The 57,671-nt window shown below is 67.8% G+C and carries 44 protein-coding genes and 1 pseudogene (1 of these 45 running past the window's edge); 11 read left to right on the top strand and 34 right to left on the bottom strand.

What is annotated here, in order from left to right; translation table 11 throughout:
• Both DAT35_RS39770 and DAT35_RS39765 read left to right on the top strand, forming a co-directional pair.
• Positions 1-552: the 3' end of a hypothetical protein gene (locus DAT35_RS39770; RefSeq protein WP_108074513.1), read on the top strand. 915 nt of this gene lie to the left of the window's left edge; the window shows 552 of its 1,467 coding nt (coding positions 916-1,467); the start codon falls outside the window, past its left edge; it ends in the stop codon at positions 550-552.
• Positions 553-666: 114 nt separating this feature from the next.
• Complete coding sequence (locus DAT35_RS39765; RefSeq protein ID WP_108074512.1) at positions 667-1,377, top strand: Bax inhibitor-1/YccA family protein; 711 nt, start codon at positions 667-669, stop codon at positions 1,375-1,377.
• A gap of 80 nt (positions 1,378-1,457) precedes the next feature.
• Here DAT35_RS39765 and DAT35_RS39760 read toward each other — a convergent pair whose 3' ends face one another.
• Positions 1,458-2,612, bottom strand: coding sequence for a hypothetical protein (locus DAT35_RS39760; RefSeq protein WP_108074511.1), 1,155 nt, complete (start codon positions 2,610-2,612; stop codon positions 1,458-1,460).
• A gap of 170 nt (positions 2,613-2,782) precedes the next feature.
• Between DAT35_RS39760 and DAT35_RS39755 the strand changes: the two genes are divergently transcribed.
• A complete protein-coding gene (locus DAT35_RS39755) occupies positions 2,783-3,598 on the top strand; it encodes a phospholipid scramblase-related protein (RefSeq protein ID WP_108074510.1) in 816 nt (271 codons plus the stop codon).
• Positions 3,599-3,608: 10 nt separating this feature from the next.
• On the opposite strand, the gene DAT35_RS39750 is transcribed toward DAT35_RS39755, so the two are convergent.
• Positions 3,609-3,944: a ferredoxin gene (locus DAT35_RS39750; protein WP_108074509.1), complete on the bottom strand. Its 336-nt coding sequence runs from the start codon at positions 3,942-3,944 to the stop codon at positions 3,609-3,611.
• A gap of 574 nt (positions 3,945-4,518) precedes the next feature.
• Between DAT35_RS39750 and DAT35_RS39745 the strand changes: the two genes are divergently transcribed.
• On the top strand, positions 4,519-7,305 hold the full coding sequence (locus tag DAT35_RS39745; RefSeq protein WP_108074508.1) for a vitamin B12-dependent ribonucleotide reductase: 2,787 nt from the start codon (positions 4,519-4,521) through the stop codon (positions 7,303-7,305).
• Between the two features lie 293 nt (positions 7,306-7,598).
• On the opposite strand, the gene DAT35_RS39740 is transcribed toward DAT35_RS39745, so the two are convergent.
• From DAT35_RS39740 to DAT35_RS61320, 10 genes are all read right to left on the bottom strand, one after another.
• Complete coding sequence (locus DAT35_RS39740) at positions 7,599-9,521, bottom strand: SAVED domain-containing protein (protein ID WP_108074507.1); 1,923 nt, start codon at positions 9,519-9,521, stop codon at positions 7,599-7,601.
• 59 nt (positions 9,522-9,580) lie between these two features.
• Entirely contained in the window at positions 9,581-9,997 is a 417-nt protein-coding gene (locus DAT35_RS62515; RefSeq protein ID WP_369946315.1) for a Mov34/MPN/PAD-1 family protein, read from the bottom strand.
• 74 nt (positions 9,998-10,071) lie between these two features.
• Positions 10,072-11,670, bottom strand: coding sequence for a ThiF family adenylyltransferase (locus DAT35_RS39730; protein ID WP_158502094.1), 1,599 nt, complete (start codon positions 11,668-11,670; stop codon positions 10,072-10,074).
• A 164-nt stretch (positions 11,671-11,834) separates the two neighbouring features.
• A complete protein-coding gene (locus tag DAT35_RS39725) occupies positions 11,835-12,905 on the bottom strand; it encodes a nucleotidyltransferase (protein ID WP_108074504.1) in 1,071 nt (356 codons plus the stop codon).
• Positions 12,906-12,908: 3 nt separating this feature from the next.
• Positions 12,909-14,309 carry a C25 family cysteine peptidase gene (locus tag DAT35_RS39720; protein WP_108074503.1) on the bottom strand — a complete coding sequence of 467 codons (1,401 nt, stop codon included), beginning with the start codon at positions 14,307-14,309 and terminating at the stop codon, positions 12,909-12,911.
• Between the two features lie 32 nt (positions 14,310-14,341).
• Positions 14,342-14,884 carry a hypothetical protein gene (locus DAT35_RS39715; protein ID WP_146210081.1) on the bottom strand — a complete coding sequence of 181 codons (543 nt, stop codon included), beginning with the start codon at positions 14,882-14,884 and terminating at the stop codon, positions 14,342-14,344.
• A 213-nt stretch (positions 14,885-15,097) separates the two neighbouring features.
• A complete protein-coding gene (locus tag DAT35_RS39710) occupies positions 15,098-18,025 on the bottom strand; it encodes a CHAT domain-containing protein (protein ID WP_108074678.1) in 2,928 nt (975 codons plus the stop codon).
• Entirely contained in the window at positions 18,025-18,564 is a 540-nt protein-coding gene (locus DAT35_RS39705) for an RNA polymerase sigma factor (protein ID WP_108074501.1), read from the bottom strand. Before DAT35_RS39705 ends, DAT35_RS39710 begins: the two co-directional genes overlap by 1 nt.
• A gap of 204 nt (positions 18,565-18,768) precedes the next feature.
• Positions 18,769-18,882 carry an ATP-binding protein gene (locus tag DAT35_RS39700; protein WP_369946314.1) on the bottom strand — a complete coding sequence of 38 codons (114 nt, stop codon included), beginning with the start codon at positions 18,880-18,882 and terminating at the stop codon, positions 18,769-18,771.
• 237 nt (positions 18,883-19,119) lie between these two features.
• Entirely contained in the window at positions 19,120-20,247 is a 1,128-nt protein-coding gene (locus tag DAT35_RS61320) for a GAF domain-containing protein (RefSeq protein ID WP_233261997.1), read from the bottom strand.
• 851 nt (positions 20,248-21,098) lie between these two features.
• Between DAT35_RS61320 and DAT35_RS61315 the strand changes: the two genes are divergently transcribed.
• Entirely contained in the window at positions 21,099-21,584 is a 486-nt protein-coding gene (locus DAT35_RS61315; protein ID WP_233261996.1) for a hypothetical protein, read from the top strand.
• Between the two features lie 412 nt (positions 21,585-21,996).
• Here the strand turns inward: DAT35_RS61315 and DAT35_RS62510 are convergent.
• The 3 genes and pseudogenes from DAT35_RS62510 to DAT35_RS39685 all read right to left on the bottom strand — a co-directional run.
• Positions 21,997-22,230: pseudogene (locus DAT35_RS62510) on the bottom strand (hypothetical protein); the annotation flags it as partial.
• Between the two features lie 233 nt (positions 22,231-22,463).
• Positions 22,464-23,858 carry an undecaprenyl-phosphate glucose phosphotransferase gene (locus DAT35_RS39690; RefSeq protein WP_108074499.1) on the bottom strand — a complete coding sequence of 465 codons (1,395 nt, stop codon included), beginning with the start codon at positions 23,856-23,858 and terminating at the stop codon, positions 22,464-22,466.
• 218 nt (positions 23,859-24,076) lie between these two features.
• The gene (locus tag DAT35_RS39685; RefSeq protein WP_108074498.1) at positions 24,077-25,216 is read right to left on the bottom strand and encodes a glycosyltransferase; all 1,140 of its coding nucleotides are present in this window, start codon (positions 25,214-25,216) and stop codon (positions 24,077-24,079) included.
• A 119-nt stretch (positions 25,217-25,335) separates the two neighbouring features.
• On the opposite strand from DAT35_RS39685, the gene DAT35_RS39680 reads away from it, so the two are divergent.
• The 3 genes from DAT35_RS39680 (at position 25,336) to DAT35_RS39670 (ending at position 27,971) form a co-directional block, all read left to right on the top strand.
• Complete coding sequence (locus DAT35_RS39680) at positions 25,336-26,388, top strand: glycosyltransferase family 1 protein (RefSeq protein ID WP_108074677.1); 1,053 nt, start codon at positions 25,336-25,338, stop codon at positions 26,386-26,388.
• A 190-nt stretch (positions 26,389-26,578) separates the two neighbouring features.
• Positions 26,579-27,148: a hypothetical protein gene (locus tag DAT35_RS39675; protein WP_108074497.1), complete on the top strand. Its 570-nt coding sequence runs from the start codon at positions 26,579-26,581 to the stop codon at positions 27,146-27,148.
• Complete coding sequence (locus tag DAT35_RS39670; RefSeq protein ID WP_108074496.1) at positions 27,135-27,971, top strand: hypothetical protein; 837 nt, start codon at positions 27,135-27,137, stop codon at positions 27,969-27,971. The genes DAT35_RS39675 and DAT35_RS39670 overlap by 14 nt, the downstream gene beginning before the upstream one ends.
• Before the next feature lie 14 nt (positions 27,972-27,985).
• On the opposite strand, the gene DAT35_RS39665 is transcribed toward DAT35_RS39670, so the two are convergent.
• The 16 genes from DAT35_RS39665 to DAT35_RS39585 form a co-directional block, all read right to left on the bottom strand.
• Positions 27,986-29,074 (bottom strand): UvrB/UvrC motif-containing protein, encoded by a 1,089-nt coding sequence (locus DAT35_RS39665; protein WP_108074495.1) that lies wholly within the window; start codon positions 29,072-29,074, stop codon positions 27,986-27,988.
• A gap of 180 nt (positions 29,075-29,254) precedes the next feature.
• The gene (locus DAT35_RS39660; protein ID WP_108074494.1) at positions 29,255-29,818 is read right to left on the bottom strand and encodes a hypothetical protein; all 564 of its coding nucleotides are present in this window, start codon (positions 29,816-29,818) and stop codon (positions 29,255-29,257) included.
• 155 nt (positions 29,819-29,973) lie between these two features.
• On the bottom strand, positions 29,974-31,530 hold the full coding sequence (locus tag DAT35_RS61305) for a hypothetical protein (protein WP_233261994.1): 1,557 nt from the start codon (positions 31,528-31,530) through the stop codon (positions 29,974-29,976).
• A gap of 53 nt (positions 31,531-31,583) precedes the next feature.
• Entirely contained in the window at positions 31,584-33,587 is a 2,004-nt protein-coding gene (locus DAT35_RS39645; protein ID WP_108074493.1) for a serine/threonine-protein kinase, read from the bottom strand.
• Between the two features lie 40 nt (positions 33,588-33,627).
• Positions 33,628-34,917 (bottom strand): O-antigen ligase, encoded by a 1,290-nt coding sequence (locus tag DAT35_RS39640; RefSeq protein ID WP_108074492.1) that lies wholly within the window; start codon positions 34,915-34,917, stop codon positions 33,628-33,630.
• Positions 34,914-36,014, bottom strand: coding sequence for an LptF/LptG family permease (locus tag DAT35_RS39635; protein WP_108074491.1), 1,101 nt, complete (start codon positions 36,012-36,014; stop codon positions 34,914-34,916). Before DAT35_RS39635 ends, DAT35_RS39640 begins: the two co-directional genes overlap by 4 nt.
• Positions 36,011-37,123, bottom strand: a complete 1,113-nt coding sequence (locus DAT35_RS39630; protein WP_108074490.1) for an LptF/LptG family permease — start codon at positions 37,121-37,123, stop codon at positions 36,011-36,013. The genes DAT35_RS39635 and DAT35_RS39630 overlap by 4 nt, the downstream gene beginning before the upstream one ends.
• Complete coding sequence (gene purD, locus DAT35_RS39625; RefSeq protein WP_108074489.1) at positions 37,120-38,394, bottom strand: phosphoribosylamine--glycine ligase; 1,275 nt, start codon at positions 38,392-38,394, stop codon at positions 37,120-37,122. Before purD ends, DAT35_RS39630 begins: the two co-directional genes overlap by 4 nt.
• Complete coding sequence (locus tag DAT35_RS62505) at positions 38,391-41,822, bottom strand: tetratricopeptide repeat protein (protein WP_108074488.1); 3,432 nt, start codon at positions 41,820-41,822, stop codon at positions 38,391-38,393. The genes purD and DAT35_RS62505 overlap by 4 nt, the downstream gene beginning before the upstream one ends.
• Before the next feature lie 3 nt (positions 41,823-41,825).
• A complete protein-coding gene (gene purH / locus DAT35_RS39615; protein WP_108074487.1) occupies positions 41,826-43,370 on the bottom strand; it encodes a bifunctional phosphoribosylaminoimidazolecarboxamide formyltransferase/IMP cyclohydrolase in 1,545 nt (514 codons plus the stop codon).
• 108 nt (positions 43,371-43,478) lie between these two features.
• Complete coding sequence (locus tag DAT35_RS39610) at positions 43,479-43,973, bottom strand: sigma factor-like helix-turn-helix DNA-binding protein (protein ID WP_108074486.1); 495 nt, start codon at positions 43,971-43,973, stop codon at positions 43,479-43,481.
• A gap of 56 nt (positions 43,974-44,029) precedes the next feature.
• Positions 44,030-44,554 (bottom strand): MerR family transcriptional regulator, encoded by a 525-nt coding sequence (locus DAT35_RS39605; protein ID WP_108074485.1) that lies wholly within the window; start codon positions 44,552-44,554, stop codon positions 44,030-44,032.
• A 223-nt stretch (positions 44,555-44,777) separates the two neighbouring features.
• Positions 44,778-46,865: a serine/threonine-protein kinase gene (locus DAT35_RS39600; RefSeq protein ID WP_108074484.1), complete on the bottom strand. Its 2,088-nt coding sequence runs from the start codon at positions 46,863-46,865 to the stop codon at positions 44,778-44,780.
• Positions 46,866-46,887: 22 nt separating this feature from the next.
• Entirely contained in the window at positions 46,888-49,065 is a 2,178-nt protein-coding gene (locus DAT35_RS39595) for a serine/threonine-protein kinase (protein WP_108074483.1), read from the bottom strand.
• 140 nt (positions 49,066-49,205) lie between these two features.
• A complete protein-coding gene (locus DAT35_RS39590) occupies positions 49,206-49,580 on the bottom strand; it encodes a hypothetical protein (protein WP_369946310.1) in 375 nt (124 codons plus the stop codon).
• Between the two features lie 133 nt (positions 49,581-49,713).
• Positions 49,714-52,665 carry a choice-of-anchor D domain-containing protein gene (locus tag DAT35_RS39585; protein WP_108074674.1) on the bottom strand — a complete coding sequence of 984 codons (2,952 nt, stop codon included), beginning with the start codon at positions 52,663-52,665 and terminating at the stop codon, positions 49,714-49,716.
• A 244-nt stretch (positions 52,666-52,909) separates the two neighbouring features.
• Between DAT35_RS39585 and DAT35_RS39580 the strand changes: the two genes are divergently transcribed.
• The 3 genes from DAT35_RS39580 (at position 52,910) to pssA (ending at position 55,489) form a co-directional block, all read left to right on the top strand.
• On the top strand, positions 52,910-53,767 hold the full coding sequence (locus DAT35_RS39580; RefSeq protein ID WP_158502093.1) for a lysophospholipid acyltransferase family protein: 858 nt from the start codon (positions 52,910-52,912) through the stop codon (positions 53,765-53,767).
• The gene (locus tag DAT35_RS39575) at positions 53,764-54,744 is read left to right on the top strand and encodes an NAD-dependent epimerase/dehydratase family protein (protein ID WP_108074481.1); all 981 of its coding nucleotides are present in this window, start codon (positions 53,764-53,766) and stop codon (positions 54,742-54,744) included. The genes DAT35_RS39580 and DAT35_RS39575 overlap by 4 nt, the downstream gene beginning before the upstream one ends.
• 103 nt (positions 54,745-54,847) lie before the next feature.
• On the top strand, positions 54,848-55,489 hold the full coding sequence (gene pssA, locus DAT35_RS39570) for a CDP-diacylglycerol--serine O-phosphatidyltransferase (RefSeq protein WP_108074480.1): 642 nt from the start codon (positions 54,848-54,850) through the stop codon (positions 55,487-55,489).
• Positions 55,490-55,529: 40 nt separating this feature from the next.
• Here the strand turns inward: pssA and DAT35_RS39565 are convergent, their stop codons facing one another.
• From DAT35_RS39565 to DAT35_RS59470, 3 genes are all read right to left on the bottom strand, one after another.
• Positions 55,530-56,186 (bottom strand): hypothetical protein, encoded by a 657-nt coding sequence (locus DAT35_RS39565; protein ID WP_108074479.1) that lies wholly within the window; start codon positions 56,184-56,186, stop codon positions 55,530-55,532.
• Between the two features lie 33 nt (positions 56,187-56,219).
• The gene (locus tag DAT35_RS39560; protein ID WP_108074478.1) at positions 56,220-56,876 is read right to left on the bottom strand and encodes a hypothetical protein; all 657 of its coding nucleotides are present in this window, start codon (positions 56,874-56,876) and stop codon (positions 56,220-56,222) included.
• A 13-nt stretch (positions 56,877-56,889) separates the two neighbouring features.
• The coding region (locus tag DAT35_RS59470; protein ID WP_158502092.1) for a hypothetical protein at positions 56,890-57,671 on the bottom strand (782 nt) is incomplete at its 5' end.

Here is a 57,671-nt window from a genome sequence, read left to right as displayed (position 1 = left end):
CTGACGCCCGAGGAACTGGAGGCGGTGCGCGTGTCGGTGCCCTGGACGAGGCCCTTCCGGCACGGCCCTGGCGTGGGCCCGGACGGCGAGCGGGTGGAGGACCTGGTGGCGCGCGTGGTGGCCGAGCCCAAGCGCTTCGTCCTCAAGCGGGCCTGGGACTATGGAGGCCGGGCCGTGTACCTCGGCCGCTCGGTGGGCACCCCGGCATTCGAGGAGCGGGCACGCGCCGCCTACGGCACGGTGCCCACGTGGGCGGAGCTGTGCGAGCGGGCGGCCACGGACCCGGTGGGCGGTGGCTTCGTGGTGCAGGAGGTGGTGGAGACCACGCCCGAGGAGCACCTGCTGTGCGAGGAGAGCGGCGTGACGTCCCTGCGGCTGCACGTGGACTACTCGGCCTATGCCTCGGTGGGGCTGGCGAAGCAGCCGGCCTGGGGAGGCGTGTGCCGGGGCTCCACCTCGGAGATCGTCAACATCGTGGGAGGGGGCGGGGTGCTGCCGCTCATCACCACCGAGGTGGCCCAGAAGCTGCTGACGGCCTGGAAGGCCCTCTAATCCCGGACAGCGAACACCCGGGAAGGGAAGCCCGGCACGCGGGTTGTAGGCGCGCTATAAAGCCCGCGCCGGGTGGGAAGGCTCCGCCCGATTCACGGAAAGGAAACGCAACTCATGGCTTGGGAAACTCCCGGTTGGCAGACGGCTCGCGCCGAGGTCAATGACGTCCTCGTGCAGGAGTCCCGGCGCGCCTTCATGTCGCGCGTGTACGGCTGGATGTTCGCCGGGCTCGGCATCTCCGGCCTGGTGGCGCTCTTCACCGTCTCCAGCGAGGCCGTCCTGATGCAGGTCATCCAGTGGCGGTGGGGGCTCGTCCTCGCGCAGTTCGGCCTGGTCTGGGCCCTGTCGGGGATGGCGCCCCGGCTCTCCGGCGCGGTGGCCTCGGTGCTCTTCCTCGTATACTCGGTGCTCACGGGGCTCACCCTGTCGGTGCTCTTCCTCATCTACACGTCGGCCTCCATCGGCAACGCCTTCCTGCTGGCCGCCGGCGCCTTCGGGGCAATGAGCATCTTCGGAACGGTCACCAGGAAGGACCTGAGCCCCTGGGCCACCTTCCTCTCCATGGGACTCATCGGCTGCGTCATCGCCAGCATCGTCCAGGCTATCTGGCCCAACCCGATGCTGAACTTCGTGCTGGGGTGCGCGGGCGTGCTTGTCTTCGCGGGCTATACCGCGTACGACACGCAGAAGCTGCGCGAGATGCATGCCGCGTCGGGCTACAGCTCGGCCGCCACGTTGAGCGTTGTCGGCGCGCTGGTGCTGTACCTGGACTTCATCAATCTCTTCATCTCGCTGCTGCGCCTGTTCGGCGATCGCCGCCGCTGAGCGCCGCGCTCGAATGGCTTCATGAATGAAGGCGGTGGGCTGGCTCGGGCCGGTCCACCGCCTTCGTGTTTCAGCGGGCCCTACTTCCGGTAGTGCAGCCCCTGGTAGCCCACGCCCATGCCGCCGCAGGTGCCCTCGCTGCCGACGTAGAGCGCGTTGTTGAGCAGACGCATCCGCACCACGCAGCCATCCTCCTTGTCCTCGTACACGAGGAGCGGGCCCGAGACGGTGAGCTTCGATTCGAACTCGCCCGTGTTGGCCCCATTGGTGGCATGGCCATTCACCTGGACCTCCTGGGGGCCCGCCGCGCGGAGGGTGACGGAGGAGCTCGAGGACTTGTTCTCCTGGTTCCAGGAGCCCAGCCACTCCTCCGGCGTCTTGCCGAGCGCCGTGCTCCCGACGGGGAGCTTGAGCGGCTCACTCTCCAGCGCGCTCTCGGGCAACCAACCCACGCTCTTCTTTCCCTTGGCGTTCCGGTACAGGGCACAGACGAAACCGTTCTTCTTGATCTCGCCCTCGGGCAGCTCCACGCCATCGTTCTCCACGAGGTAGGCCTTCTTGCGCGACTTGCACTCGCCGCTCGCGGGACAGGGCACCGGCTCGGAGAAGAAGTACACCCGGCCCTCCGGCGAGCCCCCCTTCACGGCCGCGGCCAGGAATGGGTGGAAACGGAGGCCCTCCTTGCACACGCTTCCGGACTCCATCTGGGCGAAGCGCTCCATCTCCGCCGCCAGCTTCTGCGCGCTACACCTCTGCGCGATCTCCTCCGGGCGCATCTTGCGTTTGGCCGACACCGCGGTGAGGGGCATGTCCTCGAAGCGCACCCGCCACGCCTCGATGGCGGCCGGCGGCTTCTGGAGCGAGCCGGGGTCATTCGTGAAGTACTCCGCCTCGTCACTCCCGATTGCAACCCAGACATGGCCTCCCGGCTCGAGCATCACGATGCCCCGATCGGCCAACCCGGTGACCTTCCCCTCGAAGGTGAAGACGCCCTTGGCATCGGGCCCTTCGCCGGACATCGAATCCATCGAGTGCAGCAGCACCTCATAGTCGTCCTTCGACAGGAGCTCGCGCAGGTAGCAGGAGATGCGCGGGTCATCGAAGATCTTCTCCGGATTGTCCTTGGCGTATTTCGCCAGCCGCTCCCGGTCGAAGACATCCGCTGGTGCCGCGAGCGCACTCCCCGCGGAGACCAGCAACCCGGCGCACACCACTCCCTGAGTCCAACGCTTCATGTGTGTTCCCCTCTCGGAGCTGGAGACATCCCAACTCTCCACGAGAGAGAATCCCCCTGAACGCGCCCGCTCCTCCAGCACGAACTCCCGAGCGGGATTTCCCTGGACCTGGCCCCATTCGTCAGGTGGGCCCTTCCGGCCAGGACCTCGCGCGAACTAGGGTTTCCGGCATGCGTGACGAGCATGGACGGCCGAAGCGCGACGACGAGCTGGAACTGGACTGGAAGGGGCGTACCGCACCGGAAGAGCGCGCCCAGGAGACAGCACTCGCCGAGACACGCGCCGGCCAGGGATCCCCGGGGGATCCGCGCTACATGAGCCTGGAGCTGCGCGACGCGCTCGGCCCGGTGATGGAAGGACCGGGTCTGCGCGTGCACCAGATGCGCGAGTGGGCGGAGATCCTCGTGGGCTGGGAGACGCGCAACCGCTACGAGGCCAGCGACCTGGAAGGGCGCTTCCTGCTGTACATCGGCGAGACGGGCGAGGGCTGGGGCCAGGCGCTGCTGCGCAACCTCTGGCCCTTCCGCCGGGTGGAGCTGGAGTTCATGACGAAGGGGGGCACGCGCGCCCTCAGCCTCGAGCAGCCCTGGACCTTCTTCTTCACGTACGTGGAGGTGAAGGCCTGGGACGGGCGCCTGATGGGCACCCTCCAGCAGCGCTTCGGGCTGCTGCGCCGCACCTTCGACATCTGCTCGCCGGGAGGCGCGGTGATGGCCACCCTGGAGGGACCGCTGTGGAAGCCATGGACCTTCCACGTCAAGCAGCGGGGCGAGGAGGTAGCCACCATCCGCAAGAAGTGGAGCGGGCTCGGCACGGAGATGTTCAGCGACTCCGACAACTTCGGGGTGGAGTTCCACCCGAGCCTCACCGATGCCCGCCTGCGGCAGCTGGTGCTCGCCGCCACGCTGATGGTGGACCTCTGCTACTTCGAGGAGCGCAGCGGCCACAGCGGCGCCGTGGGCGGCCTGCTCGACTTCTTCGACTGAGCCGGCGGCCCTACTCCTCGGCCTTCTTGCGCGAGAACGGCATCAGCAGCCGCTCCACCGGGCGGCCTCCCACGAGGTGCTCGTCGATGATGGCGGGCACATCCTCGGGCTTCACCGCGCCGTACCAAGTGCCCTCCGGGTAGACCACCACGGAGACCCCGAACGAGCAGGTATCTAGACACCCGGCCGCATTCGCCCTCATCTGGCCCTTCAGGCCCCGCTTGTCCAACTCCTCCTTGAAGCGGGCGCGGACTTCTTCACCCCCCTTGGTGGCGCAGCACCCCTTCGGGTGCCCATCGGGGCGACGGTTCGTACAGACGAATACGTGACGCTTGAATGGAGGCATGTCGGCCTCCTAACGCGCCTTCCGTCCGAAAGCGATTAACCCGCGCGTGACCTGCCTGCCCCTTTCTTGCCTCGGGCACTAGGCAGCCGGACGATCCGTGCACAGACTCTCAGCAAACATCCGCTAGTGATCATCGGCCTTTAACCGGAGAGTGACCCTACATGACTCGTCATCCCATGACGATCCACTGTTCAAGGGAGTTGATCGCCGGCCGGGCAGGCTTTAGATCGGCTCCCTCGCTGCGGTCCCAAGCCGCCGCGGTCGTTCCGGACGGAGACCGTCAGGTCGGTCACATTCCCCTATCGGTAGGTGGCGCAATGGTGGCGGGCACAAGATCTGGGGGTTGCAGAACCTTGACGAGCCCGGAACGAAGATCGTACCTTTACTTACCTGTCTGCCCCTCCAGCGAGCAGACAAACCCCCAACAAACCAGAGCCTGACCCGTCGGCACGCACCCTTCCTACCCAGGAGGGAGGCGTGACGAATCGAGTTCTCTCGATCCCGAGAGATCTCGCGGGCTTGGCATTTTGCAAATTTTGCAGTCATACGCTGAGTGAGAGCAGTGGGAGGGAGCATGGAGCACGACCTGGGCGCCACGGCAGCAGCACTGGACGGTAAGGAGACGGCGGCGGGGCTGAGGGCGAGAGCCCCCGCTGGCGGTGGCCTGACGGTGGAGCGTTTCTTCACGACGCCGGGAGTGGATCCCGCCGACGAGCTCGCGTGGGAGCTGCGCACGGCCTCCATCTCGGGCGAGGACGGCAAGTCCGTCTTCGAGCAGAGAAACGTAGAGGTGCCCAAGTCCTGGTCCATGCTGGCCACCAACGTGGTGGCGTCGAAGTACTTCCGGGGCACGCCGGGGACGCCGGAGCGCGAGACGAGCGTGCGCCGGCTGGTGGGCCGCGTGGTGGACACCCTCACCCGCTGGGGTGCCGAGGGCGGCTACTTCGCCACGGCCACGGACCGTGACACGTTCCACGCCGAGCTCACCCACCTGCTGCTGCGCCAGAAGGCGGCGTTCAACTCGCCCGTCTGGTTCAACGTGGGCGTGGAGGAGCATCCGCAGTGCTCGGCGTGCTTCATCAACTCGGTGGGGGACTCCATGGAGTCCATCCTCGGGCTGGCCAAGACAGAGGGCATGCTCTTCAAATACGGCTCGGGCACGGGCAGCAACCTGTCCACCATCCGCTCGAGCAAGGAGCTGCTGGCCGGCGGTGGCACCGCGTCCGGCCCGGTGTCCTTCATGAAGGGCTTCGACGCGTTCGCTGGCGTCATCAAGAGCGGCGGCAAGACGCGCCGCGCCGCGAAGATGGTCATCCTCAACGCGGACCACCCGGACGTGCTGGACTTCGTGCGCTGCAAGGCCAACGAGGAGAAGAAGGCCTGGGCGCTCATCGAGGCCGGGTATGACCCGAGCTTCAACGGCGAGGCGTACTCGTCCGTGTTCTTCCAGAACTCGAACAACTCGGTGCGCGTGACGGACGAGTTCATGCGCGCGGTGGTGAACGACGGCGCGTGGACGACGCACTCGGTGCGCGACAGGCGCCCCATGGACACCCACAAGGCGCGCGACATCTTCCGGGAGATCTCCGAGGCGGCGCACCTGTGTGGTGACCCGGGCCTCCAGTTCGACACCACCATCAACACCTGGCACACCTGCTCGAACACGGACCGCATCAACGCGTCCAACCCGTGCTCCGAGTACATGTTCCTCGACGACTCGGCCTGCAACCTGGCGTCGTTGAACCTGATGCACTTCCGCACCATCGACGGCGACTTCGACGTCACCGCCTTCAAGCACGCCGTGGACGTGGTGCTGCTGGCGATGGAGATCATCGTCGGCTTCTCCAAGTACCCCTCGGAGAAGATCGCGAAGAACAGCCACGACTTCCGGCCGCTGGGTCTGGGCTACGCCAACCTGGGCGCGCTGCTGATGGCCTCGGGACTGCCGTACGACTCGGAGGCGGGCCGCAACTACGCGGGGGCCATCACCTCGCTGATGTGCGGCGAGGCGTACGCGATGAGCGCGCGCATGGCCGGGAAGATGGGGCCCTTCTCCGGGTACGCGAAGAACGAGGAGCCCTTCCTCGGCGTCATCCGCAAGCACCGCAAGGCGTCCTACAACGTCCCGCAGGAGGGCGTGAGCGCCGAGCTGTTCGCCGCGCAGAAGAAGGCCTGGGACGACGCGCTCACGCTGGGCACCGAGTCCGGCTACCGCAACAGCCAGGTGACGGTGCTCGCCCCCACGGGGACCATCGGCTTCATGATGGACTGCGACACCACGGGGATTGAGCCGGACATCGCGCTCATCAAGTACAAGAAGCTGGTGGGCGGCGGCATGCTGAAGATCGTCAACCAGACGGTGCCGCTGGCGCTGGAGAAGCTGGGCTACCCGCAGACCCAGGCGCAGGACATCATCACCTACCTGGACAAGCACGAGACCATCGAGGGCGCCCCGCACCTCAAGCCCGATCACCTGCCGGTGTTCGACTGCGCGTTCAAGCCGGCCAAGGGCCAGCGCAGCATCCACTGGATGGGCCACCTGAAGATGATGGGCGCGACGCAGCCCTTTCTGTCGGGCGCCATCTCCAAGACGGTGAACATGCCGTCGGACGCGTCGGTGGAGGACATCGAGAAGGCGTACATCGAGGCGTGGAGGCTCGGGCTGAAGGCGGTAGCGGTGTACCGCGACGGCTGCAAGCGGACCCAGCCGCTGAACACCTCGAAGGAGAAGGTGAAGGACACGAAGGCGGCGGTGTCCGAGCCCGCGCTGGCGGCGATGCGGGATGCCAACGCGATGCGCCGGCGGCTGCCGGACGAGCGCCAGGCCATTACGCACAAGTTCTCCATCGGCGGCCACGAGGGCTACCTGACGGTGGGCATGTACGAGGACGGCACGCCGGGCGAGCTCTTCTGCGTGATGGCGAAGGAAGGCTCGGTGGTGAGCGGCCTGATGGACAGCTTCGCCACGGCGGTGTCGCTGGCGCTGCAGTACGGGGTGCCGCTGCAGGTGCTGGTGGACAAGTTCAGCCACTCGCGCTTCGAGCCGAGCGGCTTCACGGGCAACCCGGCGGTGCCGATCGCCAAATCGATCGTCGACTACATCTTCCGGTGGCTGGCGCTGAAGTTCCTGCCGAGCGAGCAGGCGGAGGGAATGGAGGAGGCGGTGGAGAAGCAGGTGGCGGTGGCCGAGCCGGTGAAGCAGGTGCAGGTGGCCTCGGTGGCGCTGCCGATGTCGACGCCGCGCAAGACGTACCTGAACCAGGCCGACGCGCCGCCGTGCCACACGTGCGGAGAGATCATGGTGCGCAACGGCGCCTGCTACAAGTGCAGCAACTGCGGCACCACGAGCGGCTGCAGCTGAGTCCCCCCTGCCCTCTCGTCACGGGTCGGCTCGCTCCGGCCCGTGACGCATCCAGGCTCCGGTACCTCGGTACCGGGGCCTTTTTCATTTCGTGGCCGGAGTCCTCAACCCTCGCTCTCGGGCAACGGGCGCAGCCACCGCGCGTCACTGAAGCGCGGCGAGAACAACAGGACGGGCCCGAGGGCCCTCCTGTCACATCAAGGACTCGGTCAACCGGCTGTAGGCCTCCGAGGCCGCCCCGACGAGCGACTCCAGGTCATCGAGCTCCTCGGCGCAGAGGACGGCAACCGCTGTCATAGAATTTCGACAGCAGGGAGGCCTTTCTTCGCAGCCTGAAGCCACAGTCTCCACTTGTACCGAGGGACGTCTTCGGCTCCATGGTTGTAAACACAGCAGCTCTTCAGCCAACTTGCGGTCAAGGCCTGTCCCAGGTGGAACGCGATGCTGACTGGAACAGCGGCGAAGACGTGAATCTGCTGAATAGAGCTGTTCTTGGCGATGTGTTGATCCAGCGCCAAGCAGAGCTGTCGTGCATATTCCTGCGCCTGATCCTCCCTACGCACAATTCCCCGCTGGGGCTCATCCAGCCGACAGTGGACATCAAGCCTCACCTCCTCCTCTGGAAGCACCGCTCTGCAATCGTCGAGGTCAACGGTGGCGGAGATGGAGAGTCGGAGCCGTGCAGCAGAGCCGCTGGAACCCTGCCGGGCCTCCACCCTGAGCGGCGGAAAGGGGCCTTCTGCCTCGCGCACCCAGGTGAAGCGCTTGAGCGTGCGGTCGTGCTCGAATAGGTGCACGTGGCGTGTCTGAGCGAGGAAGCCGACGAGCGCAGCCAGAGGGACGAAGGGAAAGCCGTAATACACTAGTTCGGTTCCATGCTCTTCCAGCGTCCGCAAAAGTTGCCCCTTGCGAGAAGTCAGGCGCTTCACCTCCTTCTCCAGATTCGCCCACTGACGCTCCTTGAGCTTCGCTGTCTGGTCGATGGAGACCTTTCGAATACGCGGGCGATGGGCGAAGAGTTCTGGCGCATCCACCGGTTCGGGAGCCCCATGAACCGCCCCGTATGCTGCATGGCAAATGAGGACCAGATCTCCTCGTGGTGAAGTGCCAGTATCAGGAGGCTCCGGGCGGCGAAACGGCTCAAGCGCAAGAGGCTCCAGTTCCCGAGCGTAGAGTTGGAGCGAGACCCAATCCTTGGACTTCAGCTCATGGAGCTTCCTCCGAGCAGCCGAGACAGCCTTCCGCAGGTTTCCGCTGCCGCCGATCAGCTCGTTGTAGAGCACCTCAGTCATTTGAACGGATCCTTCGGTGGAGAGCGGCATCCTGGAAGCGAGCACCGCTGGAACACCTTGCAGATGCAGGGTCTGCGCGACGCTGCCCAGGCGGTGCGCGGGCCTACCGACGTCGCCACTCAAGCAGACCGAGAGGACCACGAGCCGCGGCAGATTGGTACACCCAGCGATGATGCCGCGCAGCTCGGCAGCATGGAGTCGATCCGGCTTCCCATACTCGCTTGGCGGATGGAGTTCGAGCCCGTAGACGTTTTCGCTAATCAGCGTGCCGTGACAGAGGAGATGGAGCACAGTGATCGAGCGAGAGGCATCGCTCAGCGCCCGTGTCAGGGACTGCCGTGTCAGGTTGGCGAGCACCTCCAGCGCAGGTCTGCGAGAAGCAGGGACTCCCTGACAAGCCGCCATGATGGCGTTGCGATGCCTCTCGAAATCCACGTTGCCGGAGCCTGCGAGGAGGATCCGGCTGGGGGTCAGGCCCGGCTCCTGGCCCAGGATCCCCCGCAACTCGTACCGGATGAGACAGTCCGGCATCTGCCCGAGTTGTGTCCCGCTGGGTTTCAGCGGAAGCAACTCCCAGGGGAGGTAGTACATCTCGGGGGCGTTGGAGCGAATGGTGAGGTGGATGGGGCTTCGATTCATCCTGGCCTGATCGAGCTGGCCTTCGTCCCTAGCCCAGTTGGACGTCTCCAGAAAGTCTCGCAGGTAATGTCCAAGCCTTTCGAGCTTGAGCCCATCAGGATGAGACTTCTCAAGCTCTGCCAAGCCCTCCTGCAACATGGGAGCATCCCATGGAAAGCAGACTTTTTTGGCATCACCGAAGGTATGCAGAACCGTGTACTCCTGCCGCTCGTACGAGAAGTCCTCCTCTTCCCGTACGCGCACGAACTCAAGCGTGACCTCCTGGGGTTTCTTCGGGGGGCTCATGGGAGAGGGGCTCCTGAATGAGAACGTCACGGAAACACAGACATCAAGCGAAGGAGTTGTTACGTGTCAGCGGACTGAAGCAAGTCGATGGCCTGAGTACACCGGAAGCCTTCCCAGACCCGGACCTCGCGAATCCCGACGATGACGAAGAGCAGCGAGTCGCCATCGAACTGATCAGTGCACAGGCGCCGTCTCCAATCCGAGAGATCGGTGGATGAGGGCGTCGGAGAGAACTCTGGATGCGTATGCCACTCGCCAAGGTACTGGCACGTCCCACGAGATGCCGCCCACCGCGAGTCGATCACTTCTTGGTGTCGCTCTGAGCGCCTATGGAAAGCCAGGCGCATCCGCCGGTCACCCTGCATGGGAACAGTAACCTCATCGACCACCCGGTCCCGGCAACCCAAGATATAGCGGCCCAGCAAGACCCCACCAGCCTCGGTGTGACTTGAGCGGAGCTGCCGGAGCGCGAGCATCTGAGCGAGGGCCTCCGGGCCGACCTTCACACCCGATCCATCCGGGCGACGAAAAACGAGCCCCATGTCGATGCTCAACTCGCGCATACCGGACAGCTCTCGCGGACGTGGGCAACTTGCTCCTCACTGAACGGTCCAGAGATGGCATCGAAGCGAGGAGTGGCGCGGTAGCCAACCTTCTCGAACGCCAAGGCGTCCCCCTTCCATGACACCAAAGGAGCGCCCTCGAGCTGGCGGTGGAGAATCCGCAGCGCGAAACGTGCCGCCATCTCGGCTGTGCGCAAAGAGTCGAGATCCGCAAAAGGGAGATATGTGCTTCCGCACCCGAGCACGTCTCTCGTGTAGTTGATGCCCGGGGTCGCGAAGGCCGCCCGATTTTCCAGAGGACCCTCTTCCACGGGACGGTGGTACAGACATTCGAGGCAGCCGCGAGAGAAGCCCTCCGCTTTCGGAACATGGGTGGCGAGTACATGCCCTCCAATCCCGAGAGGCTCCAGCCAGGCGAAAATGGCGGGTGGGTGCTTGGTGGATGACCAGATCCGCTCGTTCAGATGCATCTCAACCGTAGGACTGCCCAGCGCGGAGATCACCAGATCGTGTTGGGCCAGCACTTCCGGCTGTCGCACGAGGAGGTTCTCGATCTCCTCCTCGTAGGGAACCACCTTCACGTAGGGAATGAGACGCTGAAGTTCCTGCCGAAGCCCTTGCACCTTCGTCAGGTCCACATGGGCCATTCCACAGACGTGCCGGTACGTGTTCTCCAGCTCGAAGCTGTCGGGGTCAACCAGTGAGATCTGACCGATCCCAGCTCTTGCCAGGATGAGCGCCACGTGGCCGCCGACCGCTCCGCAGCCAACAATGAGCACCTGCCTCTTCTGCAGCTCGGCGCCAGCCCCACCGCGTGGAGCCAAGAAGGCAAGGTCCCTCCGCCGGAGTGCCACCGGTATTGCCAAATCCTGCGCCAATTCGTCAGCAAGGGGGTGCTTCCCACGCACCCGCGGAAACCACACCCCGACCCGTGCGCGCTCGCCGCGTGGACGCTTCACTCCCAACACGACAAGCTCTTGGCGCTGGGTACAGTGTCCTAGCAGCCTCGCAACCTCGCGGCGGTCTGCTTCCGGAAGTGCGCGGATGTATTTCCGGATGCCCTCGGGCTTCATCAGTTCCCTGGGATCGAACTCCGGGTCAACCGCGACAGGATCAATAGGGATGTAGATCGCGTTCTGACGCGCCAGATCGTCGGCTCTCCGCTCCCGTCTCGACTGGCCGTAGGCGAAGGGGTCATCAGCGACGGCAATCGGGACTTGCTTGGAGAAGAGAATCTGGGTGAGGTGAGGCCTCTCGGTCGCGTCGACATCGCAATCCAAGCGAATCCGTGCTGGTGTGGCCCAGTAAGCGACGATCTCTTGCGCGAACTCTTCCGCGCGCCCGCCGGTAATCAGGCGATGGAGCATCTCTCGGGCTCGCGCTAGCGACTCTTGGACGATTCCCCAGGGGTCGCGGCGGTCGAGTAGAAGGTTAGTCTCCGACTCGAAGCAGAGCTGATGGTCGCCTACCAAATGCGGGAGTTCGAGCTGAGGCTCCACACTCAGCACGGTGAGCTCGGGCAGGCGCAGAGGAAACGCGAGGGGCAAGCCGACCCGAAGGTGGAACTTGTAGCTGCCGAGAGTCATGTACCCGGAGAGCGAAGCCTCTCCAGTAGGCCCCCCCGTCCGCCCAGCCGCTGGAGTTGGGAGTACCACCTGACACTCTGCGAGCAGTCCGCTGCGCTGGAGATGGCCGAGCGTCTCTACGTGGATGGGAGGAGGCTGAAGAGCGGGAGCGCGCGACATACAGGTCAGGCCGAGATTCCGCCGGAGGAGATGGCTCTGCTCATGCGCTGCCCCGTATCGGACTTGTCCGGGACAGGAAACTCACTGCAGAAGTCCTTCTGCATCATCTTGCAGGCTTCGACCGGGTCCGGCTCCTTGACAACGCGAGCGAGCAGATCACGGAGCTGGATCAGCCGCTCCCTGAAGGTCGTCATCTGGCCATCTGACATCTTCTTGAAGATGTCCTCCCGGGGAGCGACCGGCACAGGTACATTGAGGCGGTAGAGCGGTGAGCCATCCGGCTTCACTCCAACCTGCTGAAACTTGCCCACCAGAGCCAAGACGAAAGCCTGCATTGCCTCCAGGTCATTGAAGGTAGTGGTCTTGGCGAGCGCGTCACGCGTGACGCGGGGAACGAACCACTGGCCAGCGGCTACCGTGAGCCCGATGCCTGACGGAGCGTTGTTGCCGTCTGTCTTGAACTTCTCTGTCTTCCACCGCTTCAGCGCACGAATGACCCGGAGGAACTGGAGCTCTTCTTCACTGGTCGAGAACCGTTGCTCGACCCAGGCACTGAGGCCCATTGGATCCGACTCCTCCCACCACCGGTTCTGCGCATCCGCGTCGCGGAACCCCTTGGCCAGGAAGAGACGCGGCGTGGCGCTGTTGGGGTCATCATAAGTATAGACGGCGAGATCGACGTGATAGGCCTGCTCGCCATTGAGCTTGTAATAAACCGTGACACAGGAGCGGCGGACATCAGTTCCGAGCTCCGTATGTCCTTTCAGCGCATCGGCGACCAGGATTTTCAGATCGACCGGATTGGGGTATTTGCTCTTGGAACATTGGAAGCGCAGGCCCACGTCGATGTCGTAGTCACCATCCGCAGGCTGGATGCCAGTGCCCATCTGGTAGCTGCCCTGGTTGAAGGGATCGAACTTGGGGATGTCCTTTCCTTCTTTCCTCAGAGCTGAGAACTTGTCCCGGAGCTTGTCCAGGATGATGTCTCGTTTATCGCGAAGGAGCTGATTCTCATCGAAGCGCTTGAGGCGGATACGGTCATCGAACTGCACGAACTGCGTCTGGATGTTGGCCATGGTTCAGCTCTCCTCCTTGGGAAAGGGAATCGACAGGCGGGCCGCGGGATCTCCCAGCAGAACGAAGCCCATGAGGTCTTGGCGCTGCAGGAACAGAGATGCATGGACTGCTGGGCTCTGAAGCACTTTGCGCCCGGCCTCATGTTCCAGCGCCGCGTGCGCGTCTCGCACGGTCAGCGCCATGTTCAGGTCGTGGAACGAGCGCGCCAGCGACGTAAGGGCGTTGCCGACCCGGTGCCCCTCCGCGAGCGCTTGGAGAACCCCGAAGAATCGCGAGGGCGTGCGCTGGCCTTGCTGGCGGAAGCTGCTCGACCAGGCAAGGTCCACATGCCCCACCACTGCCAACGGGCCATCCGGGTTGGCCAGCGCAGCCTGAGGCAGCGCAGCAATGAAGGAGTGCTCTCCCTCCCATCCCGGCAGAGCGTCGAGCACCTGCGCCGCGCTCAAAGAAGTCTTGGCGAGTTCTCTCAACCACGGTGCATACGTGCTGCGCGCTGGCGTCCCCGCACTGAAGCATGCGAAGCATACCCACATGCCGCCCGGGAGGAATGCGCCTGACACAAGGTCCGCCCCGGAAAGCTGTCGCCCCGGGAGTTGCAGTGCGCCTTGAAGGTTGAACTGATCCGTCGGAGATCTCCAACCTCCATCGGGTCGGCCCAGGCCATGGCTCAGGGAGAGCAACAGGCTGGGTGTCGGCTCCGCCGCGCGCTCCAAGAGTTGCTTTCCCGGGGCTTTGTCGTCATCAAGGACATGGAGGATCTTTGCATCGGGCAGGTGCGTCCGGCACGCCTCAAGGCAGGGCTCAATGAGATCCTCGTGGCCAAGCCGGGTCGCTTCGCTACCGTCCTGCGCCGTGTAGAAGAGCATACGCGGCCCTGTCGCGTGCACGGTCGCACGCTCCCAGCGGACCACCTTGGAGGCATAGGCCGTGTATTGTTCGGGAGAGCGGAAGGCCAGCCGCCCCACGTACGCATCCGTGGCGAGAGCCTGCTGCAGCTCCAGCGACACCTGATGCAGGTCTCCCAACACGAGCAGATAGCGAGGGCGCTCCCGCTCGTCGACGTCCTCGTCTCGGAACACCTGCTGCTTCCATGCCATTGCGCGCGGGCCGTTCATCCCGGGAGCAACCCGGTAGACGCGAGCCTCTTTTCCGTCCTGGTCTGCCTCGCGTAGCTCCCGCAGAGGCTTGATGCGTTCCAGGAGTTCATTACCCTCGGGCCCCTCAGGCACCACGAGGCCCCAGCGCTGTTTCTTGAGGACGTCAAGATTGCCGTGATCACTCCATAGCCTCTCCGGAACTTCGGGAGGCTGAATGGGAACACCACGGAGCGTCTCCTCAGAGAGGCCGCCTTGAAGCATGGGACGGCCGTCGTTGGCGTGAGCCAGAAGCAATTCAAGGGTCATGTAGGGTTCCTCGGTTCCGGCGCGGTATCGAGCTAGCGGCGGGAGTTCTCAGCAGACGGCTCGGAGAGGTACTTGCGCAAGATCGGCTCTGGCAGCGGAGGCCTGGCGCGGAGTTCCACCTGGGCCTCCTCCTTCACCACTCGAGAGATGAACTCGCCCAGATACTTCTGCACCGAACCTGTCAGCGCGAAGATCACTTGGCCGCCCGAGCCAGACACGCCCAAAGCGAGGAACTCGGAGGGCGCGCGGTGGATGGGCATGATGAAGACGTGCCGCGCAGAGGAGGGACCCTCCGGCCAGAGGGGGGTGTGACGACGGTGCTCGTATGAAGTGGTGCTGCCGGCGACCAGCCCGTTGACGGGCGGAGGCGGAGGTGCCTCGAACTCATGGCCCTCGTGGTGCGGATCATCGGCGTACTTCTTCAGGAGCCACCCTGGCAGTGGAGGACGCGCGTAGAGATCCACGCGAGCATTGTCTCGCGTCATCCGCGTGATGAAGTCGTCCAGGTGAGCGTGTACCTTGCCCCTCGCCACGAAGCAGGGTTTGTGCTTCGAGCCAAGCACTCCAAATGCCACGAAATCCTCCGGAATTGGGACTGGCATGAGAAAGACGTGACGGTGGTCTGCGTCTTGCTCGTTCCAGAAAGTGGCATCGCCGGAGAACTCAAGTTCATAGAAAGGCAGCTTCGGCTTGCTCAAGACTGGCTCCTGTCCCGCAGGTGGAGGCGTTAGGAATGCCCACCCATAAAGACGAAGCCCGACCGATTTGTTACTGGCCTGCCGGCTGATTCACTCGAACAGCAGGACACTGCCGAGCCACCTCGATCCCTTGCCCGCCGCAAGCCATTGCATGCGCACGTCCCGGAGCGCGATGGCGGGGGGAACTTCCTCTCGCATGCGCGCGCGGACTTCGTTGAAGAAGTCTCCGGCCTCCGTGTCCCAGACCTGCGTGGTCGCCGCGAGAACTCCGCGCGCACCCGCATGGATGAAGGCTGCAGGCAGGCTAAGAGGCTCATGGAGCACATAGGCCGTGTGGGCGGCATGGCAAGCCGCGAGCACGACAAAAGGAGCCCCTTGGAGTGAGGCCTCTCGGACCTGCTGGACTCCCAGCTGCGAACCGTCCTCTCCTTGGGTCAGTTGCAAATAGGAGTCATCCGAGGAGTCATTGATGACACCGTGGGTCACCAAGTCGATCTCGGTCTTGTCCTTCATGGCTTCAATGACCCGCGAGGGCGTCGCCTCGGCACCGCTAAGCGTGGCAGGGACTTCCTGGGGACCAAAGTCGGGTACCCATCGGTTGAGGCTCTCGAAGGAAGAGTTGGGCGGCAGATTGATCCCAGAGACGACGAGGTGTCGTGCGGGGCCCGTGGGCGGAGTCCTGGGCGCGGAGGCGCGCGTCAGATAGCTCCAGGCGATCTCGGGAGGCAGTAGCCCAGCCCGACCATGGAGCGGAGGCCGGGCGAGTACCTGCACCTGGGAACATGAGCGCAGCGAAGCCAGGAGTTTTTCGGGAACGAGCCCATCCAGCCGGTCCCCCAGCGGCGCACCTCTCGTCTCGTCATCGTAGCCGAGCAGTTCTCCTTGGGAGCCACGCGCGATGAGCAAGGTCCGCTCGGAGTCCACCGCGACCGCCAGCAGGCATTGGACGGGCAGTTCCCCCTGGCCGCGCTCGCGCGCGAACAACTTCAATGCATCCTCGAAGGCACCACGCCGACCCGCATCGAGGATGAGCGAAGTGAAGCTGTAGGCACGCGCCCGTCGAGCCCCCGGATCCTCCAAGAGAGGCTGGGCCTCCGCCGCTTGGATGGCGCGCCACAGCAGGTCGCGGCCCCTCTGCGCGTCTCGCTCGATGTAGAAGCGCCCCTGGACATGGATGGCGATCACGCGCTCGCCAGGGGTCAGAGAGGGAGCGGCGGCATCCAGCGCTCGCTGCAGGTGTTTCTCGTCATCCTCTCCCCTCCGCATCCGCGAGAGATCCGCCAAGGCGAAGGCCCCGCTGAAAGACAGCGGGTTCTGGGTGGCCAACGCTGCGTCCATCTCTCGCCGTGCTTCGTCCACCTGGAGTTTGTGCAGGGCGATCTCCGCGAAGTTCTGGTGTGCACGACGAACCATGTCGGGTTCTCCCCACGCGCGCTCGAGGAGTTCCTCGTAGAGAACGCGAGCCAGGGGTGCATCGTTCGTGTAGCGAGCGACCTGCGCGCGGTTCCACAAGAGGTCCCGCGCCAACCACCACTCATTGTGTTCGAGCGCCTGCCGCCAGCCGGCCTCGGCATGCTGACTCGCCGCCTCGGTCTGCTCGCGCTGGAGGTAGAGGCTGGACAACTCGCGCTCGAGAAAGATGCAGCGGTATTCGAGCCCCCGCGAGGGGCAGCGCCGTAGCGCATCGAGCAATGTCTGGGTGGCAAGACCGAAGCGTCCGTCCACCCTATCGAGATCCGCGCTCTTCTCGGCCGCAAGTAGCTCGAACCAAGGATCGCCACGAGTGCGAGCCTTGTCCTCGAACAGTTTCCGGTAGCGTGCGGTGGTACGTGTCTGGACGATGGCGCCCAGGATCAGGTCGTCTTCTTTCGATGTGATCAACTCCGCGAGAACGTGCTCCTTCTGCTCTGCCGAGAGCCGTCCGAGGGCCAGGGCCGCATAGTCCCGTGATAGCGGTCCACGCCGCTTGAAATCCGCCGCTGCGACTTGGCGTACGTAGTCTTGAAGAACACGGCCTCCCGCTCGCTTGTCGAGTTCATTGGCCAGCGAGAGTAGCGCCAGGACCTGCTCACGACTGGATGCGGAGCGAACCGCATCATAGAAAAAGATCCGAGCGACCGGAGCCTGGGTGAAGTCCCCGGGGAGTTGGGCGGGGCCGAATTCGACCAGCGTGCGCCCCGCTTGGAAGACATGCTCCCATCGCGCGCGATGCTCGGAGGCTTCGCGCTGAAGACTCATGGCTCTCTGGGTCGCCTCATCGGCCCAGCCGGGCTCCTTCAATGATGCAACTTCTGTAAAGGTCCGTGCCGCCATCAGCGGCAGGTCCATCTTTTCCAGCGCCAGACCTCGGTTCCAGAGGGCTTGGGGGTGGCTCGGGTTCTTCTCCAGGGCCCGCGCGGTGTGGCGGAGAGCTTCCTCGGGTCTGTCCGGAAGCAGCATGGCCGCGCGCAGGCTCTCCGCGTCGGGGGAGTCGTCCAGCTTCTCCAGATACTTTTCGGCCTGCTTTGGAATGCCATGTACAAGGTAGGCTACGGCCAGCCCCTTGAAGTCGTGCTCCGCCTGGAGTCGGGCAAGTTCCTCGAGCGGGAGCTCCTCGGAGACTCCCCCCTGCCCCATGGGTTTCGCGGCCGGTCGACGGTGCCGGTCGGCTCCAGGCACGGCAAAACGTGCTTCCATAGGCCGCTCGGGAAGCTCTGCCAGGAACACGTCGTGGCGCTGCACGGGGTGCGAAAATCCACGCACAGCCAACACCGCCAGCAGGGTGACGGCGAAAAGGCCCGCCCCCAGGAATGCGGGGCGCATCCAGTTCATGGAGAACGCGGAATGTGCCGGATTCGTCGGAGCATGTGCCTTGCTGCGCTCAAGATGACGCTTTCCTAGGAACTTGAATTGCAGGAGGTTCGAGAACTGGTGTTGGCACTTGGCACAGTCCGGGAAGTGCTGACGAAATGCCTCTGCCTCCTCGGAAGAAAGCTCGCCGTCCATGAACAATTCGATCTTGTCGCAGGGGCTGGCCATCAGTTCTCCCCGGGAGTGAGATACTTCTGGAAGTGGGCGTACAGCTTCCTCCGAGCGTCATGCAGTCGCTTGCCAACAGTTCCCACTTTGAGGCCCTGCTCCTGCGCGATGTCCCGATAGGACATCCCGGCGGCGTGCAGTTCGAAGGTGGCGCGGGCCTCGGGTTTCAGATCTTCCAAGGCCTCCGTGAACTGCTCGTCCGTAATGGAGTCATACGCCGGAGGAACGAAAGGTTCGGGGGTCGCGACGGCCTCTCCGCGCAAGACGGGGTCCTTCGCGCCCTTCTCCTGGACCTGCAACTTCCGGCAGTAGTCGACGAAGAGGTGTTGGAGGGTATTGTTCAGCCAGTTCGCGCAACTGCGATCACTGGGGAGTGCCTTCACTGAAGCGGAGGCCTTGACGAACCGCTCGATCGTATCCTGTGTCAAGTCCTCAGCGTCGGTCGGATTACGGCAGATGAGCTTCGCCTGCTCCAGCAGCCACTCCCGATGCCGCATGGCGACTTCCCAGGCACGCTGTTGGCTGGTTGCCTGTCTCATCGAGAGCGAAGGCTCCTCAGGTCGTCCATCCGCACCAGGATACGAGAAGGCGGCCCGGTGGCATGGGATTCTTCGACCCGAAGGGCTTCCTCAGGAAGTTGGTCTTCCGTCAGGCCTGGGGCGTATAAGGGTGAAAAATAGGGAGGGGCCATGACGCACGTCGTCTCTTCTAAAGACGTGGAGCGCGCGATTTATTACCCCTCTTCAGGGGCCAAATTTCCATCGTCCGGCGCACGAATCGCCCGTGAGCTTTAGTCGGTGAGCGTTGTGCACCAGCCGGTCGAGGATGATGTCAGCCAGGGTGGCATCGCCGACCACCGCGTGCCAATCCTTCGGAAAGTAGACGCAGTCAGGCCCGCGACCCAATGTGGACGGGTACTTGTGTGACGCCTGGAGGCCATCCGTCGAGTCGCAAAGCTTGAATGGCACCGACGGGGCCCCCCTGATGCCCACCGACAAACTCGCCACGAACGGCGCGAGGCCTCCGTGGCGAGTGCGATTGAATCGGAACCGAAGCGCGGCGAGAGCAACAGGACGGGCACGAGGGCCCTCCTGTCACATCAAGGACTCGGTCAACCGGCCGTAGGCCTCAGAGGCCGCCCCGACGAGCGACTCCAGGTCATCGAGCTCCTCGGCGCCGAACGGCGAGGGCCCACCGTCGATGACGACGAAGCCCACCGTGCGCTGCTGCACCCGGATCGGCGCGGCCACCAAGTGCGAGAACGACTCGCCCAGCGCCGCGAAGAGCGTCTCATCCTCCGGGCTCTCCGGCACGCTGGAGACGACCGCCCGGCCACCTGCCGCCGCCATGGCGAGCAGCGAAGGCGCCTCGAGATCCACCTGCAACGCCGAAACCTCGGGCTTGTTGCTCCCGGGTCCGTATCCTCGCCCCACCTTCGCGATGCCGAACGTCTCGCCCAGCAGGAAGCCTCGCGGGAAACGCCCCTGCGCGTAGGACAGCAGCACCTTGCCCAGCTCGCCGCGCGTCGTCGCCTGCCGCAGTGCCTCGAGCGCATCCTGGAGCGGCACCTGTGGGGCGCTCGCGGCGTTCCCGTCTGGAGTGCCCTCGGGTCCGCCCACCGGGGAGTCATCCCATCCGGTGAAGGTCTCGGCGGGTGCCTCCGCTGATTCCGGCGCACTCGCGGCCGGCTCGGCGGAGGGATCCCACGTCGGGATGAACTCATGCACGGACGCCAGTTGGAGTTCCCCCTCGGGGAATGCACCTGGGTCGGTGGAGCTCACATCCTGCGACGAGAAGTCCACCTCGATGGCCCGCCGAGACCACGAGGACCCGGCACCCGAGCCAATGTGGTCCAGCGGAGAGGCCACCTCCAGCTCCCCAGCGGGCGCCGATGGCAGCTCGACTGGCTGCACGGGAGCGGCCCTGGACGGCTTTGGAGCGGCCGGAGTTGCCTGGACACTGGACACCGGTGCGGCGGGCTCCTTGGCGGGAGCAGCGGACGCACCGGCCTCGGCGACCGGCGAAGGAGCCCGCTTCTCCGGCTCCGGCGCGGCGGCCGGCGTCGGAGGCGCTTCCTTGGGAGCCTCAGGAGCAGGAGCAGCCTGCGCGGAAGCAGGAGCCGATGCCGCGGGCGGAGCAACGACCGCCTCACCCGATGCGGGAGTCACCTCGGGCTTGCGCGCGGGCTCCGAAGAGGCCGCCGCAGGCTTGACCTCCGGCATCGGAGCAGCAGGCGCGGTCTGGGCGGGAGACGTGCTCTGAGCGGGCCCCACCGTAGGAGCGGACTGCGCACCAACCGGTGCCGCGGCCTGGGGCGCGGAGGACGCGGCCTGCGGAGGAGCAGCGGTATCCGGAGCGGCTGGAGCCCGAGGAGCAGCAGCCGTGGCAGCAACAGGTGTGGCCTGGGGAGCGGGAGCGCCAGGCGGCACCGTCACTCGCGGAGCAGCACCGGGCGTGGGCTGCGGAGCCCCCGTCCCTGGAGGCGCCGCCTTCGGAGCTGGCACGGGCTGCGGCGACGGACTTGTCCCCGGAGCACTGGCCGGGGCGGCCGTCGCGGATGCGAAACCACCCGGAGGAGGAACCGTCCCGCTCTGCGCCGGTGCCGATGGAGGCGCCCCCGTGGGAGGCGCGGCCGCCGGCACGGGACGAACAGCAGCAGTCGAAGGATCCTGGCGCGGGGACATCCCCGGAGGCGGAGCACCACCAGGCGGACGCGCCGTCATGGGCGCAGCCGGAGCAGGAGCCTGGATACCAGGAGGCACGGGCGAGGCCCCTGGTGCCGGAGAACGCACCGCAGCCACTCCCGGCGGAGCCGCCGGAGTCTCAGGAGGACGCACCGTGCTCGCAGCGTGAGGCGGCACCTGTGCCGGGCTCGCACCAGGAGCTGGCGGAGTCCCACCAGGACCCGGAGGAACCGTGGCGGCCGAGGGCTGAGGAGCAGCTGTCCCCGGAGCACCCCGAGGCATCATTCCCGGAGGCAGGTTCTGCCCGGGTTGAGCGGGCCCACCCGCCGTGGGAGCAGCGCCAGCGGGCTTCGCGGCCACCGGTGCGCTCGGCGCAGCGGGCGTCGCGGGTGCGGAAGGTTGAGAGGGCGCGGCACCAACCGGTGCGCCAGCCGGAGCGGCCGGTGCGCCAGGTGCCCTCGGAGCCGCTGGCTGCTGCGGGACTCCAGCACCCACGGGAGCACCACTGGGAGCGCCCGCCACCCCAGGTGTCACGGGCGCGCCGGCTTGCGGAGGACGAGGAGGCGCGGCCACGTTGGGTGCGGGCTGTCGTGGAGGCACGGCTCCCGGCGCTGTCGAAGCTGCCGCCCCTGGAGGGGGCTGTGCGGGCGCGGCTCCAACCGGTGCGCTCCCCGGAGTTCCCGGCGCGGACGGTGGGCGCGGAGCCGCAGCTCCAGCCGGAGCACTCCCCGGAGCGCCCGGCACCGGCGCGCCTCCCGCTGGAGCCATGGGCCTCGGAGGCACAGCACCCGCAGGCACAGCACCGGGAGCACCAGAAGCACCCGGCGCGGAGGGAGCACTCGCACCGGCAGCGGGCTTCCCGACGGCACCCGTAGCGACCTGGGGCTGAGGAGCCCCCATCGGAGCGGGCCGCATCCCCGGAGGCTGGCCCGGCGCCGCCGACGGAGGCTGCGCCTGCGGAGGATTCTGCCCGACGCCGGCGCCAGGAGCCGAAGTGGGCGCAGGCCCAGGAGCTCCAGGCCGCACGGCGGCGCCTGGTGGCTGCGCGGGACTCGGAGCCACGGGAGCTCCCGCGGGCGGCGGCCTCGGCGGAGCCCCCGGAGCCGGCGGTGCCGAAGCGGGCGCCACCTGCGACGGCTGCGCGGGAGCCGCGGGCCGCTGCGCGACCGGAGCGCCCTGCCCCACCGCGGGCTTGGGCTGTCCCGGGCGGACGGGGCGCGTCGGCTTGGGGATGCCGTAGTGCTTCTCCAGCAGGTGGAAGAGCCGCAGTTCCATCACGAGTGAGGGAACGATGCGCATGCCCGTGGCGAAGCCGAGCGCCTCCACGTGCTTCGGATCCTGCGGATTCACCATGGCCACGCGCAGGCGCCGGCCCTCCAGCGCCAGCGGGAACGCCAGGTGATTGCGCACCTGCTCGGGCTTGAGCAGCGCCACGGTCTCGGGCGTCACCGCCTCGAGCTCCGCTTCCGTCGCCAGAGGGAAATGGAACACGTCCGCCAGCGCTTGTCCCAACGTGGCCATGTCGAGCACACCCAGCTCGACCAGGTTGGTACCCAGGCTGCCGCCGTAGATGAGTTGTGACTTCAGCGCCTCATCGAGTTGCGCCTGCGAGATGAGGCCCTTGCGGACCAGTTGCGCTCCGAGCTGTTCGCCCATGCCGGGCCGATACTAGACCGGTCCACGGCCCGGAGCGCACGGACCTCGTGCAGGTCGTGCGGCAGCCCACAGCCACGCTCGACTGCCCCGCCTCCGAGCTAGTAGGCGTTCTTCGACAGGAAGCCGCCGAGTGCAGTGCGGATGAGAATCTTCAAGTCCATCAGCAACGACCAGTTCTCGATGTAGTACAGGTCGTACTCAATCCGCTTCTGGATGGACGTCTGTCCGCGCAGGCCGTTGATCTGCGCCCAGCCGGTGATGCCGGCCTTCACCTTGTGGCGCAGGTGGTAGCGGGGAATCTGCTTCTTGAACTCCTCGATGAACACGGGCCGCTCGGGGCGCGGGCCCACGAGGCTCATGTCGCCCGTGAGCACGTTGAAGAACTGGGGCAGCTCGTCCAGCGAGTACTTGCGCAGGAAGGTGCCGATGGGCGTGCGGCGCGGGTCATCCTTGCTGGCCATCATGGCGCCCGTCACCTCGGCATCCACGCGCATGGTGCGGAACTTGAGGATGTGGAACGTCTCGCCGTCCATGCCCATGCGCTCCTGGGCGTAGAGCATGGGCCCGCGGCTGGTGAGCTTCACCGCGAGGGCCACGGCCAGCATGATGGGCCCGCTCACGGCGATGGCCACCAGCGCGAAGAGGATGTCGAAGACGCGCTTGGCGACCATGTTCCAGCCCGTCATCGGATCGCCCTGGAGGCTGATGATGGGCAACCCGCCGAACTCCTCGAGCCCTCCGTACAGGGTGACGTACTGGTAGAGATCCGGCACCACCTTCACGTCCACCGTGCGCAGCGCGAGCTGCTCCATGAGCGGCTTGACGGCGGCCTGGTCCTCGAGCGGCACGGCGATGATGACCTGATCCACCGGGCGAGCATCCAGCACGGCGTCCACGTCCTTCACCTGGCCCAACACCGGCACGCCGCGCACCTGCTGGCCCACCTTCTCGGGGCGCAGCGTGAGCATGCCCACCACGCGGAAGCCCAGCTCCTTGTGGCCCTCGACCGTCTCGACGACGCGCTGGCCCAGCTCGCCCGCGCCAATCACCAGGATGGACTTGAGGTTGAAGCCGCGCCGGCGCACCTCGTTGAGCACCGCGCGCAGCACCAGCCGCACCGCCGACACTCCCACGAACGCGTAGCCGGACACGAAGGCCAGCATCAGACGCGAGTAGCGCTCGCGCGTGAAGTACGTGAGCGCCACCACGATGAGCGTGGCCATGATGGTGGCCTTGAAGACCTCGAACACCTCGCCGATGTGCGTGCGCGCCCGGTTGGTGGCGTACAGCCGCGCCTGCCGGTAGGTGACGGGGAAGACGATGAGCACCGTCGCCAGCGACACCAGCGTCTCATCCAGGGGCGGCAGCCCGTAGGGAGCGGGAATGGGGCCCAGGAAGCGGGAGACGTACGCGAGCGCGAACGCCAACGTGAGCATCACCACGTCGGCTGCGACCTTGATGGACGTGTAGAAGCGCTGGAACCGGCTGAACACGCGGGCCTCCTGTGGCCTGCAGAACGCACGGCCGCGACCTGCAATCGTCGCACCCCGCACCCACGAGCCGTCCGTAACCGGACAGCCCCCGCGGCCGGTGGGCTCGTAACACGGAAAGCGCCCGGAATCCAAGGGGTTGCCCCGGCATGTACCCCACGGTGCGGCCCGGAGAGCAGGCAGGCCCGCCCTCGGAAAAGACATCCGCCAGGACAGCGGTGTCAGGGTACGGAGGCACGGACGGACACAGGGGAGGAAATCCCCAGGAGCGTGTCCGCCTCGGCCTTCACCGCGCGCTGGAAGGCGGCCCGGCTGAAGCGCTCGGCCTGGGCGCGGGCGTCCGCCGGACGGAAACCGGGCTCCCACTGCTCGAAGCGGCGCACGGCCTCCACCAGCGCCTCGGGCGTCTGCGCGTCGAAGAAGAGGCCCGTGCGAGGGCTGACCGTCTCCAGCGCCCCACCCCGCCCGTAGGCGATGACGGGACGGCCACAGGCCTGGGCCTCGAGCGGGACGATGCCGAAGTCCTCCTCGGGGGTGAAGATGAGGGCACGCGCATCACGGTACAGGCCGGCGAGCGCCTCGTCCGACACGGGGCCGAGGAAGCGGATGTTCTCGGGCAGCGGCCCCGAGGTGAGCCGGGCCGCCTCCTGCCCCGTGCCCACCACCCACAGCGGCGCGTCCAGGTGACGGAAGGCCTCGAGAGCGATGTCGAGCCGCTTGTAGGGAGCGAAGGCGCCGAGCCACAGGAAGTACCCGCCCTGGCCGAGCCCCTCGAGCGGGTGCTGACAGAAGCGCTCGAGCGCGACGGGCGGGTAGACCACGGTGGCGTCGCGACCCCAGAAGCGGCGCACCTTGCCGGCGATGTGCTGGCTGTTGACGAGGATGCGGTCCACCCCGTCGGTGCTCTCGCGGTCCCACTTCTGGAGCCAGGGCCGCACGGCGTGCGCGGCAGCCCGCACCGGCAACGAGGCCCGCCCCGGCCCGAAGTAGTCGTCGAACAGATCCCACATGTACCGCATGGGCGCGTGCACGTACGCGAGGTGCTTCGCCCCGAGAGGCTTGCGGATGCCCTTGGCCACGCAGTGACTCGAGGAGATGACGAGGTCATACCCCTCCAGACGCATGGACTCGATGACGAAGGGGAGCACCGGGAGGAAGTGCCGGTAGAGCTTGTGGATGCGGGGGATGCGCTGGAGGACGGAGGTGTGGATGGGCCGAGCCTCGATGCGCGGGTGCACGACACCGGGACGGTGGACGAGGGTGTGGATGTCGGCCTGCGGGAACAGTTCGCACAGTGCCTCGAGCACGTGCTCACCGCCGCGCTGGGTGACGAGCCAGTCGTGGACGAGGGCAACCTTCACGGGCGCGCCTTGTACCACCGCTCGGCCCGGATGCCGACAACCAGACGAGCGAGCCCCCCACTCTGCCCCGCGCGTGTGGTAGTGGCAGGGGTGTGGCGAGCGTCCTCATCGACCTGCGGATGGTCCGTGGCCGGCTGCACGGCATCGCGCGTTACGCGCTGGAGCTGGCGAGCCGGCTGCCGGCGCTGGCCCCGGACCTGAGCTTCAGCGGGCTCACGGGCCCCGAGGGGCTGCCCGCGGGGCTGGGCGCCCTCACGCCGCGCATCCCCCTGCACCGCTGCCCGGTGGGCTTCCTGTCGCCGCTGGAGCAACCGGCGCTCGCCGCCTCGCTCGTCCGGCTGGGGCCCGACCTGTTCCACGCGACGTCCTTCTCGGTACCAGCGCTGTGGCCCGGACGGCTGGTGGCCACGCTGCACGACGCCAACCACCTGGTGCTGGCGGAGGAGTACGGCCCGGGCCGCCGCGCCTACTACAAGCTGGTGGTCGGCCCGAGAGCGAAGACGGCGCGGGCGCTCATCACCGTCTCCGAGTTCTCCCGCGCGGAGCTGGCGAGGGAGCTCGGACTGTCGCCCTACCGCCTGCAGGTGATTCCGAATGGCGTGGACGCGCGCTACCAGCCGCAGACGGCCTCGGAGCTGAAGGACTTCCGCGAGCGCCGGGGGCTGCCGCAGCGCTACTTCCTCGCTGTGGGCAATACGAAGGCCTTCAAGAACCTCGGGCTGCTGGCGGAGATCGCGCCGTCGCTGCCTGTGCCCATCGTGCTGTTGGCGGGCAAGGGCGCAGTGTGGGAGCTCGGCTTCCCGGACTCGACGATCGAACTGTCCGAACTGCCCGAGGACGACATGCCGCGACTCTACGGAGCCGCGACCGCGCTCTTGATGCCTTCGCGCTACGAGGGATTCGGATTGCCTCCGCTGGAGGCCATGGCATGCGGCACTCCGGCGGTGGTGGCGCGCACCTCGTCACTGCCGGAGGTGGTGGGCGAGGCCGCACTGTTGCTCCCACCGGACGACGCGAACGCCTGGCGCGAAACAATGCTGAGGCTGCTGCGCGACGATGCCCTGCGCCGCGAACTGTCGGAGAAGGGCCGCGAGCGAGCCGCGCACTTCAACTGGGACGACTGCGCGCAGCGGACGCTGGCCACCTACCGCCGAGCGCTCGAGTCACGCTGAGCACGAGGATTCACAAGGCTCGTGCAAAAAAGACAAGTAGGTACCATCCGAAATGAGCACACACGCGATGAAAATATCCTTCGCACAGCGAAGAATCGGCTCCGCGCTCCTCTGTCTACTGCTTGTTTCCTGTAGTGCCACCCGCCACTCGATTCCCGATCCCACAAGCGCACAGGAGCTGGCCAGATACGTGCTCGTCATTGAAGAAACGCCGGATGGGCAGGTGAACCACACCTGGAAGCCCATCAAGGATTTCGACTTGACGAAATATCCCTACCACTCAAGCCACAGTGGGCTTGCTGGAAGGTTCGTGCGCGTCGCGACGTCGTCCCCCCATTGCGAGGCCAAGCGGCAGAGCTGCACTGACCTGTGCACGAGCAGCCCCAGACCCATCCCGATCGAAGGTGCCAGGTACCCGAGCTACCTGGGGTCATGGGCGAAGAATAGGGGCCGCTGGTGCGAAAGCACCTGCACGCATTTCTATCAAATGTGCCTCAACGGGCGGGGCCCCTGGGCCGAGCAGCAGGCTCGAGAGTTCACACAGGTGGATATCGCTGTTGAATGGATCAAGAGCCACCGAGCGGAAATCGTGACGGGCACCATTGTCGTCATCGCCGGGGTGGCTTTTGTCGCCGCGATTGCAGGTTCGGGAGGAGGCGTTCTTTTCTTCGCGCCGCTCCTGGCCGTGGCATCGGCAGATCCGGCGTCGGAATTGTCCGCTGACTCGCGAGTCGCCGAGGTACTGAATGCGAATCCATGACCTCCTCAACGAAGCCTCGCGCTTGATTGGAAACCAGCAGCGAGCGGCTGAATCCACCGGGAACGAGGAAGAGGTCGCCCTCTGGCGGTACCTGCGCGAGCACTGGGTCTTCGCGGTCATGACCGGCCAGGTGTACGTCTTCGAGGACTACCTCGCCGGCCTCGCTCCCGCGCGCACCTCCTACGTGAGTGGCGCCTTCAACGCGCACGCGGATGCGAGGTCCAAACAGGCGATGGCCATGCTGCTCCGGACCCTGGATGAAATGGAAGAGCCAGAACGGAAACGACAGCTCCTCATCCTCATCGACCTGCTCAACTTCATCACGGCCACCGATCGACAAGAGGCCCTCGCACGCTATCTTGAGGATTCTCGTTCCGATGCCCCTCCACCCGTCCTCGCCTTTTTCGATACTCGCGAGGAGGCAGATGCCTGGCTGAGTCAGCTCGCGGAACCACCCAGCTATGGCCATGTGATGATCGGCGACGAGTATTTCGAAATCTGGTATTCACGCGAGGATGGCGTTCGCGAGCTTTTCCGCGACCATGGGATGGATCTGTTCTTCGAGGATTTCGAATCGAAGCCCCTGCCGCCCCCCGCTGCGTCGTTCAACACTCGCGAGGAGGCCATAGAGTGGTTGGCGAGTCACCCCGTCTCTCCAACGGCCCTGGTGACCATCGCGGGTGAATACTATCACGCCGCGTATTACAAGAAGTTCAACCGCCACACCCTGCTTGCCCTTTCGCGTCTGAGAGAATGGAGGGCGAAGAGGAAAGCCGAAATGGAACAGGAGGAGAGTGCAGAACCAGAGCCCTCCGAAGTTTGAAAGAAGAGTGCCGCTCAGTGAGCCGCCTGTTGGCCGTCCGCGACGAAGGACGCAGCGGGCTCGGTCCGCTCCAACTCCTCCGGATTGAGCCGGAACCAGCGCGCGACGAGCAGCACCTCCTGTGCCTCATGGGCTCGCAGTCCGATGGTCTTCGGTTGCGGTCGCTTGAAGATCTCGCTCACCTTGTTCTCCAGGGCGCGGCGCTCCTGGACCGTGCGTGGAGGGGTGAGTTCCTCGCGTACGCTGCCCCGGCGCACGATGTAGACGCGATCCTCTCCCTCGTGACCCGGAACTGTGTAGACGAAGGACAGGCGCTCCACGAACTGGCCAATCTGTAGCAACTCGGCCTGTATGCGCTCCAGCGTCGCCGCCCGATCACGCAGTTCGGCGGCGTATTCGAATTGGAGGCGCCGGGCCGCGACGCTCATGCGCTCTCGCAACAGGGACAGCGGCTCATCCGTCAATCCGTTCAGGAAGTCACGCGCCTTGGCGACTCGCGCCAGGTATTCGGTGCTCGTGCATCCACCGGCACACGGGGCCACGCAGCGCCCGAGCTGGCCTCGCATGCAGCGCGGATCCTCTTGCTGGCGGAAGAGTTGGCTCTGATCCGCCAGCCTCATGGGCGTATCCGAGGAACAGTCGCGCAGCTCCAGCAAGTCACTCACCGCCCGCACCGCCTCGGTGGCGCCCTGCCGTCCTCGTAGTGGTCCGAAATACTCGGCTCCATCGTTGATGACGTGGCCCACCACCAGCAGCCGGGGCACGGCCTCGCGCGTCAGCTTGATGAAGCACAGAAGGTTGTCGCGCTTGTGCTCCACGTTGTAGAGCGGCCTCCAGCGCTTGATCAGCCGGAACTCCTCCAGCAGCGCGGCGAACTCGCTCGGGACGTAGTCCCACTCCACTCCGTGCGCGTGCCCGATGATTTCCGCTGCCTTCTCCCCTCGCTGCGCCCGGAAGTAGGACAGCAGCCGCGTACGCACCCGCACCGACTTGCCCACGTAGAGCACCTCTCCCGAAGGTCCCCGCATGCGGTAGACCCCGGGACGGTTCTCGGCGCGGGCTCGGACGTCCTCTCGGAGTTGTTCGAGACGCTGTGCGCTCATGTGGCGAAGGCCCGGCACGCAACACACCGGGGCCGCCCACGGTACAGCGCACGCACATCAACCACAGACAGCCAGCGAGGCGTGCGCCTCGTGCATGGCCGTGGAGCGAGTGGCGGAGCAGGCGGTCACCGGGCACCCGTCGAGGCTGCCCGGCCTCCGCTCCGGCTCAGCTCGGAAGCTCTACTGGCCCTGGCAGTCCGCCAGGTCGTACTTGAAGTCCCGGCGCGGCGTGTAGCCGGGGTTCTGGTTGACGGCCGCCACGTTCAGCTCCTGGTAGGTGTACTCGGGGCCGTTCGTGAGCGGGAGTTGCGTGTTGGCGATGCGCGTGCTCCACAGCGCCACCTTGCCGATGGTGCCGTTCGACTCGAGCTTGTAGCAGGTCACGATGCGCGAGTCGGTCGTCGACACGCGGCACGAGGTGTACGTGCCGAGCACCTCGCGCTTCTCGTACTCGCAGCGGCAGTCCCAGGGATCGTAATCCAGGGACACCAGCGCCGCCTCGTAGCCGGTGCTCGTCTGCACGAGCTCGAAGTGCGCGTACTCGTCCTGCGCCTGCTGGCAGTACAGGAGGGTGTTGCTGTTGAGCTTCGCGGCCTTCTTCGCGACCGCCACGGGCGCGGGCGCCTGCTGGGTCGTGGGCGGCTGGTTCTCGGTGGGCTGCGGGTCCGTCGCGGAGTTGCAGCCGACGTTCACGAGGGTACAGACCGCCGCCATTGCCATGGTGTTGAGCCAGGAGTTCTTCACAGGCATTCCTTTCCCGAAATCGGGGTTGGGGAATGGCATTGGGCACAGAATATCGCCCGGGCTCAACGCATATCTTCGTGACATCCGCAGTCCGGCGGAGCGCGATGGAAACGCTCCGCCGGGCGCGTGGATCGGCTCGGTTCTTCCTCACGCCCTCACTGATCGTCGCACGGCGTGCCCAGGCGGGCGCCGGTGTACACCCCCAGCTCGTTGTAGATGAGCGGCAGGTTCTCCGCGACGGGCACCGCGCGCAGCTCGAGCTTCTTCTTGTTCTCGATCCACGTCGGAGGCGCGTTCCGATCCACCACCAGCCGGAGCTCGCCCTTCTTCGTCGAGAAGATCTCCCCCTCCGAGTCGACGACGATGTCCTTCATCTTCTGCAGCTGCAGGTTGCCCTTGGGGCCGATGGAGACCCGGAAGTTGCGATCCTCCGTCGCCAGGAAGCCTCGCTCCACCAGGTAGTAGCGGCCCTGCTGATCTCGCAGCAGCGCATAGGGCACGTACTTCTGCGGGTTGGGCTCGAACGTGGCCTTCTGGACCATGTCCTGCGCCTTCTCGGACTCGACCAGCGAGAACGGGAGCGTCCGGGTGCCGCAGCGCACCGCGCAGGTCGTCTGCTCCTTGTCCAGCACCAGCTGCGAGTACACGCGCATGTCGAGCCCGCGGAACGAGGGGTTCATCGACATGTCGGGGAAGCGCGGCTCCAGGAAGTAGTAGCCGGAGAGGACCCAGGGCGCCGGCGCGACCTGGACGAAGCGCTTCCCGTCCCCGTAGGACAGCCGCACTTTGTCCTCCTCGTCCGGGATCGCCGCCACGTAGTGGCCCTTGCCATCCGTGCACACGCGGGCCTTCTCCAGGCGCAGCCGCGCGGCGAGCTTCTCGCCCTGGCCCCGCGAGGACTCGAGGTTCTCCGTGAAGTACTTCGTGACGAACTCGTCCTGGTTCGCCCCGTCCCAGGCCGTCGTCCAGCTCACCCGACCCGCCTGCACCTCCAGCTTCAGCGCATCCCCGACACGGCAGGCCACCTCCTTCACTTGCGCCTGGATGGCCTTCTTCGCCTCGGCCGACTCGCACAGCTTCCGGAGCGACTCGAACGGGGAGCCGCAGAACGAGGAGATGCTGTACTTCTTGAGCGCCTCGTCCGGGATGCTGTTCCAGTCGATCGCCACCGTCGCCGAGGTGCCACACGCCTCGTTCATGGACTTCACCGACTCGGCGAGCGACTGCTCGGCCTGGGCCGTCTCCGCCTTGCGGTCGAACGCCATCAGCTTCGTGAGCGTGCCGTCCGCCTTCTGCTTCTGGTGCAGCGCGTACACCTCGTCGGACTTGAGGGCCTTGGTGCGAGCTTCATCGAAGGACACCTTGATGCTGTCTCTGCGGCCGGGCACGTTGAGCGAGTAGCTCCTGCGGCCTCCACCACTCGAGCGCACCACGAGCGTCCAGTAGCGCCGCCCCCGCCGCTCGGTGACGTAGGTCACGTCGTCGCCCGACTCCTCCACGTCGTGGGGGAGCACCTTGCCGTCGAACTCGGTCCCCGACCCCTGGATGTAGAGCAGGGCCTTCTTGCTCTCCACGGGGCTGAGCGGAATGACCGCCACCTGCTCGCCCTCCGCGCCGGAATACACCTTCCCTGCTTCCACGGGAGCGGCCGCCCGGGCCGGAACGACTCCCAGCACCGCGACCGCGATGAACATCGCCACAACGGCTCTCACGTTTGCCTCCTGTAGGGGTGCGCCAGGGCCCATGCCGGGCCGGCCGCGCTCACTCAGAATTCGATCTCGTACTGCTTGCAGTACTGCCGCACCCGACCGCGATCCTTCGAAGACATCGTCTTCTGCCCCTCCCGCCATTTCCCCTTGGCGTTGCCGACATCCCCTTGGCGACAGTAGGCACGCGTCAGCACGGAGTAGGACGCGGAAGTGATCTGGACCTGCTGGCTGCTTCGGGCAAGGCGGAGCGCCGCCCCGATATCACCGGAGGCCAACGCGCGCTCCGCATCCGCCAGAAAACTTCGCGCCTCTTCCTTGATGTCCTCCTTGATGTCCTCGGTCGCGACCTGCCGCAAGGGCTTGCTCAAGGTACTCGGAGTGGGGGTCTTCTCGGGGACAGCAGGAGCCGTCGGCGTGGGGGGGGCCTCGACCACCGGAGCAGGCGCGACGGCGGGTGGGGGCGCGGGCGTGGGTGCGGACACGGCCGGAGCCTTCACTTCGACGGGCGCTACGGGAGGAGGTGTAACCGAGGGCGTGGGCGTGGGTACCGCCACGGGAGCTGGAGCGGACCGGGCTCCGAACCACCATCCAGCGGCCACGAGCCCGAGGACCAGCACTGCCGCGCCCACCCGCGCGCCGGTGCCCATACGAGCCGAAGCCGCCTGCTGCGGTGCAACCGGGGCCACTGCGGGCGTGGAGGGCACGGGCTGGGGTCGAGCCTCCGCCGAGAGCGGAGCAGGAGCCGGCTGCGCCTGGGAAATCGCCGTGGACGGGACAGGAGCCGGCTGCGCCTGGGAGATCGCCGTGGACACGGGCATGAGCGTCGCGGCGAATCCGACCTCATCCGTCGCGGCGGCGGCCGGGGCCGGAAAGCGTGCCATGGACGACGGCACATGGGTCGCACCAAGCGCCCCCTCATCCGCAGGGGCCGGGAAGCGCGCCGTGGACGAGGGCATGTGCGTCGCCGCGAATCCCTCCGCATCCGCCGGAGCCGCGAAGCGCGCCGTGGACGAGGGCACAGACGCCGCGCCGCCCCCACCCTCCTGCGCCGGAGCCGGGAAGCGCGCCGTGGACGAGGGCATGTGCGTCGCCGCGAATCCATCCGCGTCCGCTGCGGCGGCCGGTACGGAGGCAACTCGCGACGAGGAGAACGAGGGCACCGGTGCTCCGGAGAGCGACTGCAGCGGACGCCCGGTCAGCTCGGCGATGAAGGACGCGACATCCGGGTAACGATCCTGCGGGGTCTTCGCGAGCGCCCGCTCCACCGCCGAGACGATTGCCCCGGGGAGGTCCGGGCAGAGGCTCGCGAGGGGCTCGGGCTGCGTGTGGACGATGCGGAAGACCACCTGCACGATGCTGCCGCCCTCTCCGGCGAAGGGCGTCCTGCCGGACAGCATCTCGTAGACGATGCACCCGAGCGCGAAGAGATCCGTGCGGGCATCCACCTCGCTGTTCTTCCCCAGCGCCTGCTCGGGCGCCATGTACTGCGGCGTGCCGATCAGCACGGCGTCCTGGGTCTGCAGCGTCTGCGAGTCCAGCATCTTCGAGATGCCGAAATCGAGCAGCTTCACCCGCTCGCCCACCACGCCGCCGGAGTCGGTGGGCACGAGGAACACGTTGGCGGGCTTGAGGTCTCGGTGGACGACCCCGGCGCGGTGAGCTGCCTGGAGCGCCGAGCCGATCTGCCGGGTGAGGGAGAGCGCCGCGTCGAGCGGGAGCGGGCCCCGAGACAGCCGCTGCTCGAGGCTCTCGCCGCGCAGGTATTCCATCACCAGGAAGGGCGTGCCGTCCTGGAGCGTGTCGAAGTCGAGCACCTCGACGATGTTGGGGTGGCCAAGCTGGGAGGCGATCTCCGCCTCGCGGCGGAAACGCGCATACAGCTCCGGGTTGAGGCTCGCGCTGTTCAGGAGGACCTTGACGGCCACCTGCTTGCCCGGGAGCCGGCGGTGGCGGGCCAGGAAGACCGCGCCCATTCCCCCCTTCCCGAGCAACGAGGTGATCTCGTACGTGTCCCGCAGGACCGCGCCCACGCGAATGTCACTGGCAGCCGGTTGAGTCATGGGGAGCAACGGGCCGTGTCGGCGGCCCGGGAGACATGACTTAACCCGCTTCGACCTCACTCCGCCAGTCGCCCCGGTGGCCCGAAGCCGGCTCCTGCCCGGACCTGGAGGGGGATGCGGGCGGCCCTGCGAATCCCGCGCCCAGCAGCAGCACGAAGGCCTGCGAGGCCTGCACGTGGAAGAGCGGATCGTGCAGCAGTGACAGCAGGCAGAAGAACGCGAGCGCCCCGAGCGCGCCCAGGCCCTCGGGCCGGGTCCTCGGCAAACGCCAGGCGATCCAGCCCAGCAGCACTCCGAACAGGAGGGCCCCCGGGATACCCGTCTCGGCGGCCATGCTGAGGAACTGGTTGTGAGACTTGCCCGGGTGCTCGCGCGCCTGTTCGGGCATGTCCGGCGTGGCGTAGAGGCGTGCCTGGAAGCGGCCCGGGCCCACCCCCGTGAGGGGGCTCTGGCGCAGCGCGCACAGGCCCGTCTCCAGCAGCGCCGCCCGGCTCCCCGAGCCCTGCTCCGTGGTGCTGTTGAGGAAGCGCTCACGCAGGGGCTGATTGAGGGCCAGCGTCAGCATGGCCAGGCCCAGCACCGCGGCGCACGCGGGCAACGCCACGCGCCTCGGCAGACCGAGCAAAACCACCAGGCCCATCACCGCCACGAGCGCCACGCTGGCCGCTCGCGCGTACGGGAAGAGGCCCACGGAGACGAGCCCCACCGCCGCCACCGCCAGCGCCACCGTCCGCCGCCGTCCCTCCAGGCGCAGCCCCACGCCCAGCGCGAAGGCCACCGCCATGCCACCGATGTGCGAGAACTTCAGCCGGTGGAACAGCAGGCCCCCGGCCATGAAGCGGTTCTCCGTGCCGGGAACGATCTCGTAGACGCGGTCGAACGGGAGACGTGTCCACGCGAGCGGTGCCCACGCCTCGGGCGAGGGCCAGACGCCAAAGTGCTGCAACCCCGCCACCGCGCACGAGGCGAGGAACACCCCGCCCAGCACCCACGCCAGGCGAACCCGCCGCGCGTCCGACAAGTGGCCGAGCGCCACCGCCGCCACGGGGATGCCCACGAAGTCCAGCAGGCGAGCCACGCCCGTGCCGCTCGGAGGATGTCCGGACAGCAGCGGCGCCAGCAGGGCCCAGGCGAGGAAGGCCACCAGGGGCGCCCACGCGCGCAACGCTCCACGCACGGAGACCCCCTCCTGCCGCGCCGCCACCAGCGCTCCCAGCGCACAGCCCGCGAGCCCCACCGCGGCGATGGCCTCCAGGAACAGGCAGCCCACGCCCCACAGGGCCAGACACACCAGGAACCAGCGCTCGAGCACCTCGGAGCGAACGCTCACGCCCTGCTCCTTCGCAGCAAGCCCTCATCGCGCAGCCATACCCCGGCCGCGGCCACCACCAGCAGCGCGGCCGGGAGCCACGCGGCCACCGCCGGAGACATGCGCTCGGAGAGCGCCAACGTCCGGGCCACCACCATCAGGCTCCACATCGTCACGGAGATGAGCAGGCCCTCGACGATGGCCACCGTCATGTGCCCCTTGCGTCCCGGACGCAGCGCCAGCCCCACCGCCAGCAGCGCCGCGGGGAAGCCCGCCAGCGGGTAGGCGAAGCGGTTGTGCAGCGTGAGCGCGAACTGCCGGGTATCCAGCCCCACCTCCCCTCGAGCGATGATCTGCTCGCGCAACACCGGCACCCGCATCTGCTCGGGCCGGCCGGGGCGGATGCGGAAGGTCTGCGGGGTGGCACCCAGGTCGTACTCGGCCTCCGCCAGCTCACGCACCTCAGACTTGCCATCCTTCGTGAAGGAGCGCTCCACCACGCCCTCCAGCTTCCAGCGCGTGCCCTCCACCGGGTGCATGGTCTTCGCGTCCACTCGCCGCGCCAGCCGGAAGTCCGGAGTGACGGTGAGGATCGCCACGTGGTCGAACCCCTCCTGCGCGCTGCCTCCGCGCAGGTAGAAGATGTGCTCGCCCTTGCGGAACCACTGCTTGGGGGTGTGGTACAGGCCCCAGTCGCCCCAGCGGTTGAAGCGCTGGGTGGTGATCTCCTCCACGCGCTGGCCGGCCTTGACGACGACCCACTCGTCGAAGGCGACGAGCCCCACGCAGGCCACCGCCACGCACAGCGCAATCGGCAGGTAGAGGGCGTTCGGCCCGAAGGTGAGGGACTGCATGGCCGTCACCTCGCCCCGCTTGCGCAGGGAGGACACGGAAGTCCCCGCGGCCAGCAACAGTGCCGCCGGCCCGAGCTGCTGCGCGGTCACCAACGCCTTGTTGGCGTAGAGCAGCATCACGTTCCACACCCAGCCCTCGCCAGTGTAGTTGCGCGCCCGGTCCACGAAGTCCACCACCAGGAACACGGCGACCACGGCGGCGAGGATGCCCACCGCGAACACGAGGTACGTGCGGGCCACGTAGCGGAAGAGCGTCCCTTTCACCGCACCGTCCCCGAGCGGCTGACGCGGTACATGGCCACCAGGCCCACCGCGCAGAAGAGGATGTTGGCGAGCTGGCCCGCCAGCAGCACCGGCAGCTTGCCCTGCTGACCCATCTGCTCGAAGAGCCGCATCAGCACGTAGAAGAGCACGTAGGCGCCCAGCGTGAGGAGGTAGCCCCATGCGCGCCCGCCCTGCCTCCGCCCGATGGCCAGCGGCGTCGCCAGCAGCGCGAAGGACAGCGGCGCCAGGGCGTTGCCCATCCGGTTGTGCAGCGCCATCAGGAAGGACCTGGGATCTCCCCCGGTGCGCTCGGCCTCGGCGGCGGCCTGCAACAACTCGCTCGGGGTGAGCTCCTCCTTCGGCGAGCGGAAACGGTTGCCCCGCCCCAGAGTGTTCTCCACTCCCACGGCGATGTCGCCCTGCTGGAAGGTGACGACCGCGTAGGACGAAGTGCCCTGGTTGGCCCGATGTGCCTCGCCATCGCCGAGCTGCAACGTCAGCACCTGCCCGGCGGTGTTCGTGTTCACCTGGCCGTTGCGCGCGAGCATCAGCACGGGCGCGGAAGTATCCCGGTCGTCATGCAGCAGCACGTTGGTCCAGCGGTGATCCTCCTCGCTCACCGTCTCCGCGTAGAGGGTGAGGTTGGAGAGATCCTCGTAGAAGACGCCCGACTTCACGTCGCCCACGACATTCTTCTTGATGATCTCCGCGACGAAGGCCTTCACGCTGGTGAGGCCCCATGGCTCGGCGGTGGAGGTGAGCAGCACCATCAGCCCCGAGAGCACCACACCGATGGCCAGCGGCCCCGCGAGCAGTTTCGCCGGGCCGATGCCGAGCGCCTGCAACGCGGTGAGCTCGCGGTCTTCCGACAGCCGACCCAGGCCCAGGAGGATGGCCAGCAGGAAGGCGATGGGCAGCGCCATCATCAGGAAGTGCGGCGCCAGGTAGAAGATGAGCCGCCCGAGGTCCTCCAGTGTCACCGCCGATCCGAGGATGACGTCCGTCCCTCGGAGGAACTGCATGACGAAGAGGAGCAGGAAGAGGAACACCACCCACACCACCAGGGGGATGACCAGCTCCTTCAGGAGGTAGCGGGAGAGCAGCTTCACGGCGTCACGGCTGGCGCCCGCATACCCTTGGCGCCGATGTCCCGGCGGAAATGCATGCCCTCGAAACGGATGCGGGCCGTGGCGGCGTAGGCCTTCGAACGGGCCTCCGCCAGGTCCGCGCCTCGCGCGCACACGGTGAGCACCCGGCCCCCGGCCGTGAGCCACCCCGAGCCCTTGTCCTCCACGCCCGCGACGAACACCGGGCAGTCGGCCGCCACCGAGTCAACGCCCTCGATGCGATCGCCCCGCCTCGGAGCCTCCGGGTAGCCGTGGGCGGCGAGCACCACGCCCACCGAGGCCCCGGGGTGTACCGCGAGCGGACGCGGCTCCAACCGGCCGCGCGCACACGCATCCAGCAGCGGCAGCACGTCCTCCGCCAGCTGCATCATCAACACCTGCGTCTCGGGGTCTCCGAAACGCGCGTTGAACTCGAGCACCCTGGGCCCGTTGCGCGTGAGCATCAACCCCGCATACAGCGCGCCCCGGAAGGGGATTCCCCGCCGGCGCAGCGTCGCCAGCGTCGGGGCGATCACCTGCTCGCCCACCTCGGCGAGCTGCGCGGGGGACAGGAAGGGCGCCGGTGCGTACGCGCCCATGCCGCCGGTGTTGGGCCCGGTGTCTCCCTCCCCTACCCGCTTGTGGTCCTGCGCGGGAGGGAGCAGCGCGTAGCGCTCGCCGTCGCACAGGGCGATGACGGAGACCTCCTCGCCCTCCAGCAGTTCCTCCAACACCATCCGCTGGCTCGCGGTGCCCATGGCGCCCACCGCGCGCACCGCCTCGCGAGCGGCCTCGGCGTCGTGCGCCACGATGACGCCCTTGCCCGCGGCCAACCCGTCCGCCTTGACGACGATGCGGCCCTGCGCCACGGCGTAGGCCTCGGCCGAGGCCACGTCGGTGAACACCCGGAAGCCGGCGGTGGGCACACCCGCCTCGGCCATGATCTCCTTGGCGAAGGCCTTGGAACCCTCGATGCGCGCGGCCCCCGCCACCGGGCCGAAGCAGGCAATCCCCGCCGCGGCGAGCGCATCCGCCACGCCCGCCACCAGCGGCGCCTCGGGGCCCACCACCACCAGGTCCACCTGCTCCTTCCGGGCGAGCGCCACCACCGCCTCGGGCGACTCCGCGTTGAGCGGCACGTTGGTGCCCACGCGAGCGGTGCCCGGGTTGCCTGGGCCGACCAGCAGCTTCGTCAGCCGGGGGCTCTGGGACAGCTTCCACGCGAGAGCATGCTCCCGCGCGCCGGAACCGAGCAGAAGGACCTTCACCGTCAACCTCGTTTGTCGAGCAGGTAGAGGACGCGTTTGGCGGGCAGGTACGAAGGATCGAGCCCCAGGAGTCTGACCAGCCGTTCGCGAACCGAGTCGCGGCTGCTGGCTGCATCCAGCTCGTCCAGCTTCACCTCCGCCGCGTACAGCTTCGGGGCGAGCGTCACCGCGTCGCGCAGGGCGCGTTTGGCTGGCTCCAGCTCCTTGGCCTCGGCCATCACGAGCCCCTGGGCGAGGTGGGCAATGGCCACCTGGCGACCACCGGCCACCGCACGAGCGGCATGACCCTTCGCCGACTTCAGATCCTTGCGGCCCAGGGCAATGAGGGTCCGGTAGGCAAACGCGGGAGCGTTGGAGGCGTCCACGTCGACCACCTTCTTGAACTCCTTCTCCGCCGCGGGGCCGTCGCCCTGGTGGAAGCGCAGGAGCCCCTCGTAGAGGTGGGCCAGGAGGTCGTCGTTACCGCGGGCGATCGCCACGATGGAGCCCTCGAGCCCCTCGAGCAGCTCGCCCTGGCGCATGTAGAAGGACGTGACGACCGGCCGGGGAGCGAGCCGCAGCGGATCTCCCTGGAGCGCCTGGGCGAGCACGCGGAAGGCCTCGTCCCGGCGCCCGTCCTGGGCCGCGGCCACTCCGGCCAGCAGCAGGGCATCCGTGTGACGCGGATCGATCCGCGCGGCCTCCAGGAAGAGCGCCATCGCCTCGGCGGGCTTGCGCTCGAGCAGCCGCAACCGGCCCTCGAGCATCTTCTCCAGCACCGGCTCCTCGAGGCGGCCCTTGAGGTTGGAGAGGCTCTCGGTCGCCGCCGCCGCGTCCTTGCGGGCCACGGCCACCAGGAAGAGCTGCAGGTGCGCCGCCGGATTGTTCTTCACCAGCTGCAGGGACTCGCGGGCCGCCTTGGCCGCCGGCTCCAGGTTGTTGGACACGCGCTCGGCGGCCGACAGGTGCAGCAGCAGCTCCGCCACCTCGCGCTCGTCGTACTTGTCGCGGTTGCGCAGCAGGCCCCTCAGGGCGCCCAGTCCACCGGACACACCCCCCTCCACCTGGTAGCGCATCACCGCGATGGCCAGGAGCGCCTGGAAGTCCCCCGGAGCGCTCTTGAGCCGGGCCTCGTAGAGCTGGCGTGCCTGCTCCACCTCGCCCACCTCCATGAGGATGCGGGCCAGGGTGGTGCGCGTCTCCCAGTGGTCGGGATCCTGCTCGAGCCGCTTGCGCAGCCGATCGAGCGCCAGCGAGTAGTCCCCGGCCGTCTCATCGGCCAGCGCGCGGTAGTAGTGCACGCGGTGCAGGTCCGAGGCGATCGCCAGCGCCGACTCGAAGTGCTGGTTGGCCAGCTCCCGGGACGACGTCAGGAAGACGCGGCCCAGCACCAGGTGGGCCTCGGCCTTCTGCGCAGGAGTGCCACTCTTGGTATTGGCCAGCACCTCCTCGGCGAGCTGGCGCGCCTGGTCCACGTTGTCCGAGACGCTGGCGCGGGCCAGCAAGAGGTTGGCGTGGGCCACCAACAGCTCCTGGCTTCGATGGGAACGGCCCTCGGCGGCCTCGATGAGGGAGCGAGCCTCCTGGAAGGTCGCGTCATCCATCCGCGAGCCGGAGCCGAGCGCGAGCGCCTGGACATAGCCACCGATGGCCACATCGCTCTTCGGATCCAGCAGCAGCGCTCGCTGGAAGGACTCCGCCGCCTGCGAGTAGGAGAGGCGCTGATCCTTGGCGAGCAGCGTCTGCCCCTGATCGAGCAGTTGCTTGCTGTCTCCGCTGCTGGCGTCGACGAACATGAGCTGCCAGCGCGGCAGCACGGCTTCCACCGCGGGAGGAAGCGCGACCGCCGCCGCGGGCTGGTTCGACGGAGTCGAGGACTTGCCACCACCGGACGAACCGCCCACCAACTCCTTCACCTGCGGGACGAAGAAGTACGCAGCCGCGCCGCCACCGACGAGCAGCACGACCACCAGGGCCGCCACCAGGACACCCCGGCCACCTCCGCTGGAGGCGGACACGGCCACCCCGTTGCGCTGGACCCCACCCGGACGGACGGCGCTGCGAGGCTCGGCCGCCAGTACGGGAGCGGCTGGGACGGATCTCGGCTCGGGCGGCAGCGCCGCGGCGGGAGCTGCCGCCGCGCCACCCGACATGGCCGAGTTCATCGGAGGCAGATCGATGATCTCCACGGACCGGGACTCGGGCGCGGGAGCGGGCGTGGGTTTCTGGGGGCGCTGCCGGCACTCCTCGCACGCACCGAGCGCCTGGTCGAACGGATCCACCAGCGGCTTGCCGCAGTCACGGCATGCCTTCGGCGTCGCGGTGGGCGCGGGAGCCGCAACAGGAGCCGGAGCCGCAACGGGCGCGGGAGCCCTGACGGGAGCGGGAGCAGGAGCCGGCGCGGGCATCGGCTGCGAGGTCGGTGCTCCGAAGAAGTCGAGGAGCGGATCGTTCTCCGCAGCCGGAGCAGGAGCGGGAGCCGCCACGGGAGGCGGCGAACTGAAGCCCGGCGGTGCGTTGAAGTCGAAGATCCCGTCGTCCGCGGGCTCCGGGAGGGCCGGAGCCGCCTGCCTCGGCTGCGGTGCGGGCGCGGCGGGCCTGGCCTGTACCGGTGCGGCCGGCCTGGGCTGGGCCGGAGCCGCTGCGGGAGGCGGCGAGCTGAAGCCCGGCGGTGCGTTGAAGTCGAAGATCCCGTCGTCCGCGGGCTCCGGGAACGCCGGAGCAGCCTGCTGCGGCTGCGGCGCGGCGGGGGGAGCGTTGAAGTCGAACAGCGCGTCGTCCGACGGCTCCGGGAACGCCGAGACAGCCGGCTTCGGTTGCGGCGCGGCGGGCCTGGCCTGCACCGGCGCGGCCGGCTTGGGCTGAGGCATGGCCGGCTTGGGCTGCGGCGTGGGCGGCTCGACGATCTCGTCGAACAGCAGATCTCCCGACGGAATCGAGTAGCTCGGGGTGCCCGGCTTGGACGAGCCGCCGAGGTCGATCGTCGGATTGGACGGAGACGACTGGGTGAGTTCCCCGATGTCACCGAACAGCGAGTCCTTCACCGAGGCCGGAGAAGACTGCGCGGGAGACTTGCCGATCGCCGCCAAGTCGTTCAGCAGCGCATCGGCCGGGTCCTCGTTGGGATCCGGCGCCGGCTCGAGGTCCCCGAGGTCTCCGAAGAGCTCATCGGACAGGGACGCGGACGGAGTCGCCGGTCTGGCGGCGGCGGGAGAGGGCTTCGCGGCGGCGGCGGGTTTCGGCGCGGCGGCGGGCTTGGGCGCGGGAGCGGGCTTCGCCGCGACAGCGGGCTTGGGCGCGGGAGCGCTCGGCGCGGCCGGCTGCGCGGGAGACTCCTCGCGCTTCACCAACTGGAGGTGACGGCAGCGCGGGCACTGCGCGCGCACGCCCTTGGGCGTGATGACCCGGTCATCGATGGCGTAGGCCGCCGCACATTTTTGGCAGGTAATCCGCATGGCTCAGTGGCGGAAGTGTCGCACTCCCGTGAGCACCATGGCCAATCCATGTTCATCGGCCGCGGCGATGATCTCTGAGTCGCGGAGCGAGCCGCCAGGCTGGATGACGCAGGTGGCCCCCGCCCGGGCGACCTCGTCGAGCCCATCCCTGAAGGGGAAGAAGGCATCCGAGGCCACGGCACTCCCCTTGAGGGCCTCGCCTCCCCGGGTGGCGGCGATCTTCGCGGAGTCCACCCGGCTCGTCTGGCCCCCTCCGGCGGCCAGCAGCTTGGAGCCGTTGGCGAACACGATGGCGTTGCTCTTCACGTGCTTGCACACCCGCCAGGCGAAGCGCAGGGCCCTCTCCTCCTCGGGCGAGGGAGCGCGCTTGGTGACGACCTTCCACTCGAGCGGGGGCTCGACCGCGTCCCGGTCCTGGAGCACCAGGCCGCCGGACACGCTCCGGGCATCCAGCTGGGCCCTCGGGCGGGCAGCCGGCGAGGCCAGCGCGGGGCCGGCCTCCAGCAGGCGCAGGTTCTTCTTGGCCGCCAGTACCTGCAGGGCCTCGGCCGAATAGGACGGGGCGATGACCGCCTCGAGGAACGTCTCCGCCAGGGCCTCGGCGACGGGGCGGTCCACCTCTCGGTTGAGCGCCACGATGCCGCCGAAGGCGGACACCTCGTCGATGGCTCGCGCGGTGCGGTAGGCCTTCACCAGCGACTCATCCAGCGCCACGCCACACGGGGTGTTGTGCTTGATGATGACGGCGCAGGGCTGCTCGGGGAACTCCAGCACCAGGCCCAGCGCCGCATCCAGGTCCAGGATGTTGTTGTAGGAGAGCTCCTTGCCCTGGAGCACGCGCGAGAAGGCCACGGAAGGCTCCGCGGGCGCGGCGTGCTCGCGGTAGAAGGCGCCGCGCTGGTGCGGGTTCTCGCCGTAGCGCAGGCCCTGCACCTTCTGGAACGGGAGCGTCAGTTCCTGGGGGAACGGCTCGCCGGCCTGGCCCGACAGCCAGCCCGCGATGGAGGCGTCATAGGCCGCGGTGTGCGCGAAGGCCTTGCGCATCAGCCGCCGGCGCGTCTCCTCGCTCGTGGCGCGAGACTTCTCCAGTTCGGCGAGCACGGCCTCGTAGTCGTCCGGGTCCACCACCACCGTCACATGGCGGAAGTTCTTGGCCGAGGCGCGCACCATGGCCGGCCCGCCGATGTCGATCTGCTCGATGACGTCGGACTCGGCGGCCCCCGAGGCCACCGTCTGGCGGAAGGGGTACAGGTTGACGGCTACCAGGGAAATGGGGGTGATGCTGTTGGCGGCCATCTCCGCCCGGTCACTCTCCAGGTCGGGCCGTCCGAGGAGGCCACCGTGGATGCGCGGGTGGAGCGTCTTGACGCGACCCCCGAGGATCTCCGGGCTCTGGGTGTGCTCGGAGACCTTCTTTGCGGGGACGCCCGCCGCCTGGAGCGCCGCGAGCGTGCCACCAGTGGAGAGCAGCTCGAAGCCGAGCCGGACGAGCCCCTGAGCGAAGGGGACCAGACCGCGTTTGTCGGAAACGCTGAGGAGAGCCAGCACGGGTTTGCGCGCCTCTGTCCGTAGGAGTGGCGGCCCGTCTAGCAACCACCCCCCTGGGTGTCAACGAAGCAGGCAACCCGTGTGCGCCAGCCGATTCCGGCCCGATTTTCAGGGCTTACGGGCGGAGGCAGGGGGTTCGGCCTCGGTGGCCTCGCGCAGCTTCATCAGGCCGCGCGTCTCCACCTGGCGGATGCGCTCGCGGGTGAGGTTCATGATGGCCCCCACCTCCTCGAGCGTGATGCCGCCCTTCTCCGCCACGTCCAGGGCGCAGGTGTGCTCCAGCTCCCAGATCTCCTTGTCCGGGAAGTTGAGCTTGATGGACCCGGTCTCCGGGTTCACATCGAGATAGAGGTTGTGCTTGCAGGACACGAAGAGGCACGGACGGGGACCGTTCACACAGTCCGCCCGCGTCTTCGGACGCTGCGAGTCGACGGTATTGAGGAGGTCGGCCTCGTCCGGGTCGATCTGACCCGTCAGGCGGCGGCGCCGCAGATCCCGCGCCATCTCCTTCCGCGACATCGTCTTCGAGCGACGGCGCTCCGCCCCACCGTCCGCCTCCGCGGGCGCCTCCTCCTCCGGCCGCTGCTGCTTCACTTCAGACATGTCCTGTCCCCTCCAACGAAGATTCCACTCTACCCGTTCCCCCGCCCTTCTTCATCCTATTGCGAATGGAGCTTGTCGTCTCGGTGCGCGGTGACCGCGCTGCCCAGCCGGTTCACATCCCGGACCAGTTCCCGAGCCCTCGACCTCAACGCTGCCAGCTCCTCCTCCAATGTCCGCCGGTGCTCCGCCCCCCAGGCGCGCTCGCCCAGCTGATCCTGAAACCCGTCGAACACCTCGGAGAGATCCCTCTCGAGCTGATCGATGTGGTTCTTGTGGAAGAGGAACGAGCGCTTGATGTCCTCCAGGGTGTGACCTTCCGCCATCATTTTTTTGATGGCGTTGATCCGCCGAACTGATTCCACCGGGTAGAGCCCCCGGCTGCCCTGGTGCTTCCCCTTGCGCCCCACCCGGCGGCTGCGGGGAAGCAGGCCCACCTGCACGTACTTGCGGAAGGTGGCCTCGGAGAGCTGAACACCCCGAGGCCGGAAGATCTCGAGGATCTCCCTCGCCGGCAGACCCCCAGCGAAGTCGCGTTCGATGCGCTCGAGTTCCTCGGGTTCCAGCAACCGCATCCCTTCCATTCAATATATGCTACTGAGTGGAAGGCATTGAATGCCAGAAACGCGCTGAAGCTGTCAAGAAAAGCCTGTAGCAGGCGGTAGCACCCGTCGGCGGACGCACGAAGGTCAGGGCATGCCGGGAGGGTTCCAGCACGCGGAGGCGCTACGAGAGTGGGGAGGGAACGGCTGGCGCCGGGGGCGCGCTCGAGGCGCACCCATCACCGGCGCAAGGAGTCACGGCGGACTACCGCCGGCGCGCGTTGAACTCCTGCTTCACGGACTCATTGGCCTTGATGGTGACGTCGTAGGTCCTGGGGGCGCTCGAGGGGTGCGCGAAGGTGACCTTGTAGCTGCCGGGCGGGAGCGAGAACCGCGCGACTCCCTGCACTTCACGCGGCTTCTGACCCGAGATGGTCACGGTCGCGAACGGGATGGCGCGGACAATGAGGGTGCCCCGGGCCTCAGCATTCGCGGGCTCCGAGGCCGTGGCCGTGCCAGCCGGGGAAGCTGTCGACCCCTGTGCGGCGGCGCCCGTCTGGGCCGGAGCGGGCTCGGTCCCGGGCGGCGGCGTCACGGCGGTCACGGCACCCGCGTCGGGTACGTCCTGGGCCGCGGACCCGGAGGCAGCCTGTCCCGTGGCGGCCTCGGGCTTCACTCCGGACTCGGCAGGCGGTGCCGCAGCGACCTCGGACTTCGCACCGGACACGGCAGGAGGAACGGAGGGTGGAGCCTCCGGAGTCTCCGGAGCCTTGGTGGAGGCCTGCTCCGAAGGCACCGGCTCCTTCGAGGGCAGCACCAGGGCAGCCGCCCCACCGATGAGCGTCAGGGCCGCCACGCCCACGCCCACCCAGAGGCCCTTGCCTCCACGCTTCGCGCCAGCGGGCGCCGGGTCGGGCTCGACGGGAGGCATCACCTGGGCCACCCGGGCGGGAACGGAAGTCGAGCTGGAGCTGACCGCGGGCATGGGACGCGAGTCCCTCGCGGCGGGAGTCACGGGCACGGGGCGCGAGTCCCTGCCCCCCTGCGCCGAGGGCAGTGGCAGGGTGGAGCGCGGGGGGAGCGGCTCGGACGGAGCGCCCTTCTTCTCCTCGTCCCCCGCCCTGTCGCGAGACAGCACCAGGGTGGACGCCGAGACCAGGGACTCCTCGGCCGCGTCAGTGCGAACCGGCTGGCTACGCCCCGAGGACGGACTGGAACCCGGCATCACCGCCGTGCCCTCACGAGCGGGCGCCACGGGCTGCGGGCTCGCGGGCACCTGAGCGTCGGGTCCCGCCACCGCCACCGAGGGCGCCTCTCCCGTGCGGCTCCGTGCACGGACACCCGAGCCCGTCCCCGCCACGGGCGTACTGCCCGAGCGGCTCCGGGAGCGATCCTGCAGCGCGGCCGGAGCCGGGATGAACTGCGTGAGGGGCACATCGAAGAGCCGCCGCACGAAGGTGCCCACGTCCGTGTCGTCCACGCTGGTGGCCCGGTGCAGCACGCACTGGGCGAGCGCGCGCTCCAGCTCACCGGCCGACTGGTAGCGGGCCTCCGGGTCGCGATCGAGCGCGATGGACACCACCTCGTCCAGGTCCTCCGGCACGTCCGGATTGAGGCGGGCCGGAGGCGCGATGACGCTCTCCTGCACCGCGCGGAGCACGGCGAGCTCCGAGTCCCCGTCAAACAACCGGCCCCCGGTGAGCATCTCCCAGAGCACCACGCCGAGCGCGAAGACGTCCGTGCGCGAATCCACCGCCTCGCCCCGCGACTGCTCCGGGGACATGTACGCGAACTTGCCCTTGAGCACGCCCGGCTGGGTCAGCTTGTTGCCCGCCTTGGCGATGCCGAAGTCGGTGAGCTTCACCGCGCCGTCGAAGGACAGCAGCACGTTGTGCGGAGTGACATCGCGATGCACCAGGCCCAGCGGCTCGCCGTCCGGGGACTTCGCCCGGTGCGCGTAGTGCAGCCCCGCCGCCACCTGCGCGCCAATGTGGGCCACCAGCAGCGGAGGCATGCCGATGCCCTTCTCCCGGCAGCGCTTTCGCAGATCCCACAGCGAGCAGCCGCGCACGTACTCCATCGCCAGGTAGTACGAGTCCTCGTGCTTGGCGAAGTCGAAGATCTGCACCACGTTGGCGTGGTTGAGCCGCGAGGCCAGCCGCGCCTCCGCGATGAACATCTGCACGAAGCCCTCGTCGTCCGACAGGAACGAGCGCACGCGCTTGATGACGACTTCCTTCTCGAAACCCTCAGGGCCCATGGCGGTGGCCAGATAGATTTCGGCCATGCCGCCCTCGGCGAGCTTCCGCTTGACGACGTACTTGCCGATGGGTGCGCCTGCTTCGAGTGTCACGGCGGAGATCCTGGAGTGCGCGCTAGAACTTCACGACCACTCGGGTGTGGCTGTTGGGCTTCACCTCGACCCGCTGGGTGCGTGTCATCCCCAGATCCGAGTTCGAGAACTTGCATTCATACACGCCGGCCACCAACGACACGTCCGGCAACGGGGTGGTCCCCAGGCTGCGCCCACCGCAGAAGACCTCGGCCCATGGCGTGACCGCGAAGCGCACCGTGCCCCGGCGCGTCTCCGTCTGGGCCGGGCGCTCCGTCTGGACCGGGCGCTCCACCGTGGCCGTGGCGGGCCGCACCGGCTCCGGCTTCTGCTCATCCTTCGGGGGTTCGGGCAGCGGCTCGAGCGCCAGGGACTCCTCCTGCGCCGGCCCCTGCCCCACCGTCACCTTCCGGGTGAGCGGATGGTAGCGCGAGGCCTCCGCCACCACGGTCAGCTCCTGCCCCGGCATCGCCGACACCACCACCGGCGTCTTCTCGTACGGCTTGCCGTCCACTGTCAGGGTGGCCTGCGCGGGCTTCGCCGTCAGGGTGACCTGGACCCGGGTGGGCTCCGCTCGCGCGGGAACGGGTGGGGCAGACTCTGGCGGCTTCGGCTCCGTCGCGGGCTTCACCTCCGCCGTCGTGGCCCTCGGAGCAGGCTCGGAGCGCAGGGCCCACCAGCCCCCCAGCAGGAGCCCCGCCAGGATGCTTCCCCCGATCGCCACCAGGGCCTTCCGGTTCGACTTCCTCGGAGTCGGAGGCGGCTCCGCCACGGCCTCGGCCACCACAGGCTGCCGCGACCGGCTCGGCCTCGGCTGGAGCTTCTCGGTGGACAGGGAACCCGCATCCACGGGCACGGGCGGGGAGTTCCGGCTCGGCCTCGGTACGGACTTCTCGGTGGTGGACGCCGAGTGTGATGCCTCCAAGGGCGCGGGCACGGGGGTCCGGCGTGGCCGCGACACGGGCCTCTCGGTGGTGGACGCCGAGTGCGCCTCCTCCGCGTGCTCGGGCGCGGGGGCGCGGCGGATGTCCACGGTACGCCGGGGCTCCGGCTCCCTGCGCTCGGAGACGGGGGTGATCCGCGGATCGCTACGCGAGGGCCGTGGGGGTGTGCGCGGCGCGTTGCGCTCCAGCCGGTCCGTCGAGTCCCTGCGCGGCGCCGGAGCATCCGCGTCCGCGTGGCGCGGTGCCGCCATCGTCTCGGCGGCGGACCTGTCGACCGCCTTGAAGCCACCGGACGGAGAGAAGACCTCGGCCTCCTCCACGAGCACGTCCCCCAGCTTGGCCTCCTCGGCCAGCCGCGCGGCGTAGAGGTCCTGCATGAAGGCCGCCACGTGCGCCGTGGACGAGGGCAACTGGTGGGCGATGAGCCAGTCCTCCAGCGCCAGCTGGAGCCCCAGTGCCTCCGCGTACCGGTCCTCCGGCGCACGCGCCAGCGCCTTCATGACGATGGGGTCCAGGTCCTTCGGCACGCGCGGGTTGAGCTGGGAGGGCGGCTTGATGTCGCACTCGGCCACCGCCTGGAGCGTGGCCATGTCATTGGTGCGCTTGAAGAGGCGCGCTCCGGTGAGCAGCTCGTACAGCACCACGCCCAGCGCGAAGATGTCGCTGCGGCAGTCCAGCTTCTTCTGCCCGGAGGCCTGCTCCGGCGACATGTACGAGTACTTGCCCTTGAGCACCCCCGAACGCGTCTCGGTGGCCTGGTCCGCCGCCTTGGCGATGCCGAAGTCCACCACCTTCGCCCGCCCCTCGAACGTCAGGAGGATGTTCTGCGGGGAGATGTCCCGATGGACGATGTTCAGCGGCTTGCCGTTGGCATCCACCTTCTTGTGCGCGTGGTCCAGGCCGGCACAGGCCTCGATCATCACCCGGCACACCAGCGGCACCGGAATCAGCTGGCCGCTGCGCTCGGCGCGCTTCCACACGCGCCGCAAGTCCTCGCCGTGGATGTACTCCATGGCGATGAAGAAGCTGTCGTCCTGCGCTCCCAGGTCGAAGATCTGGACGATGTTGGGATGGTCCAGCCGGGCGGCGATGCGTGCCTCGTCCAGGAACATCCGGACGAACTCATCGTTCTCCGCCAGGTGCGGGAGGATGCGCTTGACCACCACCAGCTTCTCGAAGCCCTCGGGCCCACGCTGGCGCGCGAGGTAGATCTGCGCCATGCCGCCCATGGCGAGCCGCTTGATGAGCTGGTATTTTCCGTAGTTCTCGATCGACACAGTGCGACATGCCCCCCGCTCCACGGCAGGGAAGCCATGGACGGAGACACCCAGGCGCGGAAGGCCCCGAGCGTAAGCGTCCCGGCCGGGAGGGTCAAACCTCCTGTCGCACGACTCCCGTCATTTCCCGCCACCCCACCCTACCCGCCGCGGCGGGCCGGGGCTCGGACCTGCCGGGTCTCCCTCATGAGGGCCTCCAGCTCGTCCAGGTGCCGCTGCAGCACCGGCATCAGCAGGGGCGCGGCGTCCACCCGATCGAACAGGTCCAGCACCCGATCGACCTTGCGCTCGATCTCCGCGGCCCGGAGCGGGGTGATGCGGCGCAGGAGCAGATCCACCCCCGCCTCCATCAGCACGCGGGCCACCGCGTCGCGGGAGACCAGGGGCTCGTCCTGCCGGCGCTGCCCCCCGCCCTGGATGACTCGCAGGCCTCCGGGCAGACGCTCGGACGCCGACGTACGGCGGGTGAGCGGGCGCTCGGAGGTGGAGTTGTCGTCGTGCTGTCGGGAGCTCACCGTCGCCTCCTGCTGCGGGGACGCCCTCAGGGTACTCAGCATGGGTTGCCCTCCAATTTTCCGGTCAACCGCACAGACCGGTGCAGAGCTGTAGCACCCGGGGCCGACATGTCCCGCCGCGCGGGCCCCGCGATCAATGGCAGGCGCGGCGGTAGTAGATCTCCACCTTCGCGCCCGGCGCGGGCGCCGAGGAGAAGACGACGCTGTTGGTGGCGCCGTCATAGGTCCAACCGCTCGTCACCGGAGCCCCGTTCACCTTCACGGCGATGCTGCCCGCGTCCGGCTGATCGCTGAGCGGGAAGCGATCCTGGGCGGAGAAGGCCTTGTTGGCCACCGCGCGCAGCAGGGGCGCATAGTCCGCCGAGCACACGGAGAGCACGTCGCCACCGGTGCGGGTGGCGGCCTCGGCGTAGCGCGTGCCGGCGCCGCCCGAGGTGGGGCAGCCCGAGGCCGTGGGCGCGATGGCGTAGATGGTCATGCGCTGCGGCTGGTTCTCGCCCTTGCGCGTCTGGAGGAAGCGCACGTAGGTGTCCACGCTGTCGGGCGAGTGGTCGTCCTCGTCGCCCATGAAGACGACCACGAGCGCGGCCTCGTCGCGCAGGAAGCCCGCGTTGCCGTCATTCTTCTGGGGCGTGCGCGGATCGTCCACGTTGTTCACCAGCGGGGGCGACAGGGCCCGGCGTACGGCCTCGAAGCCCTGCTCCACCGCGGCGCACTGGCCCACGTTCACGTTCTGCTGCAGCACCGACGCCAGGCCCGGCGTGGTGTGGGAGAGGATTCGCGGCCGGCTGCCATCCACCGGGAAGAAGCGGCCCGCCTCGCCGCCCTTCGCTCCGCCCGGGCAGGCGTCGGAGGCGGCGTCGATGCCCGTGGTGGTGACGGCCACGTGCAGGTCCACTCCCTTGGCCAGCGCCGCGTCGGCGAAGGCGGGCATGGCCGACACGATGCGCGGCTGCTCCTCCACCATGGACGCGGTGTTGTCCACCACGAAGAGGACGTCCACCTTGGAGCCATCCTGCTGGATGAACGTGTCCGTCTTGTCCGCGAGCCGGGAGGACTCGCCGATCAGCGGGACGAGCAGTGGTGCGGGCAGATCCGACGCGTCCACGAAGAGCGGCGACAGGTTCATCCCGAACACCTGGGCCTCGTAGCCCACCTCCACGGTGAAGGCGTCTCCCGGGTCGAGCGTGAAGGGCGTGTGTGGCGCATCCTTCAGCACGAACTCCCCATCCGTGGTGCCCGCGCCGATGCGCACGCCCGACACCGTCACCGGGGCCTGGCAGGCGTTGAGGTAGTTCACCTCGCGCGGAGCCGGTGGACAGTCCGGGCGGGCCACGCCGTAGTCCACGAAGCGCGGCGAGGCCACCAGGCATGCGGCCTGCGAGTGCGCCGTCAGCGGCACCAGCACCAGCGGGTTGGCCGGATCCGCGGGCTCGAACTGCACCGCACCCGTGAAGTCCCCGCCCGTCGAGGGGGCGATGAAGGCTACCATGAAGCTGAACCAGTTCCCCGGCCACATGATGAGGCCGTCCAGCTCGCCACCGGGCAGGCTGAACACCCCGCCCCCGTTGTCGCGCAGGCGGATGTTCTTCACCGCGCACAGGTCCGTCCCGGTGTTCATCACCTTCACGCCCAGCACCGCGCCGTACCCGGGCACCACCGTGCCGAAATCCACCGCCATCGGCGTGACGGCCACCTTGCAGGGCGCGTGCTTCTCCGCGAAGCCCGTGAAGTCCAGCTCCGTGAGCCCGCCCGAGTACACGTCCGTGGTCATCACCAACCGGCCCGCGGCGGCCCCCTCGCGCGAGGGCTCGTAGAAGACCTTGAGGTTCACCTCCTCGCCGGGCAACAGCCGGTAGGGCAGCAGCGGCCCCGCCACGTTGAATTGGACATCCGCGTCCGGGTGCCCGTCCATCGAATGGAACTCGAGCCCGTGGATGGTGAGCGGGCCGCCATTCGCGGCACCGCAGTTCTTCACGTTGACGACCACCGCCGTCTTCGAGCCGAGGGGCTGGCGCCCGAAGTCATGGCTGACCGGCGACACGCAGAGCTCCGCCGCGCCACCGTGACCCCGCAGCTGCACGTCCGTGGTGGGATGGCGCTTGCTCTCCACGTGGAAGAAGGCCTTGTCCTCGGCCGGCCCCATGTGTCCCGGGCTGTAGCGCAGCTCCCAGGAGTGCGTCTCTCCAGGCCCCAGCACCAGCGGCAGCCCCGAGGGCCCATGGCTGAAGGAGGCGTCCTTGCCCTCCAGGGTGAGCTCCGTCACCGTCATGGGCTCCGTGCTGATGTTGTGCAGGCGCGCCTGCCGCAAGCTGTCCTTGTCCACGGGGATGGCACCGAAGTCGAGCACGGGCGGCTCGGCCACCACCGCCTGCTCCAGCGCCTCGGCCGCCACCTGCACCGCCACGTCCGAGCACCCCCGGCACGGCGACACCGCCAGCGCCACCTGCTTGCGGCCCACTCGCCCCGGCGAGAAGGTGATGGGCACCTCGCGCTGCTCCCCCGGCCCCAGCGACAGCGGCTCCGCGGAGAACTCGTCCCGATCCGCCCCCACCAGCTTCGGCGTCACCTCCACCTGCATGTCCGTGGGGTTGGCGACGGTGACGCTGAGCGTCTTGGAGGACTCGGCCTCGATGCGCCCGAAGTCCAGCTTCCTCGGCGTCACGCGCGCCCACGCGTCCACGCCCGTGCCCTGCAGCCGGACCCGGATCAACGGCTCGCGCTTCGCGTCCGAGCGCACCACCAGCGTCGCCGGCAGCTGCCCCTCGCCCTGCGGGGTGAAGCGCACGCGCAGCGCACAATCACCGCCCGGAACGAGCGCATGAGGCCCCTCGTGGGTGAAGTCCACCTGCCAGGTGCCCGCGGGACCCTCGACCCAGGCCTCGTCCACGATGATGCGGGAGCGGCCCACGTTGCGCAGCACCACCTCCGCCTCGCGCCCGTCGAAGACCGCCACCCGCTGGAAATCCAATCCTCCCGGCGTCGCCGTCAACCGGCCATCGGCGATCACCGGCCGGTCACGGTCGGCACACCCCGTCAGCACTACCAGCACCGCGAGGACCCACAGCCCCCAGCGCCTGCTCATGGCTCCCATTCCCCTTCCCCACCCCCGACTCGCCCACCCATCCCAGAACCCACACGAGGAGCCCTGTGGGATCAGGTTGCGAAACTAGGCACCCAGGGTGGGGTGGGCAACGTCCACCCCAGGCCCTTCGTCCGGCACACGGACACACCCGCGTCTCCCACACCTGCGCGCTGTCCGCTTCCGGTCGGAACGCCGCCGCCAGGGCCTCCCCGGCTCGCGCCCACGCACCATGATGGGAGTCCCTATGAATGTGCAGCCCGCGGCGCTGCAATCCCTGCTGGGACGAGCCGGACGGCGGCTCGCCTCCACGCTGCTCGCCGAGCCCCTGGAGCACGTGCGCTCCATTCCCTTCCGGGACGCGGGCCACGGCCATGACGTCTTCGGGTACGAGCCCCTGCACGCGGCGTTCGGCCTGTCCCTGATGACGCCGCTGTACCGGTACTGGTTCCGCGTCGACTCGCACGGGGTGGAGCACCTTCCCGCCCGGGGCCCGGCGCTCGTCGTGGGCAACCACTCGGGCACCCTGCCCTTCGATGCGATGATGTTGTGGACGGACGTCATCCTCCGGCGCCAGCGGATGCCGCGTCCGGTGGCCGACTATTTCGTCCCCGCCCTGCCCTTCGTGAGCACCCTCTTCGCGCGCGCTGGCGTGGTGGGGGGCACGGCGGGCAACCTCCGCGTGCTGCTCGACGCGGGCGAGCTGCTGATGGTCTTCCCCGAGGGCGTCCCCGGCATCGCCAAGCCCTTCCGCGAGCGCTACCAGCTCCGGGAGTTCCGCGTGGGCTACGCAGAGCTGGCCATCCGCCATCAGGCGCCCGTGGTGCCGGTGGGCATCGTGGGTGCCGAGGAGCAGATGCCTCAAATCGCCCGCCTGCCCGTGCATGCCTTCGGCGCGCCCCACCTGCCCGTGCCGCTGACGCTCGTGCCCCTGCCGGTGCACTACCACCTCCACTATGGCGAGCCCCTCCTGCTCCACGAGGGCCTGCGCCCCGAGGACGCGGACGACCCGGAGGTGGTGCGCCGTGCCTCCGAACGGGTGCGGCACGCCGTCCAGGCGCTCGTGGACGAGGGACTGAGGCTGCGCAAGGGGGTGTTCCGATGAGCACGCCCCCGGAAGGGAGGGCACCCCGGGGCGTGCTGGTGCTGGGGGCGAGCACGCCCGTGGGAGAGCGGCTGTGCCGGACGCTCCTGGAGGACCACTCGCTGCGCACGGTGATGGCCGTGGGCCTGGAGCCTCGCGAACAGGTGCGCCTCCCGGAAGACGCCCGGCTGTCGTACCACCCGGTGGACCTCACCCATGCTCGGCCGGTGCATGATCTGCTCTTCGGCACGGCGAGAGATCTCGGCGTGGACGTGGTGGTGCACCTGGCCCTGCACCGGGCCAACGACTTCGGCGACCGGGTGCACGTGCAGAACGTGGAGTCGCTCCGGTGGCTGCTGTCGCTCGCGGATCGCCACCCCACCCTGCGAAGGCTGGTGTTCCGCTCGCACGCGGAGGTGTACCGCGTGGAGCGGGGCCTGCCCTCCGTCATCACCGAGGACCATCCCCTGGAGCTCTCTCCCGACGCGCCCCAGTGGGTGAGGGATCGCGTGGAGGCGGACCTGCTGGCGTGCGCGCAGATGGGGATGGCGGCCGGGCTGGAGATCGCCGTGCTGCGCTGCGCGGAGGTGCTGGCCCCCAACGAGGGCTCGCAGCTCCACGACTACCTCTCCGCGCCGGTGTGCCTGCGCTCGGCGGGCTTCAACCCCATGCTCAACGTGCTCGCGCTGGAGGACGCCACGGAGGCCCTGCGACGGGCAGTGTACGCCGGGGGAACCCAGGGCATCTTCAACATCCCCGGCGCGGACACCCTGCCGCTCTCCACCTGCATCCGCTTGTCGAGGCGGCTGGACGTGCCGGTACCAGGGCCGCTGCTCGCGCCCATCTACGAGTCCCGTCGCCGGCTGCGAGGCGCCCAGTTCTCCTACCGCATCAACCGGGGCCGCTTCCATTTCGCGGCCGTGCTGGACGGGAGCCACGCCCGCCGGGTACTGGGTTACACGCCCCGTCACCCCGTGGACTGGCCCGCCGGACGGTGAACGTCGGACCGCCGGGCCAACATCCCTCGAAAGAAAGCGGCGAAGTCCGCTAGATGCGCTAAGCCATGGGCTTCCACGCCCCCCAGGGCCGCGGAGGGATTGCATGACGCCGGAGTCGCAGCAGAAACGTGAGCCGCGCCACTTCTCGATGATTCGCACCTTCACGCCCGCGGATTTCGTCACGCTGGGCAATGCCTTCTCGGGCTCGGGAGCCATCCTGTCCCAGATGCAGTACCTGGCCACCGGGCTGCCTCACTGGCTGTGGCTCGCCTTCGGGCTCATGCCGCTGGCCTTCATCCTCGACGCCCTGGACGGACGCATCGCGCGCTGGCGATTCCAGTCCTCGCCGCTCGGGGCGGACCTGGACTCGCTGGCGGACGTCATCTCCTTCGGCATGGCGCCCGCGGCGCTGGCCTTCGCCATGGGCCTGCGCGGCTCGCTGGACGTGGCGGTGCTGCTCTACTTCGTGGGCTGCGGCATCAGCCGCCTGGCGCGCTTCAACGTCACCGCGGCCAGCCTCTCCGACAGCACGGGCAAGGTGAAGTACTTCGAGGGCACTCCCATCCCCACCAGCCTGGTCCTGGTGATGGTGCTCGCCTTCTTCTTCTGGCAGGGCCGCACCGGGGACGCGCTCCCCTTCGGCGTGTGGCACCTGGGCTCGCTCGACCTCCACCCGATCGTCCTGCTCTACCTCGCCAGCGGCAGCGCGATGATCAGCAAGACGCTGCGCATCCCCAAGTTCTGAGCGCGAGCCGGGCTGAAACAGGCGCGCCGCTCTCCATCGCTCATTCCTGGGTGCCCATCACCTTGGCGGCCCAGCGGCGCGACACGTTGTCCACGTTCTTCATCAACGCGTCGAAGCGCCCCGCGCGCATCAGTTCCACCAACCGCTCGTCCCGCGCGAGGATTTCGGTCGCGTCCCAAGGAAACCTGAGATCCAAGTCACCTGCCCCCTGGTAGTGCGGGTGTAAGACCTTGGCTTCTAGATAGCGCGCGCAGGTATCGAAGAACCGGTCCACGTTTGAGGCTATGGGCATGACCTTGGGCTCGAACTCATAGGTGTCCACCATCACCACGGGCTGCCTTCCCCGCACATCCGCGAGGCCAGGCACGGTGGCATAAGCGTAGACGTCACCACCGAAAACAATCACGGGCTCTCCCAGCTCTTTCCACCATTTCTCCCGCCACCGTTTGTTAGTCACCTCCAGCCTGTTCACCTGATCGTCGGAGCGGGTGAGCCCCCAACTCATCACCTTGGTGGCGAATGCCGCGTGTCCCAGGCAGGCGTAGACACTCGCCAGGACCGGATCGAAGGGAAAGCCCATAAACGAGCTCCCGGCCTTCAACGGCTCGCGGGCGGGCGGCGAGGTCTCCATCCCCAGGTTCAACCGCTGGCATACTTCCAATAGCCGCTCCAAGCCAGGCAGCGCCATAAGCTCCATCAATCCTCCTCTTCATAGAAACGGAGCAGGCACTCACAGCTGTGTGCCCATCACCTTGGCGGCCCAGTGGCGCGTCTCATCATCCACGTGCTTCATCAGCGAGTCGAAGCGCCCAGCGCGCATCAACTCCACCAACCGCTCGTCCTGCGCGAGAATTTTGGTTGTGTGCCAGGGAAAGAGGAGGTCCGTTTCTCCCGATTTCTGATAGCGCGGCTCCGCGACGAGGGCTTCCAGGTAGCGCGAGTAACTGTCGAAGAAGCGGTCCACGTTCGAGGCGATGGGCACGACCTTGGGCTGGTACTCGTAGGTGTTCACTTCCACTACGGGCTGCCGTCCCAACTCATCCGCGAGGCCAGGAACGGTAGCATAGGCATAGACATCACCACCGAAAACAATCACAGGTTCCCCTAGCTCTTTCCACCACTTCTCCCGCCACCATTTGGCTTTTTCCTCCAGCCTGTGCACATGGTCATCGGAGCGGGTGAGCCCCCAACCCATCACCTTGTCGGCAAAAGCAGCATGTCCCAGGCGGGCATAGACGCTCGCCAGGACCGGGTCGAAGGGAACACCCTCCAACAGGCTCCCTGCCTTCAATGGTTCACGAGCGGGTGGTGAGGTCTCCAACCCCAGGCTCAATCGCTGACATACGTCCAGCAGCCGCTCCAATCCGGGTAGCTCCGTGAAACTCATCGCCTCTCCTCGTTTAGTCGAGGCCAGGGAATTGGCTTCGCAACTCGCGCAGTGCGGCCTCTCTGGCTTCTTCAGCAGTCTTCAACAGTCTTGGCGGATCCTTGACACGGTGGTACCAGGGTTCAAACTGTCTATCAATGATTTCAGCTGCTCGTCTTACTTCATCCGGTGTGGGGCCGGGTCGGGACTTTCGAAATCTTTCCCACAAAACATTGATTTCCTTGTGGATTCGCTGTTGTGTCATTGCCAGATTTTTACCGGAATTGACGTTTTCATCCGGGAATAGATGCGCGTATTGGAGCGGTCTCCGGTGGTGGATGGGAAGCTCCTCCCGCAATTCATCCAGACTCTTGGCGAACTGCGGATACAACTCCGCATAATGTTTGCGAGCCTCTTTTCGAAGAGCAATTTTCTGGGTGTCACTCAGTGGCTGCTGGATGGCTTGTTCGAGGCGAACGAAGAGGCCCCGCAGCATCTTGCGCTCGCCCCGACTCAGGGCTTGCTCGCCTTCTAGCGCCACCTTGCTCCAGAGTTGCTCGAAGGCTGCCCGCTCCTCTCCGGACAGGCGTTTGAGAGCGGTGCGCAACCACCCGGCCGCAGCCTCGGGCTCACGCCCAAGCGCTCTCGTTACCCACTCCAGCCCCTCCGTCGCGAAGAAGCCCAGGCCCTTCGCGATGATGCCTGCCGCCATCCACAGGGCCAACTCCTCCACGCCCCGCTGCGCCAGCCACGCCGAGCCCTCCACCACCCCTTCCCGCCAGCGCAGCAGGGTGGCCTCGTGCATGGACAGGTACC

It is taken from the genome of Vitiosangium sp. GDMCC 1.1324 (genome assembly GCF_003044305.1).
In the GTDB taxonomy this organism is placed as follows: Bacteria; Myxococcota; Myxococcia; order Myxococcales; family Myxococcaceae; genus Archangium.
The sequence above is the reverse complement of the archived record's forward strand: the minus strand, read 5'-3'. Positions and strand labels throughout refer to the sequence as shown.

Coding starts and splice junctions, on each gene's coding strand:
- DAT35_RS39765 (WP_108074512.1), top strand. CDS start 667: ATGGCTTGGGAAACTCCCGGTTGGCAGACGGCTCGCGCCGAGGTCAAT.
- DAT35_RS39750 (WP_108074509.1), bottom strand. CDS start 3,944: ATGCCTCCATTCAAGCGTCACGTATTCGTCTGTACGAACCGTCGCCCC.
- DAT35_RS39680 (WP_108074677.1), top strand. CDS start 25,336: ATGGTCCGTGGCCGGCTGCACGGCATCGCGCGTTACGCGCTGGAGCTG.
- DAT35_RS39565 (WP_108074479.1), bottom strand. CDS start 56,186: ATGGAGCTTATGGCGCTGCCTGGCTTGGAGCGGCTATTGGAAGTATGC.
- DAT35_RS62515 (WP_369946315.1), bottom strand. CDS start 9,997: ATGCTCGCGCTCCGGCAGCTCCGCTCAAGTCACACCGAGGCTGGTGGG.
- DAT35_RS62505 (WP_108074488.1), bottom strand. CDS start 41,822: ATGCGGATTACCTGCCAAAAATGTGCGGCGGCCTACGCCATCGATGAC.
- DAT35_RS39585 (WP_108074674.1), bottom strand. CDS start 52,665: ATGAGCAGGCGCTGGGGGCTGTGGGTCCTCGCGGTGCTGGTAGTGCTG.
- DAT35_RS39730 (WP_158502094.1), bottom strand. CDS start 11,670: ATGACTCTCGGCAGCTACAAGTTCCACCTTCGGGTCGGCTTGCCCCTC.
- DAT35_RS39645 (WP_108074493.1), bottom strand. CDS start 33,587: ATGACTCAACCGGCTGCCAGTGACATTCGCGTGGGCGCGGTCCTGCGG.
- DAT35_RS39560 (WP_108074478.1), bottom strand. CDS start 56,876: ATGAGTTTCACGGAGCTACCCGGATTGGAGCGGCTGCTGGACGTATGT.
- DAT35_RS39610 (WP_108074486.1), bottom strand. CDS start 43,973: ATGTCTGAAGTGAAGCAGCAGCGGCCGGAGGAGGAGGCGCCCGCGGAG.
- DAT35_RS39605 (WP_108074485.1), bottom strand. CDS start 44,554: ATGGAAGGGATGCGGTTGCTGGAACCCGAGGAACTCGAGCGCATCGAA.
- DAT35_RS39575 (WP_108074481.1), top strand. CDS start 53,764: ATGAGCACGCCCCCGGAAGGGAGGGCACCCCGGGGCGTGCTGGTGCTG.
- pssA (WP_108074480.1), top strand. CDS start 54,848: ATGACGCCGGAGTCGCAGCAGAAACGTGAGCCGCGCCACTTCTCGATG.
- DAT35_RS39705 (WP_108074501.1), bottom strand. CDS start 18,564: ATGAGACAGGCAACCAGCCAACAGCGTGCCTGGGAAGTCGCCATGCGG.
- DAT35_RS39580 (WP_158502093.1), top strand. CDS start 52,910: ATGAATGTGCAGCCCGCGGCGCTGCAATCCCTGCTGGGACGAGCCGGA.
- DAT35_RS61320 (WP_233261997.1), bottom strand. CDS start 20,247: ATGCCGGAGGTCAAGCCTGCGGCGGCCTCTTCGGAGCCCGCGCGCAAG.
- DAT35_RS39755 (WP_108074510.1), top strand. CDS start 2,783: ATGCGTGACGAGCATGGACGGCCGAAGCGCGACGACGAGCTGGAACTG.
- DAT35_RS39725 (WP_108074504.1), bottom strand. CDS start 12,905: ATGGCCAACATCCAGACGCAGTTCGTGCAGTTCGATGACCGTATCCGC.
- DAT35_RS39740 (WP_108074507.1), bottom strand. CDS start 9,521: ATGAGCCCCCCGAAGAAACCCCAGGAGGTCACGCTTGAGTTCGTGCGC.
- DAT35_RS39665 (WP_108074495.1), bottom strand. CDS start 29,074: ATGAGCGCACAGCGTCTCGAACAACTCCGAGAGGACGTCCGAGCCCGC.
- DAT35_RS39710 (WP_108074678.1), bottom strand. CDS start 18,025: ATGGCCAGCCCCTGCGACAAGATCGAATTGTTCATGGACGGCGAGCTT.
- DAT35_RS39720 (WP_108074503.1), bottom strand. CDS start 14,309: ATGACCCTTGAATTGCTTCTGGCTCACGCCAACGACGGCCGTCCCATG.
- DAT35_RS39670 (WP_108074496.1), top strand. CDS start 27,135: ATGCGAATCCATGACCTCCTCAACGAAGCCTCGCGCTTGATTGGAAAC.
- DAT35_RS39760 (WP_108074511.1), bottom strand. CDS start 2,612: ATGAAGCGTTGGACTCAGGGAGTGGTGTGCGCCGGGTTGCTGGTCTCC.
- DAT35_RS39745 (WP_108074508.1), top strand. CDS start 4,519: ATGGAGCACGACCTGGGCGCCACGGCAGCAGCACTGGACGGTAAGGAG.